This is a genomic window from Methylobacterium jeotgali, from assembly GCF_022179345.1.
Lineage (GTDB): Bacteria > Pseudomonadota > Alphaproteobacteria > Rhizobiales > Beijerinckiaceae > Methylobacterium > Methylobacterium jeotgali.
In genome coordinates, this window is sequence record NZ_BPQR01000046.1 from 1 (window position 1) to 54,291 (window position 54,291).

The following is a 54,291-nucleotide window of genomic DNA, read 5'->3' on the forward strand; positions in this document are numbered from 1 at the left end:
GCGGGCGGCGTGGCGGGCGGCGCCGCTCGGCGACTGGGCGCGGGCCGTCGACCCCGCCCTGATGGCGGCCCTGCGCCGCCGGGGGGCGGTGCTCGGCGGGCGCCGGCAGGCGAACCTCGCCGCAGCGCTCGCCGCCGGGCTGACGGCCCTGGCGCTGACCGGGCCGGCGGTGGAGCGGGCGGACGCCACGACCTTCCGCAACCTCGACGCCCTGGTCCTCGTCATCGACCTCTCCCGCTCCGTCGGCGAGGGCGGCGACCTGAAGGCCGTGCGCCAGACCGCGCAGGGGCTGGCGGAGGCCGCCGGCACCCGCCCCGTGGCGGTGGTGGTCTACGCGGGCGACGCCTACCTCGCCGCACCTCCGACCACCGACCGCGACAGCCTCGGCACCACGCTCTTCGCGCTCGACGCCGACACCGTGCCCGACCGAGGCAGCCATCCCGAGCGGGGGCTGGCGCTCGCCCGGCGGACGCTGGGCGAGGGCGAGACCGTCGCCGCCGACGTGGTGCTCGTCAGCGACGGCGACGGCATTGGCGACGCGGCCCGCCGCGAGGCGGAGGCGATCCGCGCGAAGGGCTGGCGCCTCGCCACCCTGTTCGTGCCGCCGGCCAAGACCCTGCCGCCGGGCGCGCCAAAGCCTGATCGCTCCGCCCTCGACGCCCTGGCGCGGGCCGGCGGCGGGCCGGCCGCCGAGATCGGCGCGCCGGGGCCGGTGCTCGACGCGGTCGGCGCCGGCACGGCAGGCCACCTCGCCGCCGGGGGCTACGCCGTGCTCGCCTATGCCGATCTCGGCCGCTGGCTGCTGCTGGCCGCCGCCATCCCCGCCCTTCTCCTGTTCCGCAGGAGCGCCTGATGGCCGGCCTCACGCTCCCTTCCCTGCGGACGCCCGCCGGCCTGCCCCCCCGCTGGCGGCGGGGGATGCGGCTCGCCGGCCTCGGGCTCGCCGGCCTCGGCCTGCTGGCGCTCGCCGCCGTCTCCGAGCCCCGCAACGGGCTCGGGCGGCTGCTGATCGGGCTCGGGGCGCCGGGACTCGCGGCACAGGTGCTCGCCGATCCGGCCTGGCGCGGCCCCGCTCTCTACGAGGCCGGTCGCTACGCCGAAGCCGCCGAGGTCTTCAGGCGGGCGGGCAAGCGCGGCGCCTACAACCTCGGCAACGCGCTGGCCAAGCTCGGCGACTACGACGGCGCCATCGCCGCCTACGACGCGGCGCTCGCCTACAACCCCCGCGACGCGGATGCCCGCGCCAACCGGGCGCTGCTCGCCCGCCTCGTCGCCGAGGCGATCGACCGTGGAGGCAACGGCGGCATCGCCAACGCCACGGGGCAGTACGGCGCCCGCTACAACAACACCGCCAACCACGACCAGAGCGACGACATCCAGGCGACCTCGAGCGGCGAGGGGCTGGCCGGCAACCGCGAGGCGAATTCCAGCGCCTCGCTACCGGGCAACAGCAAGGTGTCGCGCCGCGGCAAGGCCGAGCAGCAGGCCCTCGATTCCGGCGGCGGCGAGGCCCGCGGCTCGGTGGGCGACGCCGAGGGCAAGGGCCGCAAGGGCGGCGGCTCGGCCATGGTCGCCGAGTCGCCGGAGCGGGAGGCGCGCCGGGTGACGAAGAGCTTCGAGGCCCACGAGATCAGGCCGGACCGGCTGTGGCTGCGCACGCTCCCCGACGATCCCGGCCGCTACCTGAAGCTGCGCCTCAAGGCCGAGCAGGCCCGCCGCGTCGAGGCCGGCACGGCGATCCCCGCCGGGAGCAACCCGTGGTGAGGGGAATCTTCTCGTGCGAGTGCTCGCGCACCCGCGATCCGGCGCATGGGCGCCGACGCCCGTTCGGGCTTGCGCTTCGCGGGCGGGTCCTTATCGGCATCGTGCTGCTGATTGGGTCGATCGGTACGGCCCGCGCCGAGATCGAGCCCGGCGACCTCACCCTCACCGTCACGCCGGAGCTGAACGGGGGCGCCGCCCCCTACGCCCGCGAGATGGTGCTGCTGCGCATCCACGGGGTCTACCGCCAGCAGATCCTCTTGGAGGAGATGATCCAGCCGACGCTCGCCAACTTCTCCTGGACGCAGCTCGGGCGCGACCGCTGGAGCCGGGAGCGCCTGCCGGACGGGCAGGTGGCGCTGGCCCTCGACCGGGTGATCGCCGTCTTCCCCCATCATGCCGGCGACTTCACGATCGACCCCTTCGTCCACCGCGTCACCGTCAACGACGCCGGCGCCCGCCGGGTCGTCGACGTCCGCTCCGCGCCGATTCGGCTGCCGGTCGCCCCCTGGACGGGCAAGGGCGGCGGCCCGGAGGTCAAGGAACCCTGGTGGCTGCCGGCCCGCGACGTGACGATCACCGATTCCTGGTCGCCCGACCCGGAGACCCTGAAGATCGGCGAGTCGGCCCGGCGCATCGTCACGATCGAGGCGGCAGGGCTTGTCGCCGAAGGCCTGCCGCCGCGCCCGGTGATGCGCACCCGCGGCATCCTCACCTTCGCCGGGCCCGTCACCCGGGAGACGATCATCACGCCGACGGGGCCGGTGGCACGGGCGACCTACCAGTGGGACGTGCGGCCGGCGATCGGCGAGATCATCCCCCTAGACGCGATCGGCATCCCCTGGTTCGACACGGTGTCGCGGACGATGCGGGAGGCGGAGATCCCTGCCCGGCAGATCGGCGGTGGCCTGCCCGACCAGGAGCGGGACGCCGCGCCGACCCGCGCCGCGCCCTGGGTGGCGGCTGCGGCGGGGCTCGCCGCCTTCGGCCTCGGGCTCGCGCTCGTCGGCGTCAGTACCGGAAGGCCGCGCCTGCGCCTGGACGCCGCGCGGCGGCGGGCGCTGGCCCGCGCCGCCGAAGCTGGCGACGCACGGGCCCTGCGGGCCGCCTACGCCGAGTCGGCCGGGGCCGAGCCCGCTCTCGCCCGCCTCTGGCGGGAGGACGCGGAGATCGTCCGGGGGCTCGCCGCCCTCGATGCCGGGCTCTACGCGCAGGGAGGGGCGGCTCCCGACCGCGCCGGGCTGCGCGCCCTCGCCCGCACTCTCGCCCGCTCGCGCAAGGCGCCGGCCGCGACGGCCGCCCGGCCCGACCCGCTCCTGCCCCTCGACGGGCCCGCGAGACCGGCCCGGTAACGAAGCGTTCACCATGGCCTGCGAGGCTCGCGCCGTGACCGGCGAGCCGACCATTTCCAGGGACAGGAGCCCCATGCGCCGCGCCGCGCGCGCGCTGGCACTGCTCGGCATGCTTCCTTGCGCCACCTTCGCCGCCGATCTCGACGGCCCCTTCCCTGCGGGACCGCCAGGGGCCCCCTATGGCGATCCCGTCGATCTCGGCCCCCCCACCCCGCGCTACTTCCCCCGGGGTGACGGCGCCGACGAGGTGCTGAGCTATCCGGTGCCGCGCCGCCGCGTCGTCGGCTGCATCCCGCGCCGGGCCCTGGTGCCGACCAACGCGCCGGACGACCCGAGCTTCGTCGGCTCCGAGTACGGGCTCTCCCGGCCGAGCTACTACGGCATGACGCCGCCCCGCGGGGTCGACGACCCCTTCGGCCGCCCGGTCCTGCCCTATTGCCGCTGAGGCGGCCGGCGGCGAAAGCACTGGAAACTCGCGCGGCCCGCGCTTACCTCGCGACCCGTCGCGGGCGCGCCCGCGCTCCGACCGGGTCCCGCCATGCCGCTCCACCGTCTGCCGACGCTCCAGCGCTTCGAGACGCTCGCGCCCCTGCGGCGGGCGACGGGCGCCTGGCGGGCGGCCGGCGAGCGCATCGTGCTGGTGCCGACCATGGGCGCTCTGCACGAGGGCCACCTGGCGCTGATCGCGCACGCCCGGCGTCTCGGCGATCGGGTGGTGGCGAGCATCTTCGTCAACCCGACCCAGTTCGGCCCGAACGAGGACTTCGCCCGCTACCCCCGCGACACCGAGACCGACCTGCGCCTGCTCGCCGAGGCGGGGGCCGACGCCGCCTGGACGCCGGAGGTCGCGACGATGTACCCGCCGGGCTTCTCTACGAGCGTGCGGGTCTCCGGCCTCACGGAAGGGCTGTGCGGCGCCTTCCGGCCCGGCCATTTCGAGGGCGTGGCGACGGTGGTCGTGAAGCTCCTCAACCAGGTCCGCCCGCACGCGGCGCTGTTCGGCGAGAAGGACTACCAGCAGCTCCAGGTGATCCGCCGGGCCGCCCGCGACCTCGACCTCGACGTCGCGATCGAGGGCATGCCGACCCGGCGCGAGACGGACGGGCTCGCCCTGTCCTCCCGCAACCGCTACCTCAGCCCGGCGGAGCGCGCGATCGCCCCCCGGCTCTACGCGGTGCTGGCGCGGATCGCGGACGCCGCCGGCCGGGGCGAGGCGGCGGCCCCGCTCCTCGATCGCGGCCGGGCGGAGCTGGAGGCGGCGGGCTTCGGGCCGGTGCAGTACCTGGAGATCCGCGACGCCGAGAGCCTCGCCCCCGTCGAGCGGGTCGAGCGGCCCGCCCGCGTGCTGGCGGCGGCCTATCTCGGCCGTACCCGGCTGATCGACAACCTCCCCATCGGGTAGAGCGTCGGCGCGGACCGCTTGCGGGAGCGCCGGGCGGACCGCTACGGTCCTCCTCTCGCGAGGACGCGCCCGGCAGGCATCCCTTGGACATTCACGTCGTGACCGGAGGGGCGGGCTTCGTCGCCGCCAACCTCATCCCGAGGCTTCTGAACGGGGGCGCCCGGGTGCTGGCGCTCGACGATTTCTCGCGGGGCCTGGCGGAGCACTGGGCGCCGTTCCGGAACGAGCCGCGCTTTGCCGGCGCGCAGGTCGACTGCTCGGACGCCGACGCCCTGCGCGGGGCGATCGAGCGCGCCCGAGGCGAGGACCGGGTCGCGGAGGTCTGGCACCTCGCGGCGAACTCAGACATCCCGGCGGGCATCCGCGATCCGCGGGTCGACCTCAAGGACACCTTCCTCACGACCTTCGCCGTGCTCGCGGTCATGCGCGACCTCGCGATCCCGGCGATCCGCTTCGCGTCGAGCTCCGCGGTCTACGGCGACCTCGGCGAGACCGCGATCCACGAGGCGAGCGGTCCCCTGGAGCCGATCTCGAACTACGGGGCCATGAAGCTCGCCTCGGAAGCGCAGATCCGGGCGGCCGTCGAGAGCGACGGGATCCGCGCCGACGTGTTCCGCTTCCCCAACGTCGTCGGCGTGCCGGCCACCCACGGGGTGATCCTCGATCTCCTGCGCAAGCTGAAGGCGACGCCCGACCGGCTCGACGTGCTCGGCGACGGCACGCAGACGAAGAGCTACCTCCATGTCGAGGAGCTGATCGAGGCGATGCTGTTCATCGCGCGCACGGCGAGCGGCGCCTACAACGTCTTCAACATCGGCCCGCGGGACGAGGGCGTGAGCGTGCGCCGCATCGCCGAGACCGTGCGCGACGCCGCCGCGCCCGGCGCCGCGATCCGCTTCGGCGAGGGCGGGCGCGGCTGGGTCGGCGACGTGCCGCGCTTCCGCTACGACACGGGCCGGCTCGCCGCGCTCGGCTGGCAGCCGCGTCTCGGCTCGGAGGATGCGGTCCGCCGGGCGGTGGCGCAGATCGCCGCCCAGGAAGAGGCCGTCCGACGAGAGGCTCGCGCCTGATGCAGGCGGTGATCCTCGCCGGCGGCAAGGGCACACGGCTCGCCGAGCGGCTCGGGCCCCTGCCGAAGCCCCTCGTCGGCGTCTGCGGGGTGCCGCTCCTGGAGCGGCAGCTGCTTCAGCTCCGGGCGAACGGGGTCACGGAGGTCGTGATCCTCGTCAACCACGCCGCCGACCGGATCGAGCGCTTCGTTGAGGGGTTCCTCGTCACCCATGACGGGCTGTCCGTCACCACCGTCGACGACGGCGCGCCGCGGGGCACCTCCGGCGCACTGCTCTCGGTGCTGGACCGATTGCAGGAGCGCTTCCTCGTCGTCTACGGCGACACGCTGTTCGAGATCGACGTCGCCCGCTTCGGTGACGCCCATCGCCGCTCCGGGGCGGACGCGACGCTGTTCCTGCACCCGAACGACCACCCCCACGATTCCGATCTCGTCGAGACCGGGGAGGACGGGTTCGTGATCCGCTTCCACCCGAAACCCCATCCCGAAGGCGCGGCGCTGCCGAACCTCGTGAATGCGGCCTTCTACATGGTCGAGCGGGCGGCGCTCCTGCGCTGGCGGGACTTCCCGGAGCCCTCCGACTTCGGCCGCGACCTGTTCCCGGCGATGCTCGCCGCCGGCCAGCGGCTCTTCGGCTACAACAGCTTCGAGTACATCAAGGACCTCGGCACGCCCGCCCGGCTCGATAAGGTCGAGGATCATCTCCGCCGGGGCGTCGTCGCCCGCGCCGCCCGCGGACGGCGGCAGCGATGCGTGTTCCTCGACCGGGACGGGACCCTCAATCGGCCCCGCGGCCACGTCGCCAGGCCCGAGGACCTCGTGCTGATCCCCGGCGCGGCCGAGGCCGTGCGCCGCCTCAACGAGGCCGAGTTTCGCGTCGCGCTCGTCACCAACCAGCCGGTCCTGGCGCGAGGCGAATGCACGGAGGAGGGCATGCGGGCGATCCACGCCCGGCTCGACATGGAGCTGGGCCGGGCCGGGGCCTGGCTCGACCGGGCGTACCTCTGCCCGCACCATCCGGACGCGGGCTTTCCCGGCGAGGTGCCGGCGCTCAAGGTCGCCTGCACCTGCCGCAAGCCCGAGCCGGGACTGATCCTGAGGGCGGCCGAGGAGCTCAACGCCGATCTCGCCCGCTCCTGGATGATCGGCGACACCACCTCCGACATGCTCGCCGCCCGGCGCGCAGGCGTGCGCGGCATCCTGGTCCGCACCGGCGAGGGCGGCCGCGACGGCCGCTACGAGGCCCCGCCCGAGCACGTCGCCGACGATCTCGCCGCGGCGGTCGGCCTCATCCTGGCGCAGGATGTGAGGCGGGAATCGGCGGCATGATCATCAGCCGGACGCCCCTGCGGATGAGCTTCGTCGGCGGCGGCAGCGACATGCCCGAGTTCTACCGGCGCCACCGCGGCGCCGTGGTGAGCACGGCCATCGACAAGTACGTCTACGTCAACATCAACCGGAAGTTCGACGGCGGCATCCGCCTCGCCTACTCGAAGACGGAGGAGATCGACGCCGTCTCCGAGATCGAGCACCGGCTCTTCAAGGCGACCTTCGAGCGCATCGGCCTGCGCGGCGGCGTCGAGATCGCCACCATCGCCGACATCCCCTCGCGGGGCACCGGGCTCGGCTCGTCGAGCACCTTCACGGTGGGGCTCATCAACGCGGTCTTCGCCTATCTCGGGAGCCACGTCTCGGCGGAGAAGCTCGGGCGGCTCGCCTGCGAGATCGAGATCGAGCGCTGCGGCGAGCCGATCGGCAAGCAGGACCAGTACGCGGCGGCCTTCGGCGGCCTCAACCTCATCGAGTTCAACGCCGACGACAGCGTGCAGGTGACGCCGATCATCATGCCGCAGGACCGGAGGGAGGCCTTCGAGCGGCGGGTGCTCGTGTTCTACACCGGGCTGACCCGCAGCGCCTCGGGCATCCTGCGCCAGCAGTCGGAGGCGGTGGCCGGCGACGGCGCCAAACGCGAGGCCCTGACCCGCATGGTCGGGCTCGCCTACGCCTTCCGCGACGCGCTCCAGGAAGCCGATTTCGACGGGGCCGGCGACATCCTCCACGAGAACTGGGCCCTCAAGAAGAGCCTCGCCAGCGGCATCACCAGCGCCGACATCGACGGCTGGTACGAAGCCGGGATGCGGGCCGGCGCACAGGGCGGCAAGCTCCTCGGAGCGGGCGCGGGCGGCTTCCTCGCCTTCCTGGCGCCCCCCGACCGTCACGCCGCGATCCGCGCGGCGCTGCCCGCGCTCCGCTCCGTCACCTTCCGGTTCGATCCGCTCGGCAGCCGGATCATCTTCTACAACCCCACCACCCTCGAGGCCGTGCCGCTGCCGGACCCGAGAGCAGGTCCTTAGCCGGGAACGCCGGCACCGCCGCGGGGTTGGCCGGGGCCATGAAAGAAGCCGACATCGCCAAGGCCGGCGCGTCGCCCGAGGGCGAACGCCTCGGCGCCCGCTGCGCCCATCTCTGCGTCGACATGCAGCGCCTCTTCGCGGAGGACACGGAGTGGCGCACGCCCTGGATGCCCCGGGTGCTGCCGCGCGTGACCCGCATCGCCGAGGCGCATCCCGAGCGCACGATCTTCACCCGCTTCATCCCCGCCGCGCGGCCCGGCGAGGGCCGGGGCACCTGGGCCGCCTACTCCGAGCGGTGGGCCTCGATGACGCTGGAGCGTCTCGCTCCCGGCCTCGTCGACCTCGTGCCCGAGCTCGCCCGCCTGGTGCCGCCGGCCACGGTGATCGACAAGCGGGTCTACTCGCCCTGGCTCGACACCGGCCTCGACGGGCTGCTGCGGGAGCGGGGCGTCGAGACCCTGATCGTGACCGGTGCCGAGACCGACGTCTGCGTGCTCGGCGCGGTGCTGGGCGGCGTCGACCTCGGCTATCGCATCCTCCTCGTCACGGACGCCCTCTGCAGCTCCTGCGACGAGGCGCATGACGCCCTGCTGCTGATGTACCACGCCCGCTACGGCCAGCAGGTCGAGACGGTGACGACCGATGAGCTGCTGGCGCGCTGGGCCTGACCTCGCTCAGGCCTGGGGCAGGTCCGGGGTGATGCCGAGCCGGTCGAGCCCCTCGGCGAGAAGGTCGCCGCCGTCCGGCTGGCGCAGGATCTCGCGCACGGCGCCCTCGCCCGCCGCCTCCCGCTCGCGGGCGAAGCGCACCGCGCCCTCCCAGTCCTCCGGCTCCATGTCGCCGCGCCCGACATAGAGCAGCGCCAGAAGCTCGGCCCGCTGGTCGTCGTTGAGCCCGGCGATCATCGAGCGGACCTCGGACTCCGTGGCGTCGTCGGTGCCGGAGACGAGCACGTCGGTGGCGCCGTCGTCGATCGGGTTCGAGCCGGAATCGGGGTCCGTCACCCCCTCCTTCACGTCGACCGCCCGCAGGCGCAGGATGATCTCGGTGACCGTATCGGGGGCAATGTCCATGTCCGTCTCCGCTGCGTAAGGCCGTGGCTTCGACAACACCCGAGCCGGGAGCCGGTTCGCGCTCCTCCCTTGGCACCCTCCGCCGGAGCCTGTACCCGCGAGGCGGCGCGATCGGCGCGGGAGGTCTTGAGCGATGCGGCTCGTCGTGGTCGGCGCCGAGGGGCGCATGGGGCGGATGCTGGTGCGGGCGGTGGCCGCCGCCGAGGGCTGCACGCTGTCGGGCGCCATCGAGCGCGAGGGCTCGGTCGCCCTCGGGCAGGATGCCGGCACGCTCGCGGGCATCGGGCCGCTCGGCGTCCCTGTCACCGACGACCCGCTCGCCGCCTTCGTCGAGGCCGAGGGCGTCCTCGACTTCACGGCGCCGGCCGCGACGCGCTTCTTCGCCGAGCTCGCCGCCCAGGCCCGCATCGTCCACGTCGTCGGCACCACGGGGCTGTCGGAGGACGACCTCAAGCGCCTGGAGGCCGCCTCCCGGCACGCGCGCATCGTGCGCTCGGGCAACATGTCGCTCGGGGTCAACCTGCTCGCCGGGCTGGTGCGCAAGGTCGCCGCCGCGCTCGGCGAGGAGTTCGACATCGAGATCGTCGAGATGCACCACCGCATGAAGGTCGACGCGCCGTCCGGCACCGCGCTCCTCCTCGGCGAGGCGGCGGCGGAGGGGCGCGGCGTCGTGCTCGGCGACCGCCGCGTCTCCACCCGCGACGGGCATACCGGCGCCCGCAACCCCGGCGACATCGGCTTCGCGACGCTGCGCGGCGGCAGCGTCGTCGGCGACCATTCCGTGGTCTTCGCCGGCCCCGGCGAGCGCCTGACGCTCTCCCACCACGCCGAGGACCGGGAGATCTTCGCCCGCGGCGCCGTGCGCGCGGCGCTCTGGGCCTTCGACAAGAAGCCCGGCCTCTATTCGATGACAGACGTGCTCGGGCTTTAAGCACGCCGGCGGATCGTCGCGGCCCGCGCTTGGGGGCCGCGCCCCGCTCTGTTAGGAGCGCGGGACGAAGTCTCCCTCCGCAAGGACCGACACCCGATGGAGCGCCTGCTCGTCCTCGCTCGCCACGGCCAGAGCGAATGGAACCTCAAGAAGCTCTTCACCGGCTGGCGCGACCCGGACCTGACGGAGCTCGGCGTCGAGGAGGCGAAGAAGGCCGGCCGCTGGCTCCTCGACCAGGGCTACCGCTTCGACGTGGCCTTCACCTCGAACCTCAAGCGCGCCCAGAAGACCTGCTCGCTGATCCTCGGGGAGATGGACCTCGCCGACATCGAGGTGGTGCGCGCCGCCGCCCTCAACGAGCGCGACTACGGCGACCTCTCGGGCCTCAACAAGGACGACGCCCGCGAGCGCTGGGGCGCCGAGCAGGTCCACGAGTGGCGCCGCTCCTACGACGTGCCCCCACCCGGCGGCGAGAGCCTCAAGGACACCGCCGCCCGCGTGCTGCCCTACTACATCGAGCACATCCTGCCGCGCGTCATGGCCGGCGACCGGGTGCTGGTGGCCGCCCACGGCAACTCCCTGCGCGCCCTCATCATGGTGCTGGACCGGATGACGCCGACGACCATCGCCAGCCTTGAGATCGCCACCGGCATCCCGATCGTCTACCGCCTGCGGGCCGACACCACGGTCGCCATGAAGAGCGTGCTCGACCGCGACATCGACGAGCACTGAGGTCGCTGTGCCGGCGCGCCCCGTCATCCTCGCGCCGGGCCTCGTCCACCATCCAGGCTGGCTCGATCGCGCGGCCCAGGCCCGCCTCGCGGCGGAGGTCGAGGCGGTGCTGGTAGCAGCCCCGCCCTTCACGCCGCGGATGCCGCGTACCGGAAAACCCTTCTCGGTGCGGATGTCGAACGCGGGCCCCCTCGGCTGGGTCTCCGACGCGGGCGGCTACCGCTACCAGCCGACGCATCCCGAGACCGGCGCGCCCTGGCCCGCCCTTCCGCCGCTGGCGCTCGCGGCCTGGGCGGCGCTCGCCGGCTACCCCGCCCCGCCGGAGGCCTGCCTCGTCAACCTCTACGGGCCCGAGGCGCGGATGGGGCTGCACCAGGACCGCGACGAGGATGATCTCGACGCCCCCGTGCTCTCGCTCTCCCTCGGGGCGCCGGCCCGCTTCCGCTACGGCGGGCTCTCCCGCAGCGACCCGACCCGCTCGATCCGCCTGGAGCCCGGCGACGCGCTGGTGATGGGCGGCGCTTCCCGCCTCTGCCACCACGGCGTCGACCGGGTGCTCAAGGCCGCCCCCGATCTCCTCGACCCCGGCGGCTCCTTTCCCGCACCGGGCTGGCGCTGCAACCTGACGCTCCGGCGCGTCACCCGCCCCGCTTGACAGGAGGCGGGCGGGAGCCGACGCATCGGGTCTGCGGAGCCCGATCGAACGCCGCAGGGAGTGAGACCATCGCCATGCCGCTGCTGAAGAATCCGCAGAGGACGCGCCGCGCGGGCCCCCTCCTCCGGACGGGGACGGCCCTCGGGCTCCTGCTTCTCTCAAGCCTTCCCGCCAGCCTTCCCGCCCTGGCCGAGACGGTCTTCCCGCCGGGCTCCCGCTTCGGCTTCGAGGCGCCCTCCGACATGTCGGTGTCGCGCCGCTTCACGGGCTTCGAGCGCCGGGAGGGCGGCGCCACGGTCTCCATCGTCGAGTTGCCGCCGAACGCCTTCCCGGACCTCGCGGCGAGCTTCACCGACGAGAGCCTCAAGGCCCAGGGCTTCGTCGTGCAGAAGCGGGAGGCGGTGAAGATCGGCGCCGCCGACGCCTACCTGTTCACCGGCGAGCAGCCGGCGGACGCCGCCGCCGGGACGCCGGCGGTGAAGAAATGGCTGCTCCTCGTCGGCGACGCGAGCGTCACCGGTATCATCATCGCCCAGTGCCTGCCGAGCGCCGAGACCGAGGCCTCGATGCGCGCCATGCTCACCGGGGCCATCGTGCGCCAGGCGCTGAGCCTCGACGAGCAGGTCCAGGCCCTGCCCTTCACGATCGGCGATCCGGCGGGCTTCCGGCCGGTGCGCGTGCTCGCCGGCAACTCGGTGCTGCTGACCAAGGGCCCCAAGGACCAGATGACGAGCCTGGAGCAGCCGATCCTGGTGCTCGCCCAGGCCGTCCAGACGCCGCCGACCGCCGAGCAGCGGGACGGCTTCGCCCGCTCGGCGCTCTACTCGAACCAGACCATGAAGGACTTCGTGATCGAGCGCTCGCAGAGCTACCGGCAGAACGGCGTCGACTGGCACGAGATCGTGGCCCGTGCCAAGGACCTGCCCTCGGAGACGCCTGTCGTCGTCGCCCAGACCATCCGCTTCGCCCCCGACGGCTACCTGCGCGCGGTGGGCGTCGTCCGCGAGGACCAGCGCGCGGGCACGCTCGCCAAGTTCCGCGAGGTCGTGGACAGCGTGCAGATCAAGTAGGCCTCACACGAGGCCGGAAAGGCGCAGCAGCAGCCCCGCCACGGCGCATCCCGCCAGCACGGGCAGGATGCCGAGCCGGAGGCCGAACACCGCCGCGAGCGCCGCCACCGACAGGGCGGCGGCGAAGGGATCGAGGCTCGCCAGGACCGGCACGTCGAGCCGCAGCGGCCCGGCGCTGAACGCCCGCGTCTGCGCGAACAGCGTGTGCAGGGCAAACCACAGCGACAGGTTGAGGATCACGCCCACGACCGCCGCGGTCACGGCCGCCAGTGCTCCGGCCAGCGCCCGGTTGCCGCGCAGGCGCTCGACATGGGGCGCGCCGAGGAAGATCCAGAGAAAGCAGGGCAGGAAGGTCACCCAGGTGGTGAGCAGCCCTCCCAGCGTCCCCGCCACGAGAGCCGGCAGCACGCCGGGCTGGCGGAAGGCCGCCATGAAGCCCACGAACTGCGTGACCATGATGAGCGGGCCGGGCGTGGTCTCGGCCATGCCGAGCCCGTCGAGCATCTCGCCGGGCCGGAGCCAGCCGTAATGGTCGACGGCCTGCTGGGCGACGTAGGCCAGGACCGCGTAGGCGCCGCCGAAGGTCACCAGGGCCATCTGCGAGAAGAACACCGCGATGCGGCCGAAGACATTGTCGGGGCCGAGGAGCGCGAGGAGCGCCAGCACAGGGGCGAGCCACAGGCCGCCCCAGAGCGCGAGCATCCGCAGGGCGTGGCCGCGCGGCGCTCCGGACGCGGCGGCGTCGTCGCCGAGGAGGTAGGGGCCGGGATCGTCGGCGGGCGCGCCGCCATGGCCCGCTCCGGCCAGGAAGGCGGGCAGGCCGGCGCGCGCGCCGAGATAGCCTGCGAGGGCCGCCGCCAGCACGATCGCGGGGAAGGGCAGGTCGAAGGCGAAGATGCCCACGAAGGCCAGCGCCGCGATCGCGACCATCGCCGGCCCCTTCAGGGCGCGCCGGCCGATGCGCACCACCGCCTGCAGCACGATGGCAAGCACCGCCGCCTTGAGGCCGAAGAAGAGGCCGGCGACGGGGCCGGTGCTGCCGAGGAGCGCGTAGAGCCAGCTCAGCGCCATGATCGCGACGAGGCCCGGCAGCACGAACAGCCCGCCGGCCACGAGCCCGCCCCGCGTGCCGTGCATCAGCCAGCCGACATAGGTGGCGAGCTGCTGCGCCTCGGGCCCCGGCAGGAGGGTGCAGAAGTTCAGCGCGTGCAGGAAGCGCCGCTCGGAGATCCAGCGCCGCTCCTCGACCAGAACCCGGTGCATCACCGCGATCTGCCCGGCCGGGCCGCCGAAGGACAGCGCCGCGATCTTCAGCCAGACCGGCAGCGCCTCGCGCAGGGTGACGGGCGTCGGCGGAGGCCCGTCGCCTGCCCGTGCGGCAGGTGCGGTCGTCGAGGGCTCGCTCGGGAGACCGTGCATGTCAGTCCCTCGTCTTCCGGGCCGTGGGCCAGTCGTGCGTCTCGCCCACCGCATCGCGGCACCAGCGGTAGAAGGCGTCGTAGATGAGCATCCCGGCATCGAGCTGGGCGAGGTCGTCGCCGTACATCCGCGACAGCCCGAGCGAGACGGCGAGGAGGCCGGCAACCTCGGGCGCGAGGTCCGGCCGGGCCGTGTCGGCCCCGCGCACGATGGTGGCGAGCCGCAGGAGCGGCTCGGTCGCGAGCCCGAGTTCCTCGATCATCACGTCGAAGGTGCAGGCGGGTCCGCGATGGCTCCAGATCGCGGCGGGATCGTCGATGTCGAAGGGGGCCGCCGCGAAGCGCTCCGCGACGCCGGCAACCTCGGCCGCCGGAACGAACAGCACCATCGCGAGCGGATCGACGAAGCGGCGGATCAGCCACGGACAGGCGATGCGATCGATCTTGGGCCGGGCCCGCGTCACCCAGACCGTGCGGCCGCGATGATCCCGGCGGGGCAGCTTCGCTTCGGGCACCGCCGGCAGGCCGGCACGGATCCAGGCGGCCAACCCGCCTTCCAGAATCTCGGCCCGGTGACCGTGGCCGCGCAGGAGCGCCGCGACCCCGTGGGAAAGGGCGCCGCCGTCGCCGCAGACGATCACCACGCCGCGTTCGCCGACGGACGACGCCCAGTCGCCGATCCGGTCCTCGGAACGGCGCAGGCTCGCGGGCACGAGGACCGGCGCTTCGGTGAAGGCATCCTCGGTGCGGACGTCGATGACGATAGGCGCGTTCGGCGTGCCGGTCAGGCGCGCGAGCTTATCGGCGGAGATCGCGTTGAAGGCGGGCATGGCGCGTCCGAGCATGGGAGCGGGACGCGATACTTCGGCCTGTCGCCTCGTGGGGAGATCGCCGTCCCCTCACGCGCCATAGGCCAGGACCGGCCGCCGCCTGTCAAGCTCAGGCGGCGACACGCCCTTCCAGCGGGAAGACCTTGGCGGGGTTCATGAGCCAGGCGGGATCGAAGACGTTGCGCACCCGCATCTGCTGCTCGAGATCGGCCTGGGCGTACTGGAAGCGCATCAGCTCGCGCTTCTCGATGCCGACCCCGTGCTCGCCGGTGAGGCAGCCGCCGACCTCGACGCAGAGCTTGAGGATCTCGTCGCCCGCCGCCTCCGCCGTCTCGATCTGGCCGGGGGTGTTGATGTCGAAGAGAATCAGGGGGTGCAAGTTGCCGTCGCCGGCATGGAAGACGTTGGCGACGCGAAGCCCCTTCTCGGCGCAGATCGCCCCGATCCGCTCCAGCACGTAGCCGAGGCGGCCGGTGGGGATGGTGCCGTCCATGCAGATGTAGTCGGAGATGCGGCCCGTGGCGCCGAAGGCGGACTTGCGGCCCTTCCAGATCGCGGCGCTCTCCGCCTCGGAGCGGGAGACGCGCAGGCTCGTCGGCCGGAAGCCCTGCGCGATCGCCTCGATGCGCCCGAGCATGTCGTCGATCTCGGCGTTCGACCCCTCGACCTCGATGATGAGCATCGCCTCGGCGTCGCGGGGATAGCCGGCCTGGGCAAAATCCTCGGTGATGAGGATCGCCTCCCGGTCCATGTACTCGATCGCCACGGGGATGATGCCGGCGGCGATGATCGCGGCGACGCAGTCGCCCGCGTCCTCGACCGAGGAGAAGCCGACGAGCGCCGGCCGGGCCCCCTCGGCGGCCCGCAGGATGCGCACGCTCGCCTCGGTGACGATGCCGAGCTGCCCCTCCGAGCCGCAGATCAGGCCGAGGAGATCGTAGCCGCCGGCATCGAGGTGGCGCCCGCCGATCTCGACCACGGTGCCGTCGTTCATCACCAGGGTGACGCCGAGCAGGTTGTTGGTGGTGACCCCGTATTTCAGGCAGTGCGCCCCGCCGGAGTTCATGGCGATGTTGCCGGCGATGGTGCAGGCGAGCTGGCTCGACGGGTCCGGGGCGTAGAAGAAGCCCTCGTGGGAGACCGCCCCGGAGATGGCGAGGTTGGTGATGCCCGCCTCGACCCGCGCGGTGCGGTTGGCGAAGTCCATGTCGAGGACGCGGGTCATCTTGCCCACCCCGAGGATGATCGCGTCCTCCTGGGCGATGGCGCCGCCGGCGAGCGAGGTGCCGGCGCCCCGGGGCACCACCCGCACGCCGTTGGCGTGGCAGAAGGCCATCACCGCGGAGACCTCGGCCGTGGTCGAGGGCAGGACGACGGCGAGCGGCAGCTTGCGGTAGGCGGTGAGCCCGTCCGACTCGAACGCCCGGCGCTCGTCCTCGCTCGTCACCAGCGCCTCGGCGGCCACCAGCGGGCGCAAGCCTTCGATGATCGCGTCGCGGCGGGCGACCACGCCCGGATCGGGCTCGGGAAACCGGATCGACATCGGGCGCCTCCCTGACGGTTGGACGACGCCGGCTTCAGCCGGCGCTCAGCATCCCCGGAGCAGTCTACCGTCGCCGCTCCCGGCCGAAGTTTAACTGAAACGCTTCCAGGCCATACCGGAAATGTCAGGCGGCGAAGGGGCTTCCATTCGCCGCAGGCGCCCTAGATGGCCCTTCCGCAGTTTCAAACTTGACCTGTTCTAAACCCGAAGCTCGGCTATAAGCCGTTGCCCCATGTCTCAACGGAGGAGGAAACACCCATGCGTCACCTGATCCTCGGCGCGGTCCTCGCGCTGTCCCTGCCGCTCGCGGCGCAGGCGCAGGAGGCCGGCGACGCGGCGGCCGGCGAGAAGGCCTTCGCGCCCTGCAAGGCCTGCCACAACTTCGAGAAGAACGGCGTCGGCCCGCAGCTCAAGGGCATCGTCGGCGAGAAGGCCGGCCAGGGCCGCGACGGCTACAACTTCTCGGCCGCGCTCAAGAACTCCGGGATCACCTGGGACGAGGCCAACCTCAAGGAGTGGCTGAGAGACCCGAAGGCCAAGGTGCCCGGCACCAAGATGGTCTTCCCCGGCATCAAGGACGACAAGAAGCTCGCCGACGTCATCGCCTACCTGAAGACGAAGTAGGTTCGGCACGCTCCGATGCGAAGGCCGCCCCCGCCGGGGCGGCCTTTTTCGTTTGCGCCAGGCAATGGGGCCGCCCTGTCATGCCCGCCGACACGCGGGCACGCGGCCTTAAGGAAGTGTCAACGATCTATATACACCCTCAGTTGTATAGAGGGGGTCGATATGGTTGCACATCTGCTTTCCAGGGACGACGGCGAGGCTGCGGCGCTATCGCATCGCCTCGACCTTCTCGAGCAGGTGCTCGACAGCGCCATCGAGCTGCGGGCGCTCGTGGACATGACGGGCATCGCCTCGCTCCAGCTGCTCGCCGAGATGATGCTGCGCGAGGCGAGCCGCGAGATCGACGCCGCCGTCTGATCTGCGCGGCCTACTGCGCGCCCTCGTGGAGGCCGTCGCGCAGGGCGACGATGTGGTCGAGAAGCGCGCGGCGCTTGTCCAGGTCGAGACCGGTCATGCCGCCGGCCTGGTCGGGGATGCAGGACATCGCGCCGTGCAGCGCCCGCCCCTTCGGGGTGAGGAAAATGCTCACCTGCCGCTCGTCGGCGCGGTCGCGGGTGCGGCGCACATGCCCGGAGGCCTCGAGGCGCTTCAGCAGCGGCGTCAGGGTGCCGGAGTCGAGGAAGAGCCGCCCGCCGATCTCCTTGACCGTGAGGCCCTCCTGCTCCCAGAGCACCATCAGCACGAGATACTGCGGGTAGGTCAGGTCGTGGGCGGCGAGGAGGCCCCGATAGGCCCGCCCGAAGGCGTGCGCCGCCGAGTAGACCGCGAAGCAGAGCTGGTTGTCGAGACGCTGCGGATCGGACGCGGGCGCGCCGTCCTCCCGCACGGGCGGGAGAGCCTCGCGGCGCGTCTCGGTCTTGTCTTGGCCCCGCATGGGTCGGCTCCTCGGCGGCTTGCCCGCGTGTGCGAGTGCCAGCGCTTCGCTTGTCAAGCTGTAATTTTACCGTGCCTATCGCAGCCGCACAATCACCCTTTCCGACGCGGGGGGCATGCACATGCCGCGATCTGCTGGAACGAGCGCCGCAGATCAGGCCTCGCCGTCCATCAGCGGATGCAGGTCGCGGACCATGCCCTTGAGCCGTGCGTCGAGGACGTGGGTGTAGATCTGGGTCGTGGCGATGTCGGCATGGCCGAGCAGCTCCTGGACCACGCGCAGGTCGGCACCGTTCTGGAGGAGATGGCTGGCGAAGGCGTGGCGCAGCACGTGGGGGCTGATCCGGTCGGCCCGGATGCCGGCAGCGCCCGCCGCCGCCTTGAGGTCGCGGGCGAAGGCCTGCCGGGTGAGGTGCCCGCTCTCGCTGTCGGCGGGAAACAGCCAGAGCCCTTCGGCGGGCAGATGCGCGAGATGGGCGCGCATGGCCTCGCGCGCGACCTCCGTCAGGGGCACGATGCGCTCGCGGCCGCCCTTGCCGCGCACCACGAGGTAGCGCTCCCGCGTCGTCGCGGCGGAGCGCGGCAGGGCGACGAGCTCGGAGACGCGCAGGCCCGTGGCGTAGAGGGTCTCCAGCAGGCACAGCATCCGCGCCGCCCGCCCCGCCTCACCATCGTTGGCCGCGAGGCCGATCCGCTCGCGGGCGACGGCGAGCAGCCGGTCGACCTCGGCGACGCCGAGCACCTTGGGCAGCGGGCGGGAGCGGCGCGGCCCCGCCACCGGCGCACCGGGATCGCCCGACGCCAGCCCCTCCGCGTAGAGGAAGCGGTGGAAGCCGCGCACGCAGGAGAGCCGCCGCGCCGCGGAGGCGCCGCTGAAGCCGCGCTCGGCGAGGCCGGCGAGATAGTCGCGCAGCGTCCCCGCCCCGACCGCGTCGAGGGCGATTCCGGCCTGCGCGAGATGGGCGATGTAGTCGTCGAGGTCGCGGGCGTAGGCGTCGAGGGTGTTGCGCGCCGCGCCCCGCTCGGCGGCCAGCATGTCGAGATAGGCCGCGACCTCCGGCCCCGGCTTCGGCGCGGCCGCCCGGCGCGCCTTCGGGCCCGCGGAAGGGCGGCCCGCCGTCACCGACCGCCCGGCTGCAGCTTCGCGGCGGGGATCGTCACGCTCATCTCGCGGGGCGTCGGCTCGACGAAGGTGGCGAGCGCGAACATGCCGGCGAAGGCGAGCCCGGCGAGGATCGCGATGGTGGCGAGAAACCGGAACAGGGTCGGCACGGCGGTCGAACCTCGATGGGGCCGGAGGCGGCGCGCCCCCGCGATCCCTCCGGCCATGAACGCGCGGACCGGTGAATCAAGCCGTAACAGCGGCGGATCCGGCCGACCGCACCTCGATCAGACGTCGCCCCGTGAGAACCATGGCCGCCGCCGCCTGGCAAGCACCGCGATGCAACAGAGGCCCGTCCCGCACTTCTTGAGCGCGCGGCGCTTCGTCGGGACGCGGAAACGCGATAAGACGCGCTCACCATGTCAGCCCCCAGGACGATGCGGCGCGCGCGGACGCCGCGATCCCACCGATGAGCGAACCCGAGCCTCGTGCGGAGAACCTCCGCGCGGACGAGCACGGGCCGCCGATCGAGCTGCGCGTGCGTCGCGCCCTCGGCGCGCGCTCGATCGTGCTCGTCGGGCTGATGGGCGCGGGCAAGAGCACCGTCGGGCGGCGGCTCGCCGGGCGGCTCGGCATGATCTTCAAGGACGCCGACAACGAGATCGAGGCGGCGGCCGGCCTCACCATCCCCGACATCTTCGCGATCTACGGGGAGCCGAGCTTCCGCGAGGGCGAGGAGCGGGTCATCGGCCGGCTCCTGCGCGAGGGGCCGCTCGTCATCGCCACGGGCGGCGGCGCCTTCATGCGCGAGACCACGCGCGAGCGCATCCGCGAGAGCGGCGTCTCGGTCTGGCTCAAGGCCGAGCTCGACGTGCTGATGCGCCGGGTGCGCAAGCGCGGCAACCGTCCCCTCCTCCAGACCGAGGACCCGGAGGAGACGATGCGCGCCTTGATGGAGGCGCGCCATCCCGTCTACGGCGGGGCCGACGTGGCGGTGCTCTCCCGCGAGGTCTCCCACGACCGGGTCGTGCAGGACGTGCTCGAGGCGCTCGACCAGCATCTCGATCCGCCCTCCAGCGAGGGCGTCGCCGCGCAGTGAGCGAGACAGTGAGCAAGCCTTCCCCCCATCTCACGGTCCACGTGCCCCTCGACGGGGGCCGCGACTACGACATTCTGATCGGCCGCGGGCTGATCGCGGGCGCCGGCGGGCGCGTCGCGGCGCTGAAGGGCCGCGCGGCGGTGATCGTCAGCGACGAGACCGTCGCCGCGCTCTACGCCGCGCCCTTGCGGGAGAGCCTGGAGGCGGCGGGCCTGCGCTCGGGCCTCGTCACGGTGCCGCCGGGCGAGGCCTCGAAATCCTACGGCTGCTTCGCCGCCGTCTGCGACGGGCTTCTCGCCCACAAGGTGGAGCGGGGCGACCTCGTCGTGGCGCTCGGGGGCGGGGTGGTCGGGGATCTGGCGGGCTTCGCGGCCGCGAGCCTGCGCCGGGGCGTGCGCTTCGTGCAGGTGCCGACCTCGCTGCTGGCGCAGGTCGATTCCTCGGTCGGCGGCAAGACCGGCATCAACTCGCCGCTCGGCAAGAACCTCATCGGCGCCTTCCACCAGCCGCGCCTGGTGCTCGCCGACACCGCCACCCTCGACACGCTCTCGGAGCGCGAGATGCAGGCGGGCTACGCGGAGGTGGCGAAGTACGGGCTCATCGGCGACGCCGGCTTCTTCGACTGGTGCGAGGCGCATTGGGCCGGCATCTTCTCGGGCGGTCCGGAGCGGGACGAGGCGGTCGCCGTCTGCTGCCGGGCCAAGGCCGGGGTCGTCGTCCGCGACGAGCGCGAGGACGGCGAGCGGGCGCTGCTCAACCTCGGCCACACATTCGGGCACGCGCTCGAGCGCCTCACCGGCTACGACGGCGCCCGGCTCGTCCACGGCGAGGGCGTGGCGATCGGCCTCGCGCTGGCCTTCCGCTTCTCGGCACGCCTCGGGCTCTGCCCCGGCCAGGATGCGGGGCGCGTGGCCAACCACCTCGCCATGGCCGGCCTGCCGACGACGCTGGCGCAGGTGCCCGGCGGCTGCGGCGACGCCGACGCCCTCCTCGACGCCATGGCTCAGGACAAGAAGGTCCGCGACGGGGCGCTGACCTTCATCCTCGCCCGCGGCATCGGGAAGAGCTTCATCGCGCCGGGCATCGACCGGGCGGAGGTCCGCGCCTTCCTCCAGGACGAGCTCGCGGCGTGAGCGGGCGGCCTCGCCGGAACCGGTCCTCGGGGACGGACGGCGGAGGCCCGCTCCGGCGCGGAATGCGCTAAGGCAGGCGCCGCGCGTGGCGCGGGACCGGCAGGTCCGCGCGCCGAGGATGATCGCTGATGGAAGCCCATATCGACCTCTGGCTCGCGGCGAGCATCGTCGCGATGTCGCTCCTGCTGTCGGCCTTCTTCGCCGGGGCCGAGACCGCCTTCACCGCCGCCTCCCGGGCGCGGATGCTCTCGCTCGAGAACGCGGGGGACGCCCGCGCGGCCATCGTCAACCGCATCCTGGCGGTGCGCGAGCGCTTCATCGGCGCCATGCTGATCGGCTACAACATCGTCGCCATCGGCGCCTCGGCCTTCATGACGAGCGTGCTGACGGCGGTGTTCGGCAAGAGCGGCGTCCTCTACGCGACGGCCGTGATGTCGGTGCTCGTCATCGTCTTCGCCGAGGTGCTGCCGAAGACGCTCGCCATCACCAAGGCCGAGCAGGCGGCCCTGCTCATGGCCCGGCCCGTCGCCTTCGCGGTGGCGCTGCTGGGGCCACCCGCCCTGGCGATCGAGGCGGTGGTGCGCCTGATGCTGCGCCCCTTCGGCGTCAGCATCGGCGAGCACCAGTCGATCCTCTCGCCGACGGAGGAGATCCGCGGCCAGGTGGCGCTGCTCCACCGGGAGGGCGGCGTCGCCAAGGCGGAGCGCGACATGCTCGGCGGCCTCCTCGACCTCTCCGACCTGTCGGTTTCGGAGGTGATGGTCCACCGCACCACCATGCGCACCATCGACGCCGACCTGCCCTCGCAGGAGATCGTGCGCGAGGTGCTGGCCTCCCCCTATACCCGCATGCCCCTGTGGCGGGGCACGCCGGAGAACATCGTCGGCGTCCTGCACGCCAAGGACTTGCTCCGGGCCCTCGACGCCGCCGGGGGCGACGCCTCCCGGCTCAGCGTCGAGGCGCTGGCGCTCGAGACCTGGTTCGTGCCCGGCACCACCTCGCTGCGCGACCAGCTCAAGGCCTTCCTCACCCGCAAGACCCATTTCGCCCTCGTCGTCGACGAGTACGGCGAGGTGATGGGCCTCGTGACGCTGGAGGACATCCTGGAGGAGATCGTCGGCGACATCGCCGACGAGCACGACGTGGCGGTCTCGGGCGTCCGCGTGCAGCCGGACGGCTCGGTGAACGCCGATGGCGGGGTGCCGATCCGCGACCTCAACCGGGCCATGGACTGGAACCTCCCCGACGAGGAGGCGACCACGATCGCCGGTCTCGTCATCCACGAGGCCCGCACCATTCCCGACCAGGGCACCGCCTTCAACTTCTACGGCTTCCGCTTCAAGGTGCTGCGCAAGGCCCGCAACCGGATCGCGACGCTGCGGATCACGCCGCTCCCGCCCCCGCCGGCGGCCAAGCGGGAGGACTGAACACCCCCGCCGCGACCCCGTGGCGCCGATCGCAGCTCGGCCTTATCAACCGGTCCGCGACATCCTAGAGTTATGATTCGCTCCGGTGGGTCCCACCGGAAGCTGCCGGACCGGAGCGATGATCCTCGATCGATCGACCCTGCTCGTCGTCACCTGCGTGCTGACCTTCGCGGTCGGCTGCCTGTTCGTACTCTCCTGGAGCCAGGCACGGGACACGCGGGCGCTCGCGACCTGGGGCCTCGCGCACCTAGTCGCGAGCGCCGGCTCGGGGTTGATCGCGCTGCGCGGCGTCGTCCCGGACGCCCTGTCCATCGGGCTCGCCAACGTCCTCATCCTGTCCGCCTACGGGCTGCTCTGGAGCGGGCTGCGGCTCTTCGAGGGGCGCCCCGCCCTGCCGGTCGCGGCGCTGGCCGGCGGCGCGGCCTGGATCGTGCTCTGCCTGGTGCCGTCCTTCTACGCCAGCCTGTCGGCCCGGATCGTCGTGGCCTCCTGCCTGGTGACGCTCTACTGCGCCCTGGCCGCCCGCGAGGTCTGGCGCGGGCGCGACGAGGCCCTGGTCTCCCGCTACCCGGCGCTGGCGCTGATCGCGACCTGCGGCATCGTCTACGCGGTACGGGTGCCGATCGCGATCCTCACGGTGCCCGCCCCGGGCAACGACCTCCTCGAGTCGCCCTGGGTCGTGGCCGTGTGCTTCGTGAGCATGCTGTTCACGGTGGGGATCGCCTTCACCCTCATCACCCTCACCAAGGAGCGGGCCGAGCACGTCCAGCGCCGCGCCGCCGAGACCGACCCGCTGACGGGACTGCTCAACCGGCGCGCGCTGACGGAGCGGAGCGCGGCGATCCTCGCCCACAGGAGCCGGCCGGCCTGCCTGCTCGTGTTCGACCTCGACCACTTCAAGCGGGTCAACGACACCTACGGCCACGAGGTCGGCGACGGCGTGCTCGTCGGCTTCGCGACCCTGGCGCGCGGCCTGCTGCCGCCGGAGGCGGTTCTCGGCCGGCTCGGCGGCGAGGAGTTCGCCTGCCTGCTGCCGGACCGGAGCCTGGACGAGGCCGCGGCGGCGGCGGGACGGGTGCGTCTGGCCATGGCCGAGATCGCGCGGGCGCAGCTGCCGGGTCTGGCGCTCGGCGTCAGCGTCGGCGTCGCGCAGCGGCCGCGGGGCCGGGCGATCGGCTTCTCGGCCCTGATGCGGGAGGCCGACGCGGCGCTCTACCGGGCCAAGGGCGCCGGCCGCAATCGGGTCGAGCTCGCCCGAAGCCGCCCGGCCGCGGCGGCCTGAGAGGCGCTTTCCGAGCGCCGCCTCAGCGGCCCCGGCGGAGCAGGAACACCCCCTGCGCGCCGATCAGGTTCCAGACCCACCAGGGCAGCGAGAAGCGCATCTCGTGGCCCCGCGCATCGAGCGCGGTGGCCCTCTCGATCCGCGCCCCGACCTCCCGGCAGAGGCCGACGAAGTCCCGGATCGTGCAGTGGTGGATGTTGGGCGTCTCGTACCAGGCCTCCGGCAGGATCTCGGTGACGGGCATGCGGCCCCGGAAGGCGAGCTCGGCCCGCACCCGCCAGTGCCCGAAGTTCGGGAAGGAGATCACCACCTGCCGGCCGATGCGCAGCAGGTGCTCCAGCACGATCCTCGGGTTGCGGGTCGCCTGGATGGTCTGGGAGAGCACCACCACGTCGAAGGCGTCGTCGGGATAGTTGGCGAGATCGGTGTCGGCGTCCCCCTGGATCACCGAGAGGCCGCGGGCGAGGCAGGCGTTGACGCCCTCGCGGGACAGTTCGATGCCGCGCCCGTCGACGCTGCGCCGGTCCCGCAGCAGGGCGAGCAGGGTGCCGTCGCCGCAGCCGATGTCGAGGACCCGCGCCCCGTGCGGCACGAGCCCGAGCACGATGAGGTGGTCGACGCGCTCGGACCCGCTCTCGGGCGAGCGCGGCAGCTCCCCGGCGCTCCGCCACGGCGCCGAGGCGGCGCCGCCGACCGGCAGCAGGGCATCGTCGTTGCGCTGCTTCATCCCGCTCGACCGTGCGCGCATGTCCCGCCGCCCTCCGCGGGGGAGGGAGACGCCGCTTCCGGACGACCTGCACGCGGCAGGACGGCCGCCCGATCCCGCATCCGCGGGGCCCCCTCTCCCGCAGACGGGAGAGGGGCTCTTGCGTCGCGTCTCACAGGCCCCTCGCCCGCGCCGCCGCGTCGATGAAGCCCCGCGCCGCCGAGAACATCGCCGGCTCCTCGAGTAGGAAGGCGTCGTGGCCCTTGTCGCTCTCGACCTCGACGAAGGCCACGGGCGCGGCGGCCGCGTTCAGCGCGTGGACGATGGCGCGGGAATCCGCCGTCGGGAACAGCCAGTCCGAGGTGAAGGAGATCACGCAGAACCGGGTGCGCGTGCCCCGGAAGGCGTTGGCGAGCACGCCGCCATGGTCCTCGGCGAGGTCGAAATAGTCCATCGCCCGCGTCAGGTAGAGGTAGGCGTTGGCGTCGAAGCGCTCCACGAAGGAGAGTCCCTGGTGGCGCAGGTAGCTCTCGATCTGGAAGTCGGCGTTGAAGGAGAAGGTCGGCGCCGAGCCCCCCTGGAAGCGCCGGCCGAACTTGCGGTGCAGCGCCGGCTCCGAGAGGTAGGTGATGTGCGCGCCCATCCGTGCGACGCCGAGCCCCTTGGCAGGCCTCGTCCCTGCCTCGAGATAGCGCCCCTCCGCCCAGGCGGGATCGGCCATGATCGCCTGCCGTCCGACCTCGTGGAAGGCGATGTTCTGGGCCGAGTGCCGGGCCCCCGTCGCGATCGGCATCGCGGAGAAGACCCGCTCGGGAAAGAGCGAGGCCCATTGCAGCACCTGCATCCCGCCCATCGAGCCGCCGATGCACAGGAACAGGTCCGGGATGCCGAGCTTGTCCAGCAGCATCGCCTGGGCGCGGACCATGTCGCGGATCGTCACCAGCGGGAAGCCGAGCCCGTAGGGCCGGCCGGTGGCCGGGTCGATCGAGGCGGGGCCCGTCGAGCCCATGCAGGAGCCGACGACGTTCGAGCAGATGACGAAGTAACGGTCGGTGTCGACGGGCTTGCCCGGTCCGACGAGCCGCTCCCACCAGCCGGGCTTGCCGGTGACGGGGTGGGTGTGGGCGAAGTGCTGGTCGCCGGTGAGCGCGTGGCAGATCAGGACGGCGTTCGAGCGGTCGGCGTTGAGCGTGCCCGCCGTCTGGTAGGCGATCTGGAACGGCGCCAGGCTGACGCCGGCATCCATGGCGAGCGGCGTCCGCGCGTCGAAGCGGGCGACGGGGCTCGTCGGGTCATGCGCCTGCGCCGGCTCGAAGAGGCCGCGGCGCGCCTCGTCCGGCGCCAGGCTTTCGGCGGGGCCCGAAGGCGCCACGAGGTCGAGGGGAGTGTCCATGGCGTGTTCTGAGGACCGCCCTCGGCGGACGGCCGTCGCGGGGAGGTAGTATCGGCCGGGACGGGCGTCAACGAAAGGACCTTCCGGAAAGAGCCCCGCGCGCGCTGGCCCCGCGCGCCCCGCGATCGTAGAAGGGGCGGGCCTTCCGTCGAACCCGGCGCCGCATTCCCCGCATGCACACGCCCCAGCGGACCGCCCGAGAGGACCTCGCCGCGCTGCGCGCCGAGATCGACCGGATCGACGCGCAGATGCACGCGCTACTGATCGAGCGCGGCGCCATCATCGACCGGCTGATCGCCGCCAAGGGCGGCGCCGCGGCGGGCTCGGCCTTCCGCCCCGGCCGCGAGGCGGCGATGATGCGCCGCGTCGCCGAGCGCCACCGGGGGCTCCTGCCCCTCGACACGGTGGAGGGCATCTGGCGGGTCATCATCGCGACCTTCACCTACGTGCAGGCGCCGTTCTCGGTCCATGCCGACGTCTCCGGCGGCGACCCGGCGATGCGCGACTCCGCCCGCTTCCATTTCGGCTTCACGGTGCCCTACCGGCCGCATCCGAACCCGGCGGCGGTGATCGCGGCGGTGGCGGCCTCGCGGGGCGATCTCGGCATCTTCCGCTTCGACCCCCGCCGGGGCACGCCCGTCGCCGACGCCTGGTGGGAGGGGCTCACCGGGGAGGACCAGCCGAAGGTGATCGCCCGCCTGCCCTTCATCGAGCGGCCCCGGCACCCGGCGGGCACGCCGGTCTTCGTCGTGGCCAAGCCCCTCGACGACCCGGCCGCGGCACAGCGCGACTGGGTGCTGCTGGCGCTGCGCTGCCGCGCCTGGAGCGAGGCGGCGGAGCGGGCGCTCCACGATCTCTACGGCGAGGTGGTCTCCCGCGCCGACCCCCGCGGCGGGGCCGAGCGCCTGCTGCTGGCCGTCCCCGCCGGCGCCGCCCCCCGCGGGCTCGGCGACGCCCTCGACCGGGCCGGCGCCGGAGTCCTCACCCTCGACGAGGCCGGAAGCCACGCGGCGCGGTTCCGGGTGTGAGGCGGCGCCCCCCGCGCGGAGGGCGCCGGGAGAGCGTCAGATCGGCGCGTCGGCGATCTGCTCGGCCTGGGCGCCGCTGTCCGGCCGGGCCGGGCCGAGCACCGGCTCCTCGCCCATCGGCTTGTTGACGAAGGTCGAGAACTCGCCTCGGCCGTCCACCGACGGGCCGCTGTTCCAGCGCGCCGCCTCGGGCACGGACCCGTCGGCGGAGGTGACGAAGAAGTTGTAGTTGAACTGAGCGTGCTCGGCCGATTGCGGGAAGCTGTTCGGAATCGGCAGCGCGCCCTCGTGGCCGCCGAGCTCCTCGATCACCGCCAGCCACTGCTCCTGATGCATCGTGTCGCGGGCGATCATGAAGTGGAGCATGTCCCGCATGCCGGCATCGTGCGCGGCGTTGAAGAGGCGTACCGCCAGGGTGCGCCCGGTCGTCTCGGCGGCGACGTTGCAGTACATGTCCGCGGCGAGGTTCCCGCTCGCGTAGATGTGCGACATGTCGAAGGGGACGCCCTCGCTGTTGGCGGGGAAGGCGGCCATGCCGGTCGAGAGGATGTGCCGGTGGAGCATGCCCTCGATGGTGTGGCGGGCGCTGCCGCCGCCCATGACGGCACCGACCACCCCATCGGCCGCCCCCTCCTCCTGGAGCGCCGTCGGCGCCTTCTCGAGGTTCATCGCTACCGCGGTGGCGAGCATCTCGATATGGCCGATTTCCTCCGTGGCCGTGTTGAGGAGCATGTCGCGGTACTTGGTCGTCGGCCCGCGCGCGCCCCAGGCCTGGAAGAAGTACTGCATGCAGACGCGGATCTCGCCCTCGACGCCGCCGATCGCCTGCTGAAGCATGCGCGCGAAGACCGGATCGGGCGCGTCCACCTTGACCGGGTACTGCAGCCGCTTGTCGAAATAATACATGGGAAGCCTCGCTGTCCGGCGGCGCTTGCCGCTCCGGCTGGATGACGCAACGTCAGTCCTGGCCAAACCGAGCGCGCACGGAAGCGTTCACTACCCTTGAAGGAAAATTTCTGATTTTCCGTGCTAATCTGACAGTATCTTCTAACATATGTTGCGCCGATAGACAGACCTCATCGTCACATCTGCTATGGTTCAGCTGAGGCATCGGCCCCCACGAGGCGTGATTGATGCCGCGGGTAGCCTAACGATGCTGGCGGCAACGGCCTTGCCTGGCTTTGCCAGCTCGGTCAGGTCCGCGGAGGGGCTGCCCTGCATCGGGCCGGTGTCCATGGCGGCGCAAAATGCGCTAGAGGGGCGGTCTCTCCTGTCTCTCAGCGCCATCATGACCACCGACCTGCGCCCCGACCGTCCCACCCCCCGCCCCGGCATCCTCGATATCGAGGCCTACGTGCCGGGCAAGAGCGCCGCGACGGGCGCGGGGCCGGTGCACAAGCTCTCCTCGAACGAGACCCCGCTCGGCCCGAGCCCGGCGGCGGTCGAGGCGCTGCGGGCGGAGGCCGAGCGGCTCGCCCTCTACCCGGACGGCAATTCCACCCGCCTGCGCGCGGCGATCGGCACCCGCTACGGGCTCGATCCGGCCCGGATCGTCTGCGGCGCGGGCTCCGACGAGCTGCTCTCGTTCCTCGCCTACGCCTATGTCGGCCCCGGCGACGAGGGCCTGTTCACGGAGCACGGCTTCCTCGTCTACCGCATCGCGATCCTGGCGGCGGGCGGCACGCCGGTCGTGGCGCCGGAGCGCGACCTGACCACCGACGTCGACGCGCTGCTCGCCGCGGTCACGCCGCGCACGCGGATCGTCTACATCGCCAACCCCAACAACCCGACGGGCACCTACCTGCCCTTCGACGAGGTGCGCCGCCTGCACGCCGGTCTGCCGGGCAACGTGCTCCTCGTCCTCGACGGGGCCTATGCCGAGTACGTGCGGGCGAACGACTATTCGGCCGGGCTCGATCTCGTGCTGGAGGCCGAGAACGTCGTGATGACCCGCACCTTCTCGAAGATACACGGGCTCGCGGCGCTGCGCATCGGCTGGATGGTCGCCCCCGCCGCCGTGGTCGATGCGGTCAATCGCATCCGGGGACCGTTCAACCTGTCCTCCGCGGCGATCGCGGCGGGCGCGGCGGCCATCGCCGACGACACCCACGTCGCCCGCGCCGTCGCCCACAACGACGAATGGCGCGGCTTCCTGGAGCGGGAGATCGCCGCGCTCGGGCTGACGGTCACGCCGAGCGTCGGCAACTTCGTGCTCGTCCACTTCCCGCAGGATGCCAGACGCGGCGCCGCGCAGGCCGACGGCTACCTCAGCGCGCGGGGCGTCGTGGTCCGCCGCGTCGCCGCCTACGGACTGCCCGACGCGCTTCGCATCACCGTCGGCAGCGAGACCGCCTGCCGGGCGGCCGTCGCCGGGCTCGCCGGCTTCCTGCGGGAGGCGCGGGATGCCTGAGGCGAACGCGCCGATCGGCTGCCTTGCCCTCGTCGGCCTCGGCCTGATCGGCTCCTCGCTCGCCCGCGGGGCGCGCCGCTTCGGCCTGGCGCAACGAATCGTCGCGATCGACGTGGACGCGGGCGTGCGGGCGCGGGTCGAGGAGCTCGGCATCGCCGACGCCGTGACGGGGGATGCCGCCGAGGGCGTGCGCGACGCCGACCTCGTGATCCTCTGCGTGCCCGTCGGCGCCGTGGGGGACGTGGCGGCGGCGATCGCCGGGCACATGAAGCCCGGCGCCGTGCTCTCGGATGTCGGCTCCGTGAAGGGGGCGGTGGTGGCCGCCGTCACCCCGCATCTCGGCGACGGCATCGCCTTCGTGCCTGCCCATCCCGTGGCGGGCACCGAGTATTCGGGGCCGGATGCCGGCTTCCCGACCCTGTTCTCCGGGCGCTGGTGCATCCTCACCCCGCCCGAAGATGCCCCCGAGGCGGCGGTGGCGCGGGTACGCGGCTTCTGGGAGGGGCTCGGGGCCATCGTCGAGACCATGACCCCGGAGCACCACGACCTCGTGCTCGCCATCACCAGCCACGTGCCGCATCTCATCGCCTACAACATCGTCGGCACGGCCGCCGACCTCGAGGAGGTCACGCAGTCCGAGGTGATCAAGTTCTCCGCCGGCGGCTTCCGCGATTTCACCCGGATCGCAGCCTCCGACCCGACCATGTGGCGGGACGTGTTCCTGACCAACAAGGACGCGGTGCTGGAGATGCTCGGGCGCTTCAACGAGGACCTCTCGGCGCTCGCCCGCGCCATCCGCTGGGGCGACGGCGAGGCGCTGCATGCCCTGTTCACCCGCACGCGGGCGATCCGCCGGGGCATCGTCGCCATGGGCCAGGAAACCGCCGAGCCCGATTTCGGCCGCGCCCGACCGGCAGCGGACGAGAAGGCTTAGAGCGCTCTCCGCCGAAGTGGCTGCCGGTTCGGCGAAAGAGAGCGCGTCTTAACGAAGGCTTGGAGCCGCTCTCGATTGCAACGCGATCGGGAACGGCTCTAAGCCGCCTTCCGCAGGCCCTCCGGCGCGGCGAAGGCGGCGGCGAGAATGCGCTGCGTCGGCCCGTCGAGGCGGCTGTGCAGCACGACCTCGCCGGTCGGCAGCGGCGGCAGCCCCTCGGAGAGGCGCAGGCAGCCCGCCGGCAGGTGGCGCTCGCCGAGCGCCGCGACCCCGAGACCGGCCTGGAGCGCCGCCTGGAGGGCGCTCACCGAGCCGCCGAGGAAGGCGTAGCGCCAGGGCAGGCCCGCCGCGTCGAGGGCCCCTGTGGCCGCCGCCTTGACCCCACAGGGGCCGGTGAGCGCTACGAGCGGCACCGGCTCGCCGGGCGCGGCGAGATCGGCATGAGCGCCCGCCCAGATCAGCGGGTCCTCGAAGAGCCGCGTGCCCTCGCGCCCCCCGTCGCGACGCAGGATCACCGCCTCCGCCTCGCCCCGGTCGTAGAGGGCGAGCATGGCGCCGGACAGCCCGACCGTGACTTCCGGCGCCAGAAGCGGCAGCGCGACCCGCAGGGCGGCCAGCGCTGAGGCCAGACGCCCGCCGGCGGCGTGGTCGCTCACCGCGAGCCGCAGGCTGCCCCGCGTCGCGCCGCCCTCGATCTCGGCCACCGCCCGGTCGTGGGCGGCGAGGATCGCCCTGGCATGGGGCAGGAGCCGGCTGCCGTCCGGCGTCAGCGAGACCGCTCGCGGGGTCCGTGCCAGGAGCCGCCGGCCGAGCCGCTCCTCGAGCTTGGCCAGCCGCAGCGACACCGCCGACTGCGTCGCCCCGAGGCAGGCCCCGGCCGCGGTGAAGCTGTGCAGGTCGGCGACGACGAGGAAGGCCCGGAGCTGGTCGATCTCGAGGGTGGGCATCAGCGAAGGCTAGCACCGGCGCTTCGCGACGACCATGAGCATTTGCAATTTCTGAAACGCGATAAACACGTTTCCCATATGGGATCGCGGCGGGCAGGATCGCCTCATCCAACGAGGAGAGCCGTCATGCCCATCGTCACCATCGCGCTCGCCACCCATCGCGACATCCCGGACCTGGAGCGGCGCGCCGCCGCGATCGCCTCGCGGCACGCCGTCGAGAGCCTGCGCAAGCGCGCCGACCTCACTTCCGTGCTCGTGACCCGGGCCGAGCCCTCGGCCTGGTTCGTCGGCGGGCCCTCGCTCGCCGAGCAAGGCAAGGCCAGCGTCTGGCTGGAGATCAAGGTCGTCGACGGCACCAACACTAAGGAGGAGAAGGAGGGCTTCGTCGCCGCGATCTTCGCGGGCTTCGCCGAGTTGCTCGGCGATCTGCACCCCGAGAGCTACGTCCACGTCCACGAGGTCTCGGCGGACGCCTACGGCTTCGGCGGCCTCACCCAGGAGCGCCGCTACGTCGCCGGGCGTCTCGGCGTCGATCCCACCCCGCGGTGAGCGGATACGCGAAGGGGCCGCGCGGTGGCGGCCCCTTCGGTCGTCTGCGGTTCCGACTGCGTCAGCCGAGGATCTTGTCGACCGTGATCGGCAGGTGGCGCACCCGCTTGCCGGTGGCGTGGAAGACGGCGTTGGCGATGGCCGCCGCGGTGCCGACGATACCGATCTCGCCGAGCCCCTTCACGCCGAGCGGGTTCGCCTTGTCCTCCTCGTCGACGAAGATCACCTCGATGTCGTGGATGTCGGCGTTCACCGGCACATGGTACTCGCCGAGGTTGTGGTTCATGAACCGGCCGAGGCGGTGGTCGAGCATCGACTCCTCCTCCAGCGCCGAGCCGATGCCCATGACGATGCCGCCGAGGATCTGGCTGCGGGCGGTCTTGGTGTTGAGGATCTTGCCCGCCGCGATCGCCGAGACGATGCGGGTGACGCGGACCTGGCCGAGCTCCTCGTCGACCTTCACCTCCGCAAAGATCGCGGAGTGGGTGTAGCTCTCGAACTGCTTGGCGTGGTCCTTGTCGGGGGCGGCCTTGCCGGTCGCCTCCAGCCGCTCGACGCCCGCCTTCCTGAGCACGTCGGTGAGAGCCATGGAGCGGGCGGGATCGTCGGCCACCGCGATGCGGCCGCCTTCGAGCACCACCCGATCGAACTCGACGTTGGCCAGCGGCGACTCGTCGAGGCCGCGGGCGAGGCGGAAGGCCTGCTCGGCGATGTCGCGGCAGGCCCGCATCGCGGCCGTGCCCGAGGAGGCCGCCGTCCAGGAGCCACCGGCGACGGGCGCCTCGGCGAGGCGGGTGTCACCGAGCTTCACGGTCACATCCTCCATGCGCAGGCCGAGCGCGTCGGCGCCGATCTGCGTCAGGATCGTGTAGGTGCCGGTGCCGAGGTCGCCCGTGGCGTTGCCGAGCTCCAGCCGCCCGTCCGGCGTGAGGGCGGCGTGAACGCTGCTCTGCTGCATCATCGCCTCCCAGATGCCGCAGGCCATGCCCCAGCCGACGAGCTCGCGGCCCTCGCGGGTCGAACGCGGCTCCGGGTTGCGCCGCGCCCAGCCGAAGCGCTCGGCCCCCTGCCGGAGCGCCTCCTTCAGCTCCTTGGAGCCGAAGGGCTTGCCGCCGGCCGTGGCATCCGCCTCGGCGTAGTTCCTGAGCCGCAGGGCGATCGGGTCCTGGCCCGTGGCCTGGGCCAGCTCGTCCATCGCCGTCTCGATGGCGAAGACGCCGGTGACGGCGCCGGGCGCGCGCATGTCGCCGGGCGTGGCCATGTCGGTCTGCGCGAGCCGGTAGCTCATGGCGACGTTGTCGCAGCGGTAGAGCACGCCCGACCAGTTCGGGATGGTCTCCTGATAGTCCTCGTAGCGGGACGTCTCCTGGATGACGTCGTGCTTGAGCGCCTGCAACGCCCCGTCCGGGCCGGCGCCGAGGCTCACGGTCTGGAGCGCGTCGGGGCGGTGGGTGAAGGTCCACATCTGGTCGCGGGTCAGCACCACGCGCACGGAGCGGTCGAGGTCGCGGGCGGCGAGCATGGCGAGGAAGAGCTGGTACTGGGGCCTCAGACCCGAGCCGAAGCCGCCGCCGATATAGGGGTTCACGACCCGCACGTCGGCCTTGTTCAGGCCGAACACCGCCGTGAGGTAGCCGTGGCTGTTCGCGACGCCCTGCGTCTTGTCGTAGACGGTGTACTTGCCATCGCCCTCGCGCACGACGGTCGAGGCATGGGGCTCCATCGGGTTGTGATGCTCGATGGCGAGCCGGTAGTCCTCCCGGACCTTCACCGGGGCGCCGTCGAAGGCGGCATCGGCATCGCCCCAGGGCTCCGGCGGCGGCTTGATGCCGGAGCGCTTCTTGGGCGGATCGTAGGCGAGATCCTTGAGCTCGGCGATCTCGGTGGCCGGCGTCTCCGCCTCGTAGGTCACCCGCACCAGGGAGGCGGCGAAGCGCGCCGTCTCGAAATCCTCGGCGACGACGAGCGCGACGGGCTGGCCGCTGAAATGGATCTTGTCGTCGTAGAGCGCCCGGAACGGCGAGCCCGGGGGCGCCACCATGTCCCGGTAGTTCATGGCGAGGAAGGCGGTGCGGGGCCGGTTCTCGTGGGTCAGCACCTTGACGACGCCGGGCACCTTCTCGGCGTCCGAGGTGTCGATCGACAGGATGCGACCCTTGGCGATGCGGCTCGACACCACGTATCCGTGGGCGAGGTCGGGGGCAGCGAACTCGCCGGCATACTTGGCGAGGCCCGTGACCTTGGCAGGGCCGTCGACGCGGCTGCGGGCGGTGCCGACATAGGTGTCGCGGCCCGTGGGGCTGAAGGTTGCGGTCATGCCGGGCCTCACTGGATGCGCTTGTCGGAAGAGGATTGCGGCGTGCCCGCCGCCGCCTGCTCGAGGCCGCGCACGATGGCGCGCCGGGCGAGTTCGATCTTGAAGCCGTTCTGCGATTGCGGCTGCGCCTCGCGGACGATGAGGTCGGCCGCCGCCTGGAAGCTGTCCCGCGTGGCCGGCTTGCCCTTCAGGAGCGCCTCGGCCTCGCGGTTGCGCCAGGGCTTGTGCGCGACGCCGCCGAGCGCGAGCCGCGCCTCGCGGATCGTGTCCCCGTCGAGGTCGAGGGCGGCGGCCACCGAGACGAGGGCGAAGGCGTAGGAGAGCCGGTCGCGCAGCTTCAGGTAGGTGTAGCGCTCGGCAAAGCCCCGCTCCGGCAGGTCGACCGAGAGCACGATCTCGCCGGGCTCCAAGGTCGTGTCGCGCTGCGGATCGTCGCCAGGCAGGCGATGGTAGTCGGAGAACGCGATGCTGCGCTCGCCCTTCGGCCCCTCGACGCGGACAGTCGCGTCCAGGGCGGCCAGCGCCACGCACATGTCGGAGGGGTGCGTGGCGATGCAGTGCGCGCTGGTGCCGAAGATCGCGTGGATGCGGTTGACGCCGCCGATCGCCGGGCAGCCGGAGCCGGGCTGCCTTTTGTTGCAAGGCGTGCCCTCGTCGTAGAAGTAGTAGCAGCGGGTGCGCTGGTTGAGGTTGCCGCCGGTCGAGGCCGCGTTGCGCAGCTGCGCCGAGGCCCCGGCCAGCAACGCGTCGCCCAGCAGCGGATAGCGGGCGCGGACCCGTTCGTCGTAGGCAAGCGTCGCGTTCGGCACCAGCGCCCCGATGCGCAGGCCGCCGTCCCGCTCCTCGATGGCGTCGAGGGGAAGGCGGGAGATGTCGACGAGGCGGCTCGGCCGCTCGACGTTGTACTTCATCAGGTCGACGAGGTTGGTGCCCCCGGCGATGAAGCGGGCAGACGGGTCGGCGGCGAGCGCCGCGACCGCCTCGGAGACGGTGCCCGCGCGGACATACTCGAAGCGGTTCATCGGCTGCCCCCCGCCTGCATCACGTCCTCGATGGCGTCGACGATGTTGGTGTAGGCGCCGCAGCGGCAGATGTTGCCGCTCATCGCCTCGCGGATTTCCTCGCGGCTCTTGGCATGGCCCTCGTTGAGGAGGCCGACGGAGGAGCAGAGCTGGCCCGGCGTGCAGTAGCCGCACTGGAAGGCGTCGTGCTCGATGAAGGCCTCCTGCAGCGGGTGCAGGGCGTTGGAGCCGGGGCCTTGAAGGCTCGCGAGTCCCTCGACGGTGGTGATCTCGGCGCCGTCCTTCATCACCGCGAGGACGAGGCAGGAATTCACCCGCGTGCCGTTCACGAGCACCGTGCAGGCGCCGCACTGGCCGTGGTCGCAGCCCTTCTTGGTGCCGGTGAGGTCGAGGCGCTCGCGCAGCAGGTCGAGGAGCGTCGTCCAGGGGGCGACCTGGAGCGCCCGCGTCTCGCCGTTGATGGTCAGGCTGATGTCGATCCTCTGGTCCGCCGCGACGGGCGAACCGCTCTCGATAAGCATGGCTGCTGAGTCCTGGGCTCGGGTCTTGGACGCGGATGTTGGGCTCGGGTCGTCAGGAGAGCGCCGGGCAAGGCGCCTTGGGCGCGTGGGCTGGGCGCCGAAGTCCTGTCGATAACCGTTCCAGTCTGCCGCCGTTCCCCGGTGCCGCCGGCGGCGGGAAGGGTTTCCGTTTCGCGCTCCGCTCGTCTAACGCTCGGGCGGAGCGCTCCCGCGACGCATCAGGTGAGACCCGATGGCCGACCTCGCACCGATCCTGAACGACATCGACCGCGACCTCGACAACGCCCTGGAGCGGCTGTTCGCCTTCCTGCGCATCCCCTCGATCTCGACGGACCCGGCCTATGCCGGCCACTGCCGCGAGGCGGCCGCCTGGCTGCACGGGCATCTCGAGGCGCTCGGCTTCGAGACGAGCGTCGAGGAGACCTCGCTGCATCCGGTGGTGCTGGCGCATGCGCCGAAGCCCGGCACGCCGCACGTGCTGTTCTACGGACACTACGACGTGCAGCCCGTCGACCCGCTGGAGCTGTGGGAGACGCCGCCCTTCGAGCCGCACATCGCGGAGGATGCCGGGGCCAAGCGCATCGTCGGACGCGGCGCCTCCGACGACAAGGGCCAAGTGATGACCTTCATCGAGGCCTGCCGCGCCTTCAAGGCGATGGAGGGCGAATTACCCTGCGGCGTCACCATCCTGATCGAGGGCGCCGAGGAGAACGGCTCGCAGGGGCTGCCCGAATGGGTCGCGGCGAACCGGGAGAAGCTCGGCGCCGACATCGTGCTCGTCTGCGACACCAGCATGTGGAACCCGACGACGCCGGCGATCACCACGGCTCTGCGCGGCCTCGCCTATTTCGAGGTGAAGGTGACCTGCGCCGACCGCGACCTGCATTCCGGCTTCTTCGGGGGCGCGGCGCGAAACCCCATCCACGTCCTCTCGCGGATCATCGCCGACCTCCACGATGCGGACGGGCGCGTGGCGCTGCCGGGCTTCTACGAGGGCGTGCGCGAGACGCCCCCCGAGGTGCTGGAGCAGTGGCGCGGCCTGGGGCTCACCGCCGAGAGCTTCTTGGGGCCGATCGGCCTCAGCGAGCCCGCGGGCGAGAAGGGCCGGCTCATCCTCGAGATGGTGCAGTCGCGCCCGGCCTGCGACGTCAACGGCATCATCGGCGGCTACACCGGCGAGGGCACCAAGACGGTGATCGCCTCCACCGCCAGCGCCAAGGTCTCGTTCCGCCTCGTGGGCGACCAGGACCCGGCGGTGCTCGCAAAGACCTTCGAGGCCTTCGTGCGCGAGCGCGTGCCGGCGGACTGCAAGGTCGAGGTCATCACCTACAAGGGCTCGCGGGCGATCGCGCTGCCCTACGACATGCCGGAGCTGGCGCTCGCCAAGGCCGCGCTCGAGGCGGAATGGGGCGTGCCTCCGGTGACGGTGGGCGCCGGCGGCTCGATCCCGATCGTCGGCGACTTCAAGCGGCTCCTCGACCGCAACACCCTGCTGATCGGCTTCGGCCTCGACGACGACCGCATCCACTCGCCGAACGAGAAATACGCGCTCACGAGCTTCCACAAGGGCGCCCGCTCCTGGGCGCGCATCCTCTCCGCCTTCGGGCAGGCGCGGGCCTGAGCGCGGGTTTTCCGTCTTGCGCCTGATCCCGCGCGCCCTGTCGCGGAGGCTCTCCCGCGCCCTGCGGCCGCCCTTCCGCGGGCTGTCGCACGGGCACGAAGGCTACCGCTTCGAGCGCAAGGCGCGGGCCTATTGCTACCTGCCGCCGCGCCCGCCGGCGGACCTCGCGGGCGCGCTCGCCGCGCTCGGCGAGCGCCCGCGCTTCTCGGTGCTGACCCCGGTCTGGAACGTGGAAGGCCGCTTCCTCGAGGCGGCCGTCGCCTCGGTCGTCGCCCAGTGGTACCCGGACTGGGAGCTGATCCTCGTCGACGACGCCAGCACCCGCGCCGACACGAAGGCCGCCCTCGACCGCATCGATCATCCGAACATCCGCATCCTGCGCGCGCCCGAGAACCGGGGCATCGCGGCCACCACCAACGCGGCGCTCGCCGAGGCGACCGGCGACACGATCGTCTTCCTCGACCACGACGACCTGCTGACGCCGGACTGCCTCTACGAGCTTGCGCGGACCATCGCCCGCACGGGGGCGGATTTCGTCTACTCCGACGAGGACAAGATCGACGGCGAGGGCCGCTACGCCTCGCCCTTTTTCAAGCCCGACTGGTCCCCCGATGCCCTGATGAGCATCATGTACACCTGCCACGTCACGGCGATGCGCCGGAGCCTCGTGGAGGCGGTCGGCGGGCTGCGCTCCGGCTACGACGGCGCCCAGGACTACGACCTCGCGCTGCGGATCACCGAGCGTACCGACCGGATCGCCCACGTGCCGCGGGTCCTCTACCACTGGCGCATCCTGCCGGAGTCGCTGGCCTCCGGTGCCGAGGCCAAGCCCTACGCCCACGACGCCGTCCGCCGGCTCAAGGAGGACGCACTCGTCCGCCGCGGCACGCCCGGCACCGTCGAGCCGGTCGCCGGCCTGCCCGGCCAGTTCCGGGTGAACTACGCGCCGCAGGGCGAGCTCCTCGTCTCGATCGTCGTGCCGAGCCGCAACAACGGGCGGCTCCTCACCGCCTGCCTCGACGCGGTGCAGACCCGCAGCACCTGGAGCCAGGTCGAGTTCCTGATCCTCGACAACGGCAGCGACGCGCCGGAGACGCTGAGCGCCCTCGACGCGCTGGGACGGCGGGCGAACGTGCGGGTGCTGCCCGATCCGCGCCCCTTCAACTACTCGGCCCTGAACAACCGCGGCGCGGCCTACGCGACGGGCGAGATCCTGCTCTTCCTCAACGACGACACCGAGCCCCAGACCCCCGACTGGCTGGAGCGGATGATCGGCTACGCGCAGCAGCCCCATGTCGGGGCGGTCGGCGCCCGGCTGCATTTTCCCGACGGCAGCATCCAGCACTGCGGGGTCGTGAACCTCCTCGACGGGCCGGGCCACGCCTTCTACCGCAAGCCCGGCACCAGGCCCGCCGATTTCGGCCGCGACACGCTGGAGTACGACTGGCTCGCCGTCACCGGCGCCTGCCTGATGATCGAGCGAAAAAAGTTCGAGCGGGTCGGCGGTTTCGACGAGAGCCTTCCGGTCGCCTACAACGACGTCGAGCTATGCCTGCGCCTGCACGGGGCCGGCCTCTACAACGTGGTCTGCCAGGCGGCGGTCGTCACCCACCACGAATCCGCGAGCCGCGGCTCCGACGATGCCGATCCGGGAAAGCAGGCGCGGCTGCTGGCCGACCGGCGCCGGCTCTGGGACCTGCACCCGGGCTTCCTCGCCCACGACCCCTTCCACAACCCGAACTTAGAGCCGAACAGCGGCCTGTTCCGGCCGATGCGCCCATGACCGCACCCTCGCTCGCGGAACGCTGGTCAGAAAGAATCGAGGCGGCGGAGGTGGTGTCCTTCGACGTGTTCGACACGCTGTTCGTGCGCTTCGTCGCGAGCCCGGAGGACGTGTTCGACCTCGTCGGAGCCCGGCACGGGCTTCCCGATTTCCGCCGCCGCCGGATCGCTGCGCAGCGGGACGCCTTCAGGGTCATGCGGGCCGCCGGCCGCCGGGAGATCGACCTCGACGGCATCTACGCCTTCCTGTCCGATCTCGGCGTGGCAGCCGAGACGTTGAAGCGCTCCGAGTGGGAGATCGAGCAGGCGGTGCTGCGCCCGAACCCGGAGATGCTGCCGGTGCTCGCCGTTGCCCGAGCGGCGGGAAAGCCCTGCGTACTCCTCTCCGACATGTATCTGCCGCGCGCCTTCTTCGAGGAACTCTGCGCCACGCACGGCCTCGCCTTCGCCGACCTCTTCGTGTCGAGCGAGAGGCAGGCGACGAAGCGCGACGACGGCGCTCTCTTTACCCTCGTGGCCGAGACCCTCGGCGTGCCGCCCGGCCGCATCCTCCACATCGGCGACAACGCCGAGTCGGACGTGCGCCAGGGCCGCGAGCGGGGCATCGAGACGGTCCACTACGCGGCGACCCATCCCCGACCCGTGCCGGCGGGTCCGGGCCCCGCCCACGCGGTCGCCGCTGGGCTCGGCACCTATGCCGGGCTCGACGCGTCGCGCTCCCTCTGGTGGCGGGTCGGCTTCGCGGCGGGCGCGCCCGCCACCTTCGCCCTGCGCCGCTGGCTCGCGGAGAAGGCGAAGGCCGATCGCCTCGACCTCATGCTGCTCCTGTCCCGCGACGGTTACGGGCTCGCCGGGCTCTGGCCGGAGGAGGCGGTGCCGGCCCGCTACTTCCGGGGCTCGCGGGTGCTGTTCACGCTCGCCGGCGCGAGCGAGCGGGAGTTCGAGGCGCTGGTGCCGTTCCTGCTCTCCGGCGGGCTCGGGCTGACGGTCGGAGAGCTGTTCGAGCGCATCGGCCTCGATCCCCCCGCGGAGAGCCTGCTCGCCGATCTCGGCCTGTCGGCGGAGACGCCCTTCACCCGCCGCAACGAGCGCGCGGTCGAGTCTCTGCTCCGGGTGATACGCCGGCCGATCCTCCAGGCCTGCCTCGCGGCCCGGCGCGGCCTCCACGCCGCCTGCCGGGAGGCGGGCCTGCGGGAGGGCATGCGTGTTGGGGTGTTCGACCTCGGCTGGCGAGGTTCCACACAGGTCGCCCTGGAGCGGGCGCTGGCGCCCCTCGTCGGGGTCTCGGTGCGGGGCTACTACCTCTGCCTGCGCGCGGAGGTCGCGAACGCCGCCGCGCTGCTGGCCGAGGCCGGACTGCCGGCCAGAACCCAAAAAGCGCTCTACGAGAACCGGGTGGCGGCCGAGCTCCTGTTCTCCGCCCCCCACGGCTCCGTGCGGGGCTGCCTGCGCGGCGCGGACGGCGGCCCCCGCTTCGAGGAGGATCCGGGCCGCGACGCGGACCCGCGCCTTCCGGGCGTCGCCGCCGAGATCGAGGCCGGCATCCGGGCGGGCGTCGCCGAGATCGAGCGGCTCTCGGCGAGCGTGCCGGTCGACCTCGGGCCGCTGGCGCTGACCGCCCCTCTGCTGCGCCTCGCCACCGCACCGACGCCGGAGGAGGCCCGAGAGATCGGCGGGCTCCACAACTTCGACGCCTGGGGCAGCAGCCGGCTCAGGCGCACCTACGCCGCCCGCCGGGAGGCGGGGATCAAGCGCCTGCGCGGAGACGCCTGGCCCGCGGGGCTGGCGGCCTTGCCTCGCGAGGAGACCTGAGACCGGTCAGAACCGACGTCCGCGCCCATCGAGGCTGTAGGCGCCGGGGCCGGCGGCGGCGAGATAGAGGAACACGAAGCAGAACAGGATCGCGGCGTCGCCCCCGTTCACTGCCGGGAAGAAGTTCTTGGACCCGTGGGCCATGAAGTAGGCCACCGCCATGTTGCCCGAGAGGAGGAAGGCGGTCGGCCGCGTGAACAGCCCGAGGATGATCAGCACGCCGCCGACGATCTCGATCACCCCCTGCACCCCGAGGAGCGAGAGCAGCTCCGGCGCCGGCATCGAGCGCGGCGGGAAGTTCAGGAGCTTCTGGGTGCCGTGCTCGAGGAACAGCAGCCCCGAGACGACGCGCAGGAGGGCGAGCGCGATCGGCGCGTATCCGGACAGGCGGGGAAGGGCCATGCGGGCGATGTCTCCAGGCTGCGCCGCGGGGCCTGCGGCGCGCGCATCGCAGCGCACAACGCGCGCGCGTGTCAATCGCGCCGGGCCCGCGCCGTGCGGGCCCGCACGGTCCGCGGATCGGCGGCGGCGGGGCGGCTTGCGGAGGGCCCACGCTTGAAGCCAAGGTCGCGTCGTCGGCCCACGGCAACGCGCGGCCGGCGCTCGGGGAACGGCTCGGGGGGAAACGGGTGCTGGTTCCGGTCTGGACGATGGTGGTGCTCGCCGGCACCATGATCGTGAAGCATTACGTGGCCGATTTCGTCCTCCAGACCGATTGGATGGCGCACGGCAAGGAGCGCGTCCGCGGCTGGCTCGCGCCGCTCGCTGCCCACGCCGCCTGCCACGCGGCCGCCACCCTGATCGTGGCGCTCGTCGTCATGCCCCGCCTGTGGTGGCTGGCGCTCATCGATTTCGCGATCCATTTCTGCGTCGACCGGTGCAAGACGCTGGTCTCCCGCACCGGCCGCTGGAATCCCGGCCAGGTGCAGTTCTGGTGGCTGCTCGGCTTCGACCAGATGCTGCACGCCCTGACCGATCTCGGGCTGGTGGCCGCCTTCCTCACGCTGTGAGGGCCGCACCCGCAGCGCCCGGCGCCGCCTTCGACGCCCGGCCGGATTCCGGTTAACGTTCATGCCCTATGAACGCCGGAGCGGTCCGGGTTGCCCGGATGGCCATGGACGGGCTCTGGAGGGGGCGGCGGTGAGCGAGACCATGTCGGAGCCTTCCTTCCCGGACGCCGCGCTCGCTGGCACGCCCGAAGGTCCGCCGGCCTGGGAGGTCGTGCTGCCGGAGGAGGGCGCCACCGAGGACATGGGGCGCTTCCTCGCCGGCTTCCTGATGCCCGGCGACCTCGTCGCGCTCTCCGGCGGCCTCGGCGGCGGCAAGACGACGCTCGCCCGGGCGATGATCCGGGAGCTGACCCGCGACGACGGGCTCGAGGTGCCGAGCCCGACCTTCACCCTGGTGCAGCCCTACGAGGCGGCGAACGGGACCGCGGTCGTCCACGCCGACCTCTACCGCCTGCGGGGCTCGGACGAGCTCGTCGAGCTCGGCTTCGAGGAGATGACCGAGGACGCGATCACCCTCGTCGAGTGGCCCGAGCGGCTGCCGCCGCGCGAGGGGCCGACGCTCTCTGTCGATCTGTCGCTGCGGCCCGAGTTCGGGCCGGAGGCGCGCCTCGTGCGCATCAACGGCACCGACGGCATGCGCGAGCGCATCGACCGGGCCCGGGCGATCCGCAGGCTGCTCGCCGCCTCCGGCTGGGACGAGGCCGAGCGCGAGCACATGCAGGGGGACGCCTCCTCGCGCGGCTACGAGCGGCTGCGCAAGCCCGACGGGTCGAGCGCCGTGCTGATGATCTCGCCCGCCCGCCCCGACGGGCCGCCGGTCAGGGCCGGCAAGTCCTACAGCGCCATCGTCAAGCTCGCCGAGCGGGTCGACGCCTTCGTGGCCATGGACCGGGCCTTGAGGGCGTTGGGCTTCTCCGCCCCGCGCATCTACGGCGAGGACCTCGCCGCCGGTCTCCTGATCCTTGAGGACCTCGGCGCCGAGCCCGTGGTCGACGCCGCCGGCCCGCGACCCGAGCGCTACGCGGAGGCAACGCGGCTCCTCGCCAAGCTCCACGCCACGGAGCTGCCCGCGGTGCTGCCCGTCGCCCAAGGGATCGACCACGCCCTGCCCGCCTACGACGCCGAGGCGCTGCTGTTCGAGGCGGAGCTGATGCCGGACTGGTACGCTCCGGCGGTCGCCGGCGTCGATCTCACCCGCCCGGCACGGGCCGAGTTCGTGGCGCTCTGGGCCGAGGCGCTCGGGATCGCCCACAAGGGCCGCCAGACCTGGACCTTGCGCGACTACCACTCCCCCAACCTGATCTGGCTTCCCGAGCGGGAGGGGCTGGAGCGGGTCGGGCTCATCGACTTCCAGGACGCGGTGCTCGGGCATCCGGCCTACGACGTCGCCTCGCTCCTCCAGGACGCGCGGGTCGACACCAGCGCCGAGTTCGAGCTGCGGCTCCTCGGCCTCTACGCCCGCGAGCGCCGCGTCCGCGAGCCGGAGTTCGACGTGCAGGGCTTCGCCCGCGCCTACGCGGTGCTCGCCGCGCAGCGCGCCACCAAGATTTTGGGCATCTTCGCGAGACTGGACAAGCGCGACGGCAAGCCCGGCTACCTCGCCCACCTGCCGCGCATCGAGGGCTACCTCGCCCGCAACCTCGCCCATCCGAGCCTGACGCGCCTGCGCCTCTGGCACGAGCAGCACATGCCGAGCCTCGCGCCGAGGCTCGCCCCGGCACCGCCGGAGGAAGCGGCGGCGCCCGAGGGGGAGCCCTGAGATGATCCAGCCGCGCCTGAGCCTCGTGACCCTGGGCACGCACGACCTTTCCCGCGCCGTCGCCTTCTACGAGGCGCTCGGCTGGACGCGGGCGGCCATCGCCTCGGACGGCGTCGCCTTCTTCCAGGCGGGCGGCACCGTGCTGTCGCTCTACCCGCGGGAGAACCTCGCCGCGGATGCGGGCGTGCCGGCGGAGGGCGAGGGCTTTCGCGGCTTCACCCTCGCCTACAACACCGCCAGCCGGGAGGAGACCGATGCGGTGCTCGCCGCCGCCGTCGCCGCCGGGGGCCGCCTGGTGAAGGCGGCCGAGGAGGCGTTCTGGGGCGGCTATTCCGGCTACTTCGCTGACCCGGACGGCACGCTCTGGGAGGTCGCCTGGAATCCGGGCCTGCTGCCGCAGCCCGACGGCTCGGCGCGCCTGTCCGGCTAATCAGCCGGGCGGCGGGGCGGCCTCGCGCGGGCGTTGCCGGAGCGCGGCCTCAAGGGGCGCACGCGCCGCGACGGCGCCGGACGCGGTGCGCTCCTTCCATCGCGGCATCGCCATGCGCGCGAAATGCGCGCGCAGCCAGCCGGGCGTGAGAATCAGGCCCGAATCGGTGGTGATCCAGGGCGTCGCGTCGTCCTCGGCGAGCGCCCGGCGCGCCTCCGCGAGCGCCAGCCGGAGGCTGCCGTAGGAGTGTGGCTCGACGGCCTTCGGCGCGGTGGGACCGCTCTCCCAGAGGGTCAGCGACGCGGGTCGGTCGAGATCGGCGCTGTCGAGATGCATGGGCCCGATCGCTGTGGATAACCGCGAGGGCTTCCGCAGCTTTCGTGCCAGAGGGTCCCGGCGCCGGGCCGACGCCGTTCTCAGGCTGCGTGCCGCTCCGGAGAGCCGCCGGCAGCCTGCGGTTGCAGCAGATCGGCCAGTTCCGCGCCGATGCAAGCGAGCGCCGCCGCCGAAGCCGGCACCAGGGCACCGAGCGCGTAGAACGCGTGGATCATGCCCGGATGGCAGGTGTGGCGGACGGGCACGCCGGCCTCCGCGAGGCGCCCGGCGTAGGCGGCGCCCTCGTCGCGCATCATGTCGAACGCGGCGGTGTGCAGGATCGTCGGGGGCAGCCCGGCGAGGTCCGGCTCCCGCAAAGGGGAGACCCGCGGGTCGGCGAGTTCCGCCTCGGTGAGGCCGAGCGCGGCGATGTCGCGGGCGACGGTGCCCGCGTCGAGATAGTGGCCCTTCGCGAAGTCCTGCCGCGATGGCGTCGTACCCGCCAGGTCGAGGACCGGGCAGAGCAGGAGCTGCGCGGCGATGCCCTCCCTCCCCCGCTCCTGGCAGAGCCGCGCGGCGAGCCCGGCGCCGGCCGATTCGCCGCCGAGCGCGATCCGGGCCGGATCGATGCCGAGCCCGGCCGCCTCGGCCCGCAGATGCGCCAGCGCCGCCGCCGCATCCTCCAGCGCCGCCGGGAACGGGTGCTCCGGGGCGAGCCGGTAGGCGATGCTGAGCACCCGCAGGCCCCCGGACGCGGCGAGCGCCCGGCAGATCGTGTCGTGGGTGTCGAGGTCGCCGGCGGTGAGGCCGCCGCCGTGGAAGAACAGCAGGCCCGGCAGGAGCGTCTGCGCCTCCGCGCCGACAGGCCCGTAGAGGCGGGCCGGCAGCGGCCCCGCCGGGCCGGGCAGGTCGAGGTCGCGGGTGAGCGCCTCCGGCAGGTTGCGCGGCCGGCAGAGCCGGGAGAGGTTCGCCAGCGCCCGGCGCTTCCCCTCGATGCCGGCCTCGCCGCCCGCTCCCATCGCGCTGCCCATGGCGATGAGGTCGAGGAAGCGGCGGGCGTGAGGGTCGAGGGGCATCGCGGGATCAGAGCCGGAGCGCGTCGCGCACGGAGGCCGGCCACTCGGCGATCGTGCCGCCATGGGTGGCGAAGAGCGCCACCGCGAGCCGGTCCATGCCGAAGGCGACGCAGCCCGTATGGGCCGGCTCGCCGTCGGCGTGGCGCAGGTCCCAGGTCGTGCCGAAATGCTCGCGGTGATAGTTGAAGCTCATGCAGGCGGTGCCGGCGGCCGCCCCCCGCAGCGGGATCAGCAGCTCGAACTTCAGGGACTGCTCCAGCTGGCTGAAGGCCATGATCTGGCCGACGCGCCCGAAGAACGGGTCGCTCGCCTGCTCGATCGTGTAGGGCAGGCCGAGATCGTCGGCGAGCGCGGCGGCGCGGCCGATCCAGCGCTCGCGGAAGGCGCTCACCTGCTCGGGCGTGCCGATGCAGACGTACTCGCGCATCCGGAAAGACTGCAGCCGGTCGAGATGGGGCGAGGGCTCCCGGCGGAAGCAGTCGCAGGCGACGTCGAAGCGGTAGCCCTCCGCCGGCACGGGCCCGCGGGCGGCGGCGATCGGGTAGACCGGGTAGCAGGCGGCCGGGGTCAGCACGAGGTCGGCGGTCTGGAGCTCGTCGGTCCACTCGGCGCCCGCCGCGTGGAGGTCGGCGGCGGCGCGGATCTCCGCCTCGCTGCCCTCGAGGCAGGAGACGCAGCCGAGGAGATTCGGGAAGCTCTTGAGGTAGCCGTGGCGCTCCAGATGCGCGCGGCTCATTACGGGGGGAAAGCGGAACACTTCCGTATCCGCCTCGCGCCGCGACGAGATGAGGGCGGAGAGCGCCTCCACCACCGACTCGTAGGCGCCGGTGCGGGCGTAGACGCCCTGCGCGTTCATCGGCCGGAACATCGCGTCGAAGAAGGCGTCGAGGGGATCGACCTTCGGCGGCGCGGCCGGGGCGTCGAGGACCTGCATGTTCATGGGTCGGGCTCCTCCGAAGGAATCAGGCGCGGAGCGACGCGGCCACGGGGGCCATCAGCGTCGCGGTGGCGAGGTTGGCGAGGATTCGGTCGTTGTGGATCATCACGGGCGCCGAGAGCAGGTCCCGGAGCTGGCGGCCGATGCTGAAGTCGCCGTCCTGACGGTAGCCGGCTAATCCGTTGGCGCGCAGGGCGCCGTTGGTGGCAGCGAGCGCCAGCTCGGACACCTCGACCTTGAGCATGGTCAGCGCGGTCTGCGCGTCCAGCGCGTCGAGGCTCTCCGGGGCGGCGGCCTCGTAGCGGTCGATGGCCTGGGCGATCAGCGCGCGGGCTTGGCGTAAACTCGATACGGCGCGGGCGTAGTGGACGGCGCCGGGCGGCATCTGGCCGCCGGCCCCGCGGGCGGCGACGCGGGTGAAGGCCTGCGCCCGCTCGACGGCGGCCGCTGCGATGCCGGCCCAGGCGCTCGACCAGAGGATGTGCGAGACCGGCGTCATGGTGCGGCCGTGGATCTCGCCGTAGCGGGCGGGCAGCACCTGCTCGGGGCTGCCCTTCGCACGAAGGCGGAAGCCGGCGCTGCAGGTGCCGCGCATGCCGAGCGTCTCCCAGCCGCTGACGGTCTCGAGCGTGTAGTCCTCCCGGAAGAACACGCAGAGCACCTGGTCGGAGGCGGCCGCCTCGCTGGCCCGGCGGGCGACCGTGACGATGCCGTCGGCCTGGGCGCCGTAGGAGATCACCGTCGCGGCCCGGTCGAGGGCGACCGAATCGCCGTCGACCTCGACGGCCGCCGCGCTGGAGCGGACATTGCCGCCCCCCTGCCCCTCGGTGGTCGAGGAGGCCATCAGCAGCTGCTCGCCGGCGATGCGGCGCATGGCGCCCTCGATCCAGGCAGCGCCCTGCCCATGCCGCACGAGGCAGGCGACCTTGGTCTGGTGCATGGCGAAGATCATCGCCGTGGAGGAGCAGGCCTTGCCCAGCACATAGGCGACCTCGGCCAGCGCCTCGACGGAGGCGCCCTCGCCGCCGAGCGCGATGGGGATGCCGACGCCGAGGAGGCGGCCGGTCTTCAGCGCCTCGATCGCCTCCGCCGGGAAGCGGCCGTCGCGGTCCACGGCCTCGGCGTGGAGCCTCGCGACGGCGGCCGCGGCGGCGGCTCGCGCGCGGATGTCGTCGGCTCCGGCAAGGGGGGAGGTGGGGTTGGGATACTGGATCGTCATGCTCGTCCTCGGCGGATGGTCCGGCCGGCGCGATGATCATCCGCGGCATTCGCGAACGATCGATCGGATGTCCGGAGAATAGGCGCTTGCGAAACTAAGATCGAGTTGCAGATATTCTCGAATCCCGGCTCATTCGAAACTTGATAAATTTAACCAAATTCATCGTTAAATTTGCATAGACGTTGACCGTCGACTTCTCGAAATCTAACTGGAGTCCATGGACGGCGCACGGCACCGCACGCGCGCGAGACGCCCTGACCCGCAAGCCTTCGAGGAACCGAGATGCCGCAAGCCTTCGCCGCCACCGTCGACCGCACCATGGCGCTGGCCGGCGAGATCGCCGCCCGCCACGCGACCGTCGCCGCCTTCCGGCCCGAGGACGCGCTGACCGAGGTCGGGCTGACCTCGCTGGACCTCGTGAACCTGATGCTGGCCGTCGAGGCCGAGTTCGACATCATGATCCCGCCCTCCTGCCTGAACCCCCAGAACTTCCACTCGATCGAGGCCATCGCCCGGATGGTGGAAGCGGTCCGCGCCGGCACATTCCAATAGCCGGCAATACAGTCTCGGTCCGTCCGGGGCCGTCCTCCTTCGCGGAGGGCGGCCCCGACGTCTTTCGGGCCGCTCAGAGGCGCAAGCGCCCGGCCCCGATCTCCGCCAACAGCGCCGCGTCGAGGGTCCGGTAGGCGCTCTCGACGGCGACGAGGAGCGGATCGCGGATGCGGGCCGGGTCGAAGCCCTCGGCGGCGAGCGCCGCCTTCTTCTGCTTGAAGGTCTCGGTGCGCCCGATCTCGCCCGTCAGCCGCAGGAAGACCGGCCGCGCGTAGGCCGGCAGGCGCGCGGCGAGATGATCGGAAAGCGCCGCCAGGTCGAAGTCCGGTCCGACGCTGAGCGCGGCCATGCCGGCGCGCCCGTCCGCGCCCGGCACGGCGACGCCGTAGACCGCCGCCTCCTCGACGCCGGGGCAGAGGGAGAGCACCTCCGCGACCTCGGTGGTGGCGACGTTCTCGCCCTTCCAGCGGAAGGTGTCGCCGATGCGGTCGACGAAGTGGAAGAACCCTTGCGCGTCCTGGCGCATCAGATCGCCGGTGCGCATCCAGGCATCGCCGGGCTTCAGCACGTCGCGCAGGACCTTGCGGCCGCTCTCCCTGGCGTCGGTGTAGCCCTCGAAGCGGTGCTCGGCCTTGTCGGAGAGGCGCCCGAGCAGCTCGCCCGCCTCGCCGCGGGGCGCGCGCTGGCAGAGCCCGTCCGGACCGCGCCAGGGTAGCCCGGTCTCGTGGTCGTGGCGCACGATCAGGGCCGGGGAGCGGTGGGCCATGAAGCTCGGCACGCGGCCGACCGCGCCGACCCGCCCCTCGACGTTGTAGAGGGAGACCGTGCCCTCGGTCGCCGCGTAAAACTCGAGCACGCGGGGAACCGCGAAGCGCTCCTGGAAGCGCTCCCACACGTCCGGCCGCAGCCCGTTGCCGGTGCAGAGCCGCAGGGCGTGCGCCCGCTCCAGGGCGTGCGGCGGGCTGCCGGCCAGGTAGCGGCAGAGCTCGCCGATATACTGGAACAGCGTGCAGCGCTCCGCGACGATGTCGTCCCAGAAGCGGCGCGCCGAGAACTTTTCCCGGATCACCACGGAGCCCCCGCCCAGAAGCGGTGCGCCCACCGCCACGATGCCGCCCACGCTGTGGTAGAGGGGCAGGCAGTCGTACATGCGGTCGTCGGGCTGCGGGTCGATGAGCCCGGCGAACCAATGCGTCCACATCATGATGCGGTGGTGGCTGACGCGGGCCGCCTTCGGCAGGCCCGTGGTGCCCGAGGTGTAGATCAGCAGCGCCTCGTCGGAGAGGGTGACGCCCCGCTCCTCCTCCGCGCGTAGCGGGCCGCCGTCGAACGCCGAGACGGCGGTTTCGAGGTCTTCCGCCGGCCAGAGGCGGGGCGCTGTATCGAGATGCGCGCGCGCCTCCTCGAAAGCCGGCCGCAGCGCCGCCTCGACGATGGCGTGCCGGGGCTCGGCCACGGTGAGGCAGTGGGCCAGACTCGGCCCGCGCAGGTGGGTGTTGAGGAGCGCGACCCGCACGCCGACCCGGGTCAGCCCGAGCCAGAGGGCGACGTATTCGGGCCGGTTGCGCATCAGCAGCGCGACCGTGTCGCCCTTGGCGATTCCCTGACGAAGCGCCCAGCGGGCGATGCGGTTCTGGCAAGCGGCGAGGCCGGCATGGCTCAGGCGCTCGTCCCCCTCGCCGATCAGGGCGGGGGCGTCGCCGTGGAGGGCGGCGAGACCGTCGACGACCACGGGGAAGGTGCGGGCGGGCTCCGCATCGATGCGGGCCGTGCGCGCGAGCGCGCCGATCCAGCCGGCGGTGGACGATTGTTTCGGGACTTGGGGCGCGTCGGCAGACATGCCCTCGTGCATGACGGGCTCTGCCTCGCGCAGGTCCGGATGATCGGCGACGCGATCCATCACGCAGCCTCCCGCGCCGCGGCGGCGCGCTCGGCGACGAGGGTCAGGAAGCCGCGCATCAGCGAGGCGGCCCCCGCCTGCCAGGCGGCGCGCAGGGGCGGCTCCACGTCGATCGAGGGAAAGGGCGCGGCGCGCGGGGCGCCCTCGGCCAGCATGCGCGCGGCATTGCCGGCGAAGTCGGAGAGGCGCCGGGCGGCGTCCGCCGGGAAGTAGTGGGCGGGCAGGCTCGGACAGTCGGCGCGCTCGCGGCCGAGGAAGCGGCTGACGTCGCGGCGATACTCGCGGGCGAGGCTGTCGCCGTCGTACTCGGGATGGCCCTGGAGGAAGACGAACAGGCCGCCGTCGCGCTCGCGCAGGAACAGGTCGACGCCGACTTGCGCCGAGCGCCGCAGCACCATGTAGCCGGCCGCAGTGAGATCGGCCTCGGGCAGGTCGTTCCAGCGGGAATGCGGGACCGGCGTGACGCGGGGCACGCGCATCAGGAGCGGATGGTCGGCGACGCGCTCGCAGCGATAGACGCCAGAGTACTTTGCCGGCAACCTGCGGCGCTCGATGCCGTCGAGATGCAGCACGGCGGCATGCGCCGCGAGGCAGGAGAACAGGGTCGGCGTGCCCCGCGCCCAGGCCCGGCCGACGGTCTCGCCGAAGGCCTCGAAATAGGGCTCGTCGCTCAGGTGCGCGGCCTTCGGCTCGCAGCCGGTGACGATCAGCGCGTCGAGCCCCGCCGCGGGGATGGCACTGGCGGGCGCGTATCCGGCGAGCGCCATGTGGGCGCGAGCCTGCTCGCCGCGGGCGACGCCGTCGAGGAAGAACGGCAGCAGCCGCGCCCCGCGCCGGCCGGCGCCGGCATCGACCACGCGGCCGAACTGCCGCTCCGTCTGGATCAGGGCGGCATCGGGCATGTTGTTGAGGAGACCGACCCGCAGGGGCGGCAGCGCCCGGCGCGCGGATGGGCGATGCAGGGCGATCGCGTCCGGCGCCGCGTCGTGGCGCTCGAAGGTCTCGCGGCTGTGCAGGCCCTCCATGTCAGGCGGCCTCGGCGGGAAGGGCGGGCGCCGCCTGTGCCAGAGCCTGAGCGAGGTCCTCCAGGATGTCGTCGGCGTGCTCGATGCCGATGCTGAGCCGGATCGTCTCGGGCAGGATGCCGGCGGCGCGCTGCTCGGCCGGGGTCATCTGGCGGTGGGTGGTCGAGGCCGGATGGCAAGCGAGCGACTTGGCGTCGCCGATGTTGACGAGGCGCTTCACGAGCTTGAGCCCGTCGTAGAAGCGCTTGCCCGCCTCGAAGCCGCCATGCACCCCGAAGGTGAGGAGCGAGGAGCCTTCGCCGCCGAGATACTTCACCGCCATGGCGTGGTGGGGGCTGTCGGGGAAGCCGGCGTAGTTGACCCAGGCGACGCCGGGATGGGCGCGAAGAAACTCGGCGACCCGGCGTCCGTTCGCGACGTGCCGCTCGACCCTGAGCGCGACGGTCTCGATGCCCTGGAGGAGCAGGAAGGCGGAGAGCGCCGGCAGCACCGCGCCGGTGGTGCGCTGGTAGACGCTGCGGGCACGGGCCACGAAGGCGCTCGGCCCGAAATGATCGGCGTAGACCAGCCCGTGATACGAGACGTCCGGCTCGCAGAACATCGGGAAGCGTTTCGCGTTCGCACGCCAGTCGAAGCGGCCGGACTCGACGATGACGCCGCCGAGCGTGGTGCCGTGGCCGCCCATGAACTTGGTCAGCGAGGCGATGACGATGTCGGCCCCGTGCTCGATCGGGCGCAGCAGGATCGGCGTCGCCACCGTGTTGTCGACGACGAGGGGGACACCTGCGGCGTGCGCCACCTCGGCGAGCCCCGCGATGTCGCAGATGTTGCCGGCGGGGTTGCCGATCGACTCGCAGTAGACGGCGCGGGTCTCGTCGTCGATCAGCGCGGCGATGTCCTCGGGGCGGTCGCTGGCCGCGAAGCGCGTGACGATGCCCTGGCGGGGCAGCACGTGGGCCAGCAGCGTGTGGGTGGTGCCGTAGAGCTGCGGCACGCAGACGATGTTGCCGCCCCGGTCGGCCAGCGTCGCGATGGCGTAGTGAAGCGCGGCCTGGCCCGTCGCCACGGCGAGCGCCGCGTGGCCGCCCTCGAGCGCCGCGACGCGCTTCTCCAGCACGGCGACCGTCGGGTTGGCGATGCGGCTGTAGCGGAACCCCTCCTCCTCCAGGTTGAAGAGGGCGGCGCCGTGGTCGGCGCTGTCGAAGGAGTAGGCCACCGTCTGGTAGATCGGCACCGCGACGGCGTGCGTCGTGGGGTCGTCCTGGTAGCCGGCATGGACGGCGATGGTCTCGCTGCGCATGGAAGTGTCCCGTTCCGGGGCGCCTGGGGTGCCCGAGCCTGTGATGGCGCAAGCGCCGAACCACATCTCTGCGGGACGGGCGCGGCCGATCCGGTGAAGAACGTCGGTAAACGGGTCCTCACCTCGGAACGAAGGTGAATCGTTGAGCATTCGCCCCGGATCGGACGCGATCGTGCGGGCATCGGGGCATCGCGCGGAGTCTCTGGACGAAACAGATCGTCGGCGTCCACGTCCCGATACTGATCACTCTCCCGGATCGTAACGGCGAAGATTTCAATCGTTCCGATTAACTACGGGCGAAAGCTTCTCTTGAGAAAACGGGCCGGTTTCTGTTTGTTGCGGTTCCCGTGCCGGCCCGCTATCCGCCGCGCGCATTCGAGGGAGGCAAGAGCACGATGTCGACGACGCCGATGGTCCCTTCGGTCACGAACGTGGAGCTGGTCTCCGCGCCGATCGAGCCGAGCTGGATCCGCGAGGGCGCGCCCGCCGCGCGCAACCACGTCCTCTCGAAGAGCGCCGACGGGCTCGCCAGCACGCTCGTCTGGGACTGCACCGCCGGCCGCTTCGAGTGGCACTACGACATCGACGAGACGATCTACTTCCTCGAGGGCTCGGCGACGATCGACGACCGCCGCGGCACCGTGAAGACCTTCACCGCCGGCGACGTGCTGTTCCTGCCCCGCGGTGCCGTCTGCGACTGGCACGTCGAGAGCTACGTGCGGAAGGTTGCCTTCTGCCGGCGCACGCAGCCCAAGCTCGTCGGCCTCGCCATGCGGGTGATCGGGCGGCTGCAGCGCATGGTCAGGAAGCCCGCCCCGGCCCCGATCGGCTTCGGCCAGGCGGCCTGAGTTGATCGACCCCTCTCCCCGCACGCGGGGAGAGGGGATCGCGCCCGATTTTGAGTCGTCCGAGAGACCGAACCCTCCTCGTCGGGAGCCCCAGCGATGACCTCCGCCCCTGAGTCGACCTGGACCTTCTTCGAGGGCGCCTGGCACCCCGGCAACGTGCGCATGATGGGGCCGCGCACCCACGGCGCCTGGCTCGGCTCCACGGTCTTCGATGGCGCCCGCGCTTTCGAGGGCGTGACGCCGGACCTCGACCGCCATCTCGCGCGGGTGAACCGCTCGGCGACCGCCATGGGGCTCAAGCCCACGGTGAGCGAGGGGCTATGGGCTGAGCTCGTCGCGGACGGGCTCTCCCGCTTCCCCCGCGACGCCGAGCTCTACATCCGCCCGATGTACTGGGCGGAGGAGGGCTTCGCCGGCGGCGTGCGCTTCGATCCTGAGAGCACCAACCACGCGCTCTGCCTCTACGTCGCGCCGATGCCGCTGCCCACGGGCGTGCGGGCGACGCTCTCCCCCTACCGCCGCCCGACCGCCGACTGCGCTCCCGTCGAGGCCAAGGCCGGCTGCCTCTACCCGAACGGCGCCCGCGCCCTGACCGAGGCCTACGGGCGCGGCTTCGGCAACTGCATGCTGCGCGACGCGCTCGGCAACGTCGCCGAGTTCGCAAACGCCAACGCCTTCCTCGCCAAGGACGGCGTGGTGCGGACGCCCGTGGCCAATGGCAGCTTCCTCGCCGGCATCACCCGCGCCCGGGTGATCGCGCTCCTGCGCGGCGCCGGCGTCACGGTGGTGGAGGAGACCCTGAGCTACGCCGACTTCCAGGCGGCCGACGAGGTCTTCACCGCCGGCAACTTCGCCAAGCTCGCCCCCGTCACGGCGCTCGACGAGCGCCGCTTCGAGCCCGGCCCGATGTTCCGCAGGGCGCGCCAGCTCTACTGGGATTTCGCGCACGCCTGAGCCGGCTCAGGCCCGGCGGCTGCGCATTCCGCTGACGATGGTGAGACCGGGGCGCTGCGACAGGTCGCGGTAGCCCTCCGTCTCGATCCCATGGATCGCGATGCGCCCGTGCGCGTCATGATGCACGCCCCAGCCGTAGCGCTTCACCAGCGGCGAGGCCCGCAGGCAGGCCTGGGGCTTGGCAAAGAACGCGG

General features: G+C 72.5%; 55 protein-coding genes (1 of these 55 only partly in view). 32 read left to right on the top strand and 23 right to left on the bottom strand.

All coding sequences use genetic code 11. From position 1 onward, the window contains the following. From MFF04_RS14115 to MFF04_RS14155, 9 genes are all read left to right on the top strand, one after another. Positions 1-853, top strand: an 853-nt coding sequence (locus MFF04_RS14115; RefSeq protein ID WP_238276663.1) for a vWA domain-containing protein, incomplete at its 5' end; no start/stop codon positions are given. Continuing rightward, entirely contained in the window at positions 853-1,764 is a 912-nt protein-coding gene (locus MFF04_RS14120) for a tetratricopeptide repeat protein (protein ID WP_238276665.1), read from the top strand. The genes MFF04_RS14115 and MFF04_RS14120, both read left to right, overlap by 1 nt. A 92-nt stretch (positions 1,765-1,856) precedes the next feature. Further along, entirely contained in the window at positions 1,857-3,113 is a 1,257-nt protein-coding gene (locus tag MFF04_RS14125) for a hypothetical protein (protein WP_238276776.1), read from the top strand. Between the two features lie 73 nt (positions 3,114-3,186). Beyond that, a complete protein-coding gene (locus MFF04_RS14130) occupies positions 3,187-3,558 on the top strand; it encodes a hypothetical protein (RefSeq protein WP_238276667.1) in 372 nt (123 codons plus the stop codon). A 93-nt stretch (positions 3,559-3,651) separates the two neighbouring features. After that, complete coding sequence (panC, locus tag MFF04_RS14135) at positions 3,652-4,515, top strand: pantoate--beta-alanine ligase (protein WP_238276669.1); 864 nt, start codon at positions 3,652-3,654, stop codon at positions 4,513-4,515. Positions 4,516-4,613: 98 nt separating this feature from the next. Next, the gene (locus tag MFF04_RS14140) at positions 4,614-5,585 is read left to right on the top strand and encodes an NAD-dependent epimerase/dehydratase family protein (protein WP_238276671.1); all 972 of its coding nucleotides are present in this window, start codon (positions 4,614-4,616) and stop codon (positions 5,583-5,585) included. Next, on the top strand, positions 5,585-6,913 hold the full coding sequence (locus MFF04_RS14145) for an HAD-IIIA family hydrolase (protein WP_238276673.1): 1,329 nt from the start codon (positions 5,585-5,587) through the stop codon (positions 6,911-6,913). The genes MFF04_RS14140 and MFF04_RS14145 overlap by 1 nt, the downstream gene beginning before the upstream one ends. Then, positions 6,910-7,938 carry a GHMP family kinase ATP-binding protein gene (locus tag MFF04_RS14150; RefSeq protein WP_238276675.1) on the top strand — a complete coding sequence of 343 codons (1,029 nt, stop codon included), beginning with the start codon at positions 6,910-6,912 and terminating at the stop codon, positions 7,936-7,938. The genes MFF04_RS14145 and MFF04_RS14150 overlap by 4 nt, the downstream gene beginning before the upstream one ends. A gap of 38 nt (positions 7,939-7,976) precedes the next feature. Next, on the top strand, positions 7,977-8,606 hold the full coding sequence (locus MFF04_RS14155; RefSeq protein ID WP_238276677.1) for a cysteine hydrolase family protein: 630 nt from the start codon (positions 7,977-7,979) through the stop codon (positions 8,604-8,606). Between the two features lie 6 nt (positions 8,607-8,612). On the opposite strand, the gene MFF04_RS14160 is transcribed toward MFF04_RS14155, so the two are convergent. Continuing rightward, positions 8,613-9,011 carry a DUF3775 domain-containing protein gene (locus tag MFF04_RS14160; protein WP_238276679.1) on the bottom strand — a complete coding sequence of 133 codons (399 nt, stop codon included), beginning with the start codon at positions 9,009-9,011 and terminating at the stop codon, positions 8,613-8,615. A gap of 133 nt (positions 9,012-9,144) precedes the next feature. Between MFF04_RS14160 and dapB the strand changes: the two genes are divergently transcribed. The 4 genes from dapB (at position 9,145) to MFF04_RS14180 (ending at position 12,399) form a co-directional block, all read left to right on the top strand. Further along, entirely contained in the window at positions 9,145-9,942 is a 798-nt protein-coding gene (dapB, locus tag MFF04_RS14165) for a 4-hydroxy-tetrahydrodipicolinate reductase (RefSeq protein WP_238276681.1), read from the top strand. A 96-nt stretch (positions 9,943-10,038) separates the two neighbouring features. Continuing rightward, complete coding sequence (locus tag MFF04_RS14170) at positions 10,039-10,674, top strand: 2,3-bisphosphoglycerate-dependent phosphoglycerate mutase (protein WP_238276684.1); 636 nt, start codon at positions 10,039-10,041, stop codon at positions 10,672-10,674. Positions 10,675-10,681: 7 nt separating this feature from the next. Continuing rightward, positions 10,682-11,329, top strand: coding sequence for an alpha-ketoglutarate-dependent dioxygenase AlkB family protein (locus tag MFF04_RS14175; protein WP_238276686.1), 648 nt, complete (start codon positions 10,682-10,684; stop codon positions 11,327-11,329). 74 nt (positions 11,330-11,403) lie between these two features. Then, positions 11,404-12,399, top strand: coding sequence for a hypothetical protein (locus MFF04_RS14180; RefSeq protein ID WP_238276687.1), 996 nt, complete (start codon positions 11,404-11,406; stop codon positions 12,397-12,399). Positions 12,400-12,402: 3 nt separating this feature from the next. Here MFF04_RS14180 and chrA read toward each other — a convergent pair whose 3' ends face one another. The 3 genes from chrA to MFF04_RS14195 form a co-directional block, all read right to left on the bottom strand. Continuing rightward, complete coding sequence (gene chrA / locus MFF04_RS14185; RefSeq protein WP_238276689.1) at positions 12,403-13,818, bottom strand: chromate efflux transporter; 1,416 nt, start codon at positions 13,816-13,818, stop codon at positions 12,403-12,405. 1 nt (position 13,819) lies between these two features. Next, positions 13,820-14,647, bottom strand: coding sequence for a chromate resistance protein ChrB domain-containing protein (locus tag MFF04_RS14190; protein WP_238276691.1), 828 nt, complete (start codon positions 14,645-14,647; stop codon positions 13,820-13,822). 109 nt (positions 14,648-14,756) lie between these two features. Continuing rightward, a complete protein-coding gene (locus tag MFF04_RS14195) occupies positions 14,757-16,190 on the bottom strand; it encodes an FAD-linked oxidase C-terminal domain-containing protein (RefSeq protein ID WP_238276693.1) in 1,434 nt (477 codons plus the stop codon). Between the two features lie 258 nt (positions 16,191-16,448). Between MFF04_RS14195 and MFF04_RS14200 the strand changes: the two genes are divergently transcribed. Further along, positions 16,449-16,814 (top strand): c-type cytochrome, encoded by a 366-nt coding sequence (locus MFF04_RS14200; RefSeq protein ID WP_238276695.1) that lies wholly within the window; start codon positions 16,449-16,451, stop codon positions 16,812-16,814. A gap of 162 nt (positions 16,815-16,976) precedes the next feature. After that, positions 16,977-17,171 carry a hypothetical protein gene (locus MFF04_RS14205; RefSeq protein ID WP_238276697.1) on the top strand — a complete coding sequence of 65 codons (195 nt, stop codon included), beginning with the start codon at positions 16,977-16,979 and terminating at the stop codon, positions 17,169-17,171. Between the two features lie 10 nt (positions 17,172-17,181). Here the strand turns inward: MFF04_RS14205 and MFF04_RS14210 are convergent, their stop codons facing one another. From MFF04_RS14210 to MFF04_RS14220, 3 genes are all read right to left on the bottom strand, one after another. Further along, positions 17,182-17,688: a MarR family winged helix-turn-helix transcriptional regulator gene (locus tag MFF04_RS14210; protein ID WP_238276698.1), complete on the bottom strand. Its 507-nt coding sequence runs from the start codon at positions 17,686-17,688 to the stop codon at positions 17,182-17,184. 153 nt (positions 17,689-17,841) lie between these two features. After that, positions 17,842-18,810 carry a site-specific tyrosine recombinase XerD gene (locus tag MFF04_RS14215; RefSeq protein ID WP_283206374.1) on the bottom strand — a complete coding sequence of 323 codons (969 nt, stop codon included), beginning with the start codon at positions 18,808-18,810 and terminating at the stop codon, positions 17,842-17,844. After that, positions 18,807-18,959 carry a histidine kinase gene (locus tag MFF04_RS14220; protein ID WP_238276699.1) on the bottom strand — a complete coding sequence of 51 codons (153 nt, stop codon included), beginning with the start codon at positions 18,957-18,959 and terminating at the stop codon, positions 18,807-18,809. Before MFF04_RS14220 ends, MFF04_RS14215 begins: the two co-directional genes overlap by 4 nt. A 299-nt stretch (positions 18,960-19,258) precedes the next feature. Between MFF04_RS14220 and MFF04_RS14225 the strand changes: the two genes are divergently transcribed. From MFF04_RS14225 to MFF04_RS14240, 4 genes are all read left to right on the top strand, one after another. After that, positions 19,259-19,888, top strand: a complete 630-nt coding sequence (locus tag MFF04_RS14225) for a shikimate kinase (RefSeq protein WP_238276700.1) — start codon at positions 19,259-19,261, stop codon at positions 19,886-19,888. A gap of 8 nt (positions 19,889-19,896) precedes the next feature. After that, positions 19,897-21,021, top strand: a complete 1,125-nt coding sequence (aroB, locus tag MFF04_RS14230) for a 3-dehydroquinate synthase (RefSeq protein WP_238276701.1) — start codon at positions 19,897-19,899, stop codon at positions 21,019-21,021. A 128-nt stretch (positions 21,022-21,149) separates the two neighbouring features. Beyond that, complete coding sequence (locus tag MFF04_RS14235; protein WP_238276702.1) at positions 21,150-22,448, top strand: HlyC/CorC family transporter; 1,299 nt, start codon at positions 21,150-21,152, stop codon at positions 22,446-22,448. 118 nt (positions 22,449-22,566) lie between these two features. After that, positions 22,567-23,730, top strand: coding sequence for a GGDEF domain-containing protein (locus tag MFF04_RS14240; protein ID WP_238276703.1), 1,164 nt, complete (start codon positions 22,567-22,569; stop codon positions 23,728-23,730). 22 nt (positions 23,731-23,752) lie between these two features. Here the strand turns inward: MFF04_RS14240 and metW are convergent, their stop codons facing one another. Together metW and metX are read right to left on the bottom strand one after the other, a co-directional pair. Next, a complete protein-coding gene (gene metW, locus MFF04_RS14245) occupies positions 23,753-24,457 on the bottom strand; it encodes a methionine biosynthesis protein MetW (protein ID WP_238276778.1) in 705 nt (234 codons plus the stop codon). Between the two features lie 151 nt (positions 24,458-24,608). Next, positions 24,609-25,829, bottom strand: coding sequence for a homoserine O-acetyltransferase MetX (metX, locus tag MFF04_RS14250; RefSeq protein WP_238276704.1), 1,221 nt, complete (start codon positions 25,827-25,829; stop codon positions 24,609-24,611). 173 nt (positions 25,830-26,002) lie between these two features. On the opposite strand from metX, the gene MFF04_RS14255 reads away from it, so the two are divergent. After that, a complete protein-coding gene (locus MFF04_RS14255) occupies positions 26,003-26,857 on the top strand; it encodes a chorismate mutase (RefSeq protein ID WP_238276705.1) in 855 nt (284 codons plus the stop codon). Positions 26,858-26,893: 36 nt separating this feature from the next. Here the strand turns inward: MFF04_RS14255 and MFF04_RS14260 are convergent, their stop codons facing one another. Next, positions 26,894-27,763, bottom strand: a complete 870-nt coding sequence (locus tag MFF04_RS14260; protein WP_238276706.1) for a manganese catalase family protein — start codon at positions 27,761-27,763, stop codon at positions 26,894-26,896. 382 nt (positions 27,764-28,145) lie between these two features. Between MFF04_RS14260 and MFF04_RS14265 the strand changes: the two genes are divergently transcribed. Then, positions 28,146-29,267: a pyridoxal phosphate-dependent aminotransferase gene (locus MFF04_RS14265; protein WP_238276707.1), complete on the top strand. Its 1,122-nt coding sequence runs from the start codon at positions 28,146-28,148 to the stop codon at positions 29,265-29,267. Then, the gene (locus tag MFF04_RS14270) at positions 29,260-30,201 is read left to right on the top strand and encodes a prephenate/arogenate dehydrogenase family protein (protein WP_238276708.1); all 942 of its coding nucleotides are present in this window, start codon (positions 29,260-29,262) and stop codon (positions 30,199-30,201) included. Before MFF04_RS14265 ends, MFF04_RS14270 begins: the two co-directional genes overlap by 8 nt. Before the next feature lie 98 nt (positions 30,202-30,299). Here MFF04_RS14270 and MFF04_RS14275 read toward each other — a convergent pair whose 3' ends face one another. Beyond that, a complete protein-coding gene (locus MFF04_RS14275) occupies positions 30,300-31,148 on the bottom strand; it encodes a LysR family transcriptional regulator (RefSeq protein WP_238276709.1) in 849 nt (282 codons plus the stop codon). A 126-nt stretch (positions 31,149-31,274) separates the two neighbouring features. Between MFF04_RS14275 and MFF04_RS14280 the strand changes: the two genes are divergently transcribed. Continuing rightward, complete coding sequence (locus MFF04_RS14280) at positions 31,275-31,697, top strand: tautomerase family protein (RefSeq protein ID WP_238276710.1); 423 nt, start codon at positions 31,275-31,277, stop codon at positions 31,695-31,697. 61 nt (positions 31,698-31,758) lie between these two features. Here MFF04_RS14280 and MFF04_RS14285 read toward each other — a convergent pair whose 3' ends face one another. Genes MFF04_RS14285 through MFF04_RS14295 form a run of 3 tightly spaced genes read right to left on the bottom strand, consistent with a single transcriptional unit; the run spans position 31,759 to position 35,557 of the window. After that, positions 31,759-34,014: a xanthine dehydrogenase family protein molybdopterin-binding subunit gene (locus MFF04_RS14285; protein WP_238276711.1), complete on the bottom strand. Its 2,256-nt coding sequence runs from the start codon at positions 34,012-34,014 to the stop codon at positions 31,759-31,761. 8 nt (positions 34,015-34,022) lie between these two features. Next, complete coding sequence (locus MFF04_RS14290) at positions 34,023-35,036, bottom strand: FAD binding domain-containing protein (RefSeq protein ID WP_238276713.1); 1,014 nt, start codon at positions 35,034-35,036, stop codon at positions 34,023-34,025. Further along, positions 35,033-35,557 carry a (2Fe-2S)-binding protein gene (locus tag MFF04_RS14295; protein ID WP_238276715.1) on the bottom strand — a complete coding sequence of 175 codons (525 nt, stop codon included), beginning with the start codon at positions 35,555-35,557 and terminating at the stop codon, positions 35,033-35,035. The genes MFF04_RS14290 and MFF04_RS14295 overlap by 4 nt, the downstream gene beginning before the upstream one ends. Before the next feature lie 232 nt (positions 35,558-35,789). Here MFF04_RS14295 and MFF04_RS14300 point away from each other — a divergent pair, with 232 nt between their 5' ends. From MFF04_RS14300 to MFF04_RS14310, 3 genes are read left to right on the top strand one after another with little or no spacing between them, the layout of a single operon-like run. Next, positions 35,790-37,178, top strand: coding sequence for a M20/M25/M40 family metallo-hydrolase (locus MFF04_RS14300; RefSeq protein ID WP_238276717.1), 1,389 nt, complete (start codon positions 35,790-35,792; stop codon positions 37,176-37,178). 16 nt (positions 37,179-37,194) lie between these two features. After that, the gene (locus MFF04_RS14305; protein WP_238276719.1) at positions 37,195-38,961 is read left to right on the top strand and encodes a glycosyltransferase family 2 protein; all 1,767 of its coding nucleotides are present in this window, start codon (positions 37,195-37,197) and stop codon (positions 38,959-38,961) included. Next, positions 38,958-40,772, top strand: a complete 1,815-nt coding sequence (locus MFF04_RS14310; protein WP_238276721.1) for an HAD family hydrolase — start codon at positions 38,958-38,960, stop codon at positions 40,770-40,772. The genes MFF04_RS14305 and MFF04_RS14310 overlap by 4 nt, the downstream gene beginning before the upstream one ends. A 6-nt stretch (positions 40,773-40,778) precedes the next feature. Here MFF04_RS14310 and MFF04_RS14315 read toward each other — a convergent pair whose 3' ends face one another. Beyond that, complete coding sequence (locus MFF04_RS14315; RefSeq protein ID WP_238276723.1) at positions 40,779-41,174, bottom strand: DoxX family protein; 396 nt, start codon at positions 41,172-41,174, stop codon at positions 40,779-40,781. A gap of 227 nt (positions 41,175-41,401) precedes the next feature. On the opposite strand from MFF04_RS14315, the gene MFF04_RS14320 reads away from it, so the two are divergent. From MFF04_RS14320 to MFF04_RS14330, 3 genes are all read left to right on the top strand, one after another. Further along, a complete protein-coding gene (locus MFF04_RS14320; RefSeq protein WP_238276725.1) occupies positions 41,402-41,782 on the top strand; it encodes a DUF3307 domain-containing protein in 381 nt (126 codons plus the stop codon). Between the two features lie 142 nt (positions 41,783-41,924). Then, positions 41,925-43,541, top strand: a complete 1,617-nt coding sequence (tsaE, locus tag MFF04_RS14325) for a tRNA (adenosine(37)-N6)-threonylcarbamoyltransferase complex ATPase subunit type 1 TsaE (protein WP_238276779.1) — start codon at positions 41,925-41,927, stop codon at positions 43,539-43,541. 1 nt (position 43,542) lies between these two features. Further along, entirely contained in the window at positions 43,543-43,971 is a 429-nt protein-coding gene (locus MFF04_RS14330; RefSeq protein WP_238276727.1) for a VOC family protein, read from the top strand. Here MFF04_RS14330 and MFF04_RS14335 read toward each other — a convergent pair whose 3' ends face one another. The 4 genes from MFF04_RS14335 to MFF04_RS14350 all read right to left on the bottom strand — a co-directional run bounded on the left by MFF04_RS14335 (position 43,972) and on the right by MFF04_RS14350 (position 47,518). Continuing rightward, on the bottom strand, positions 43,972-44,307 hold the full coding sequence (locus MFF04_RS14335) for a hypothetical protein (protein WP_238276729.1): 336 nt from the start codon (positions 44,305-44,307) through the stop codon (positions 43,972-43,974). Positions 44,308-44,387: 80 nt separating this feature from the next. Continuing rightward, on the bottom strand, positions 44,388-45,362 hold the full coding sequence (locus MFF04_RS14340; protein WP_238276731.1) for an alpha/beta hydrolase: 975 nt from the start codon (positions 45,360-45,362) through the stop codon (positions 44,388-44,390). A gap of 7 nt (positions 45,363-45,369) precedes the next feature. Then, the gene (locus MFF04_RS14345; protein WP_238276733.1) at positions 45,370-46,302 is read right to left on the bottom strand and encodes an amino acid--[acyl-carrier-protein] ligase; all 933 of its coding nucleotides are present in this window, start codon (positions 46,300-46,302) and stop codon (positions 45,370-45,372) included. Positions 46,303-46,324: 22 nt separating this feature from the next. Then, complete coding sequence (locus tag MFF04_RS14350) at positions 46,325-47,518, bottom strand: acyl-CoA dehydrogenase family protein (protein WP_238276735.1); 1,194 nt, start codon at positions 47,516-47,518, stop codon at positions 46,325-46,327. Between the two features lie 282 nt (positions 47,519-47,800). On the opposite strand from MFF04_RS14350, the gene MFF04_RS14355 reads away from it, so the two are divergent. Beyond that, positions 47,801-48,070 (top strand): phosphopantetheine-binding protein, encoded by a 270-nt coding sequence (locus tag MFF04_RS14355; RefSeq protein ID WP_238276737.1) that lies wholly within the window; start codon positions 47,801-47,803, stop codon positions 48,068-48,070. 73 nt (positions 48,071-48,143) lie between these two features. Here MFF04_RS14355 and MFF04_RS14360 read toward each other — a convergent pair whose 3' ends face one another. Genes MFF04_RS14360 through MFF04_RS14370 form a run of 3 tightly spaced genes read right to left on the bottom strand, consistent with a single transcriptional unit; the run spans position 48,144 to position 52,295 of the window. After that, positions 48,144-49,970, bottom strand: coding sequence for a long-chain-acyl-CoA synthetase (locus tag MFF04_RS14360; RefSeq protein ID WP_373320069.1), 1,827 nt, complete (start codon positions 49,968-49,970; stop codon positions 48,144-48,146). Next, positions 49,970-50,995, bottom strand: a complete 1,026-nt coding sequence (gene metA / locus MFF04_RS14365; protein ID WP_238276739.1) for a homoserine O-succinyltransferase MetA — start codon at positions 50,993-50,995, stop codon at positions 49,970-49,972. Before metA ends, MFF04_RS14360 begins: the two co-directional genes overlap by 1 nt. A gap of 1 nt (position 50,996) precedes the next feature. After that, on the bottom strand, positions 50,997-52,295 hold the full coding sequence (locus MFF04_RS14370) for an O-acetylhomoserine aminocarboxypropyltransferase/cysteine synthase family protein (protein ID WP_238276741.1): 1,299 nt from the start codon (positions 52,293-52,295) through the stop codon (positions 50,997-50,999). A gap of 395 nt (positions 52,296-52,690) precedes the next feature. On the opposite strand from MFF04_RS14370, the gene MFF04_RS14375 reads away from it, so the two are divergent. Beyond that, positions 52,691-53,143, top strand: a complete 453-nt coding sequence (locus tag MFF04_RS14375) for a cupin domain-containing protein (protein WP_238276743.1) — start codon at positions 52,691-52,693, stop codon at positions 53,141-53,143. A 96-nt stretch (positions 53,144-53,239) separates the two neighbouring features. Continuing rightward, a complete protein-coding gene (locus MFF04_RS14380; protein WP_238276744.1) occupies positions 53,240-54,097 on the top strand; it encodes a branched-chain amino acid aminotransferase in 858 nt (285 codons plus the stop codon). A 6-nt stretch (positions 54,098-54,103) separates the two neighbouring features. Here the strand turns inward: MFF04_RS14380 and MFF04_RS14385 are convergent, their stop codons facing one another. Further along, on the bottom strand, positions 54,104-54,291 hold the end of the coding sequence (locus MFF04_RS14385) for a DUF6157 family protein (protein WP_238276745.1). It continues 214 nt past the right edge of the window; only the last 188 of its 402 coding nucleotides appear in the window; the start codon falls outside the window, past its right edge; it ends in the stop codon at positions 54,104-54,106.

Coding starts and splice junctions, on each gene's coding strand:
- MFF04_RS14120 (WP_238276665.1), top strand. CDS start 853: ATGGCCGGCCTCACGCTCCCTTCCCTGCGGACGCCCGCCGGCCTGCCC.
- MFF04_RS14270 (WP_238276708.1), top strand. CDS start 29,260: ATGCCTGAGGCGAACGCGCCGATCGGCTGCCTTGCCCTCGTCGGCCTC.
- MFF04_RS14335 (WP_238276729.1), bottom strand. CDS start 44,307: ATGCATCTCGACAGCGCCGATCTCGACCGACCCGCGTCGCTGACCCTC.
- MFF04_RS14195 (WP_238276693.1), bottom strand. CDS start 16,190: ATGTCGATCCGGTTTCCCGAGCCCGATCCGGGCGTGGTCGCCCGCCGC.
- MFF04_RS14235 (WP_238276702.1), top strand. CDS start 21,150: ATGGAAGCCCATATCGACCTCTGGCTCGCGGCGAGCATCGTCGCGATG.
- MFF04_RS14170 (WP_238276684.1), top strand. CDS start 10,039: ATGGAGCGCCTGCTCGTCCTCGCTCGCCACGGCCAGAGCGAATGGAAC.
- MFF04_RS14380 (WP_238276744.1), top strand. CDS start 53,240: ATGACCTCCGCCCCTGAGTCGACCTGGACCTTCTTCGAGGGCGCCTGG.
- MFF04_RS14360 (WP_373320069.1), bottom strand. CDS start 49,970: ATGGATCGCGTCGCCGATCATCCGGACCTGCGCGAGGCAGAGCCCGTC.
- MFF04_RS14340 (WP_238276731.1), bottom strand. CDS start 45,362: ATGCCCCTCGACCCTCACGCCCGCCGCTTCCTCGACCTCATCGCCATG.
- MFF04_RS14370 (WP_238276741.1), bottom strand. CDS start 52,295: ATGCGCAGCGAGACCATCGCCGTCCATGCCGGCTACCAGGACGACCCC.
- MFF04_RS14315 (WP_238276723.1), bottom strand. CDS start 41,174: ATGGCCCTTCCCCGCCTGTCCGGATACGCGCCGATCGCGCTCGCCCTC.
- MFF04_RS14160 (WP_238276679.1), bottom strand. CDS start 9,011: ATGGACATTGCCCCCGATACGGTCACCGAGATCATCCTGCGCCTGCGG.
- MFF04_RS14190 (WP_238276691.1), bottom strand. CDS start 14,647: ATGCCCGCCTTCAACGCGATCTCCGCCGATAAGCTCGCGCGCCTGACC.
- MFF04_RS14300 (WP_238276717.1), top strand. CDS start 35,790: ATGGCCGACCTCGCACCGATCCTGAACGACATCGACCGCGACCTCGAC.
- MFF04_RS14265 (WP_238276707.1), top strand. CDS start 28,146: ATGACCACCGACCTGCGCCCCGACCGTCCCACCCCCCGCCCCGGCATC.
- MFF04_RS14225 (WP_238276700.1), top strand. CDS start 19,259: ATGAGCGAACCCGAGCCTCGTGCGGAGAACCTCCGCGCGGACGAGCAC.
- MFF04_RS14260 (WP_238276706.1), bottom strand. CDS start 27,763: ATGTATTATTTCGACAAGCGGCTGCAGTACCCGGTCAAGGTGGACGCG.
- dapB (WP_238276681.1), top strand. CDS start 9,145: ATGCGGCTCGTCGTGGTCGGCGCCGAGGGGCGCATGGGGCGGATGCTG.
- MFF04_RS14290 (WP_238276713.1), bottom strand. CDS start 35,036: ATGAACCGCTTCGAGTATGTCCGCGCGGGCACCGTCTCCGAGGCGGTC.
- MFF04_RS14310 (WP_238276721.1), top strand. CDS start 38,958: ATGACCGCACCCTCGCTCGCGGAACGCTGGTCAGAAAGAATCGAGGCG.
- MFF04_RS14285 (WP_238276711.1), bottom strand. CDS start 34,014: ATGACCGCAACCTTCAGCCCCACGGGCCGCGACACCTATGTCGGCACC.
- MFF04_RS14155 (WP_238276677.1), top strand. CDS start 7,977: ATGAAAGAAGCCGACATCGCCAAGGCCGGCGCGTCGCCCGAGGGCGAA.
- metW (WP_238276778.1), bottom strand. CDS start 24,457: ATGAAGCAGCGCAACGACGATGCCCTGCTGCCGGTCGGCGGCGCCGCC.
- MFF04_RS14295 (WP_238276715.1), bottom strand. CDS start 35,557: ATGCTTATCGAGAGCGGTTCGCCCGTCGCGGCGGACCAGAGGATCGAC.
- MFF04_RS14275 (WP_238276709.1), bottom strand. CDS start 31,148: ATGCCCACCCTCGAGATCGACCAGCTCCGGGCCTTCCTCGTCGTCGCC.
- MFF04_RS14345 (WP_238276733.1), bottom strand. CDS start 46,302: ATGAACATGCAGGTCCTCGACGCCCCGGCCGCGCCGCCGAAGGTCGAT.
- MFF04_RS14180 (WP_238276687.1), top strand. CDS start 11,404: ATGCCGCTGCTGAAGAATCCGCAGAGGACGCGCCGCGCGGGCCCCCTC.
- MFF04_RS14240 (WP_238276703.1), top strand. CDS start 22,567: ATGATCCTCGATCGATCGACCCTGCTCGTCGTCACCTGCGTGCTGACC.
- MFF04_RS14150 (WP_238276675.1), top strand. CDS start 6,910: ATGATCATCAGCCGGACGCCCCTGCGGATGAGCTTCGTCGGCGGCGGC.
- MFF04_RS14200 (WP_238276695.1), top strand. CDS start 16,449: ATGCGTCACCTGATCCTCGGCGCGGTCCTCGCGCTGTCCCTGCCGCTC.
- MFF04_RS14130 (WP_238276667.1), top strand. CDS start 3,187: ATGCGCCGCGCCGCGCGCGCGCTGGCACTGCTCGGCATGCTTCCTTGC.
- MFF04_RS14280 (WP_238276710.1), top strand. CDS start 31,275: ATGCCCATCGTCACCATCGCGCTCGCCACCCATCGCGACATCCCGGAC.
- MFF04_RS14330 (WP_238276727.1), top strand. CDS start 43,543: ATGATCCAGCCGCGCCTGAGCCTCGTGACCCTGGGCACGCACGACCTT.
- metX (WP_238276704.1), bottom strand. CDS start 25,829: ATGGACACTCCCCTCGACCTCGTGGCGCCTTCGGGCCCCGCCGAAAGC.
- chrA (WP_238276689.1), bottom strand. CDS start 13,818: ATGCACGGTCTCCCGAGCGAGCCCTCGACGACCGCACCTGCCGCACGG.
- metA (WP_238276739.1), bottom strand. CDS start 50,995: ATGGAGGGCCTGCACAGCCGCGAGACCTTCGAGCGCCACGACGCGGCG.
- MFF04_RS14355 (WP_238276737.1), top strand. CDS start 47,801: ATGCCGCAAGCCTTCGCCGCCACCGTCGACCGCACCATGGCGCTGGCC.
- tsaE (WP_238276779.1), top strand. CDS start 41,925: ATGTCGGAGCCTTCCTTCCCGGACGCCGCGCTCGCTGGCACGCCCGAA.
- MFF04_RS14375 (WP_238276743.1), top strand. CDS start 52,691: ATGTCGACGACGCCGATGGTCCCTTCGGTCACGAACGTGGAGCTGGTC.
- MFF04_RS14255 (WP_238276705.1), top strand. CDS start 26,003: ATGCACACGCCCCAGCGGACCGCCCGAGAGGACCTCGCCGCGCTGCGC.
- panC (WP_238276669.1), top strand. CDS start 3,652: ATGCCGCTCCACCGTCTGCCGACGCTCCAGCGCTTCGAGACGCTCGCG.
- MFF04_RS14210 (WP_238276698.1), bottom strand. CDS start 17,688: ATGCGGGGCCAAGACAAGACCGAGACGCGCCGCGAGGCTCTCCCGCCC.
- MFF04_RS14205 (WP_238276697.1), top strand. CDS start 16,977: ATGGTTGCACATCTGCTTTCCAGGGACGACGGCGAGGCTGCGGCGCTA.
- MFF04_RS14350 (WP_238276735.1), bottom strand. CDS start 47,518: ATGACGATCCAGTATCCCAACCCCACCTCCCCCCTTGCCGGAGCCGAC.
- MFF04_RS14145 (WP_238276673.1), top strand. CDS start 5,585: ATGCAGGCGGTGATCCTCGCCGGCGGCAAGGGCACACGGCTCGCCGAG.